61 protein-coding genes, 1 tRNA gene and 1 pseudogene (1 of these 63 cut by a window edge) are annotated in these 57160 nt (G+C 47.9%); 19 read left to right on the top strand and 44 right to left on the bottom strand.

Annotated features, from left to right (window positions below; translation table 11 throughout):
- Both HEM79_RS18225 and HEM79_RS18220 read right to left on the bottom strand, forming a co-directional pair.
- Positions 1 to 53, bottom strand: the 5' portion of a protein-coding gene (locus HEM79_RS18225) for a DUF2877 domain-containing protein (protein WP_176242040.1). The gene continues 811 nt to the left of window position 1, outside the view; 53 of the gene's 864 nt are visible here — the first part of the coding sequence; its start codon is at positions 51 to 53; the stop codon falls past the left edge of the window.
- Between the two features lie 39 nt (positions 54 to 92).
- Positions 93 to 698 (bottom strand): ankyrin repeat domain-containing protein, encoded by a 606-nt coding sequence (locus HEM79_RS18220; RefSeq protein WP_176242039.1) that lies wholly within the window; start codon positions 696 to 698, stop codon positions 93 to 95.
- A 257-nt stretch (positions 699 to 955) separates the two neighbouring features.
- Between HEM79_RS18220 and HEM79_RS18215 the strand changes: the two genes are divergently transcribed.
- Positions 956 to 1453 (top strand): DUF1097 domain-containing protein, encoded by a 498-nt coding sequence (locus tag HEM79_RS18215; protein ID WP_105285946.1) that lies wholly within the window; start codon positions 956 to 958, stop codon positions 1451 to 1453.
- Between the two features lie 91 nt (positions 1454 to 1544).
- Positions 1545 to 2477 carry a LysR substrate-binding domain-containing protein gene (locus HEM79_RS18210; protein WP_001084385.1) on the top strand — a complete coding sequence of 311 codons (933 nt, stop codon included), beginning with the start codon at positions 1545 to 1547 and terminating at the stop codon, positions 2475 to 2477.
- A gap of 41 nt (positions 2478 to 2518) precedes the next feature.
- Here the strand turns inward: HEM79_RS18210 and pdeL are convergent, their stop codons facing one another.
- From pdeL to HEM79_RS18190, 4 genes are all read right to left on the bottom strand, one after another.
- Positions 2519 to 3607: a DNA-binding transcriptional activator/c-di-GMP phosphodiesterase PdeL gene (gene pdeL / locus HEM79_RS18205; protein ID WP_021550294.1), complete on the bottom strand. Its 1089-nt coding sequence runs from the start codon at positions 3605 to 3607 to the stop codon at positions 2519 to 2521.
- A gap of 1004 nt (positions 3608 to 4611) precedes the next feature.
- Positions 4612 to 5307 (bottom strand): LutC/YkgG family protein, encoded by a 696-nt coding sequence (locus tag HEM79_RS18200; protein WP_176242037.1) that lies wholly within the window; start codon positions 5305 to 5307, stop codon positions 4612 to 4614.
- A complete protein-coding gene (locus HEM79_RS18195) occupies positions 5300 to 6727 on the bottom strand; it encodes a LutB/LldF family L-lactate oxidation iron-sulfur protein (protein WP_000023938.1) in 1428 nt (475 codons plus the stop codon). Before HEM79_RS18195 ends, HEM79_RS18200 begins: the two co-directional genes overlap by 8 nt.
- Before the next feature lie 10 nt (positions 6728 to 6737).
- Positions 6738 to 7457, bottom strand: coding sequence for a (Fe-S)-binding protein (locus HEM79_RS18190; protein WP_001102104.1), 720 nt, complete (start codon positions 7455 to 7457; stop codon positions 6738 to 6740).
- Positions 7458 to 7949: 492 nt separating this feature from the next.
- Here HEM79_RS18190 and HEM79_RS18185 point away from each other — a divergent pair, with 492 nt between their 5' ends.
- Positions 7950 to 9503: an L-lactate permease gene (locus tag HEM79_RS18185; RefSeq protein WP_176242034.1), complete on the top strand. Its 1554-nt coding sequence runs from the start codon at positions 7950 to 7952 to the stop codon at positions 9501 to 9503.
- A 184-nt stretch (positions 9504 to 9687) separates the two neighbouring features.
- Here the strand turns inward: HEM79_RS18185 and rclR are convergent, their stop codons facing one another.
- Positions 9688 to 10551, bottom strand: coding sequence for a reactive chlorine-specific transcriptional regulator RclR (gene rclR, locus HEM79_RS18180; RefSeq protein WP_176242032.1), 864 nt, complete (start codon positions 10549 to 10551; stop codon positions 9688 to 9690).
- 226 nt (positions 10552 to 10777) lie between these two features.
- On the opposite strand from rclR, the gene rclA reads away from it, so the two are divergent.
- The 4 genes from rclA (at position 10778) to HEM79_RS18160 (ending at position 14125) form a co-directional block, all read left to right on the top strand.
- Positions 10778 to 12103 (top strand): reactive chlorine resistance oxidoreductase RclA, encoded by a 1326-nt coding sequence (gene rclA / locus HEM79_RS18175; protein ID WP_176242030.1) that lies wholly within the window; start codon positions 10778 to 10780, stop codon positions 12101 to 12103.
- A 108-nt stretch (positions 12104 to 12211) separates the two neighbouring features.
- Positions 12212 to 12448 carry a reactive chlorine resistance periplasmic protein RclB gene (rclB, locus tag HEM79_RS18170; RefSeq protein ID WP_000475155.1) on the top strand — a complete coding sequence of 79 codons (237 nt, stop codon included), beginning with the start codon at positions 12212 to 12214 and terminating at the stop codon, positions 12446 to 12448.
- A gap of 11 nt (positions 12449 to 12459) precedes the next feature.
- Positions 12460 to 13047, top strand: a complete 588-nt coding sequence (rclC, locus tag HEM79_RS18165; RefSeq protein WP_176242028.1) for a reactive chlorine species resistance protein RclC — start codon at positions 12460 to 12462, stop codon at positions 13045 to 13047.
- A 178-nt stretch (positions 13048 to 13225) separates the two neighbouring features.
- Positions 13226 to 14125, top strand: a complete 900-nt coding sequence (locus HEM79_RS18160) for a LysR family transcriptional regulator (RefSeq protein ID WP_176242026.1) — start codon at positions 13226 to 13228, stop codon at positions 14123 to 14125.
- Positions 14126 to 14299: 174 nt separating this feature from the next.
- On the opposite strand, the gene HEM79_RS18155 is transcribed toward HEM79_RS18160, so the two are convergent.
- Positions 14300 to 15349, bottom strand: a complete 1050-nt coding sequence (locus HEM79_RS18155; protein ID WP_000848743.1) for an NAD(P)-dependent alcohol dehydrogenase — start codon at positions 15347 to 15349, stop codon at positions 14300 to 14302.
- A 162-nt stretch (positions 15350 to 15511) separates the two neighbouring features.
- On the bottom strand, positions 15512 to 16381 hold the full coding sequence (locus HEM79_RS18150) for an aldo/keto reductase (RefSeq protein ID WP_176242063.1): 870 nt from the start codon (positions 16379 to 16381) through the stop codon (positions 15512 to 15514).
- A gap of 250 nt (positions 16382 to 16631) precedes the next feature.
- Between HEM79_RS18150 and HEM79_RS18145 the strand changes: the two genes are divergently transcribed.
- Together HEM79_RS18145 and HEM79_RS18140 are read left to right on the top strand one after the other, a co-directional pair.
- Entirely contained in the window at positions 16632 to 17483 is an 852-nt protein-coding gene (locus tag HEM79_RS18145) for an aldo/keto reductase (protein ID WP_176242024.1), read from the top strand.
- Between the two features lie 26 nt (positions 17484 to 17509).
- Positions 17510 to 18499 carry an aldo/keto reductase gene (locus HEM79_RS18140; RefSeq protein WP_176242022.1) on the top strand — a complete coding sequence of 330 codons (990 nt, stop codon included), beginning with the start codon at positions 17510 to 17512 and terminating at the stop codon, positions 18497 to 18499.
- A gap of 34 nt (positions 18500 to 18533) precedes the next feature.
- On the opposite strand, the gene HEM79_RS18135 is transcribed toward HEM79_RS18140, so the two are convergent.
- Entirely contained in the window at positions 18534 to 19427 is an 894-nt protein-coding gene (locus HEM79_RS18135; RefSeq protein ID WP_176242021.1) for a LysR family transcriptional regulator, read from the bottom strand.
- A gap of 313 nt (positions 19428 to 19740) precedes the next feature.
- On the opposite strand from HEM79_RS18135, the gene ykgR reads away from it, so the two are divergent.
- From ykgR to ykgO, 3 genes are all read left to right on the top strand, one after another.
- A complete protein-coding gene (gene ykgR, locus HEM79_RS18130; protein ID WP_000662260.1) occupies positions 19741 to 19842 on the top strand; it encodes a small membrane protein YkgR in 102 nt (33 codons plus the stop codon).
- A 473-nt stretch (positions 19843 to 20315) separates the two neighbouring features.
- Entirely contained in the window at positions 20316 to 20579 is a 264-nt protein-coding gene (locus HEM79_RS18125; protein WP_016159256.1) for a type B 50S ribosomal protein L31, read from the top strand.
- Positions 20579 to 20719, top strand: a complete 141-nt coding sequence (ykgO, locus tag HEM79_RS18120) for a type B 50S ribosomal protein L36 (protein ID WP_000866436.1) — start codon at positions 20579 to 20581, stop codon at positions 20717 to 20719. The genes HEM79_RS18125 and ykgO overlap by 1 nt, the downstream gene beginning before the upstream one ends.
- A 118-nt stretch (positions 20720 to 20837) precedes the next feature.
- Here ykgO and HEM79_RS18115 read toward each other — a convergent pair whose 3' ends face one another.
- The 3 genes from HEM79_RS18115 to HEM79_RS18105 all read right to left on the bottom strand — a co-directional run bounded on the left by HEM79_RS18115 (position 20838) and on the right by HEM79_RS18105 (position 23620).
- On the bottom strand, positions 20838 to 21527 hold the full coding sequence (locus HEM79_RS18115; RefSeq protein WP_176242019.1) for a tetratricopeptide repeat protein: 690 nt from the start codon (positions 21525 to 21527) through the stop codon (positions 20838 to 20840).
- Between the two features lie 59 nt (positions 21528 to 21586).
- Complete coding sequence (locus HEM79_RS18110) at positions 21587 to 22882, bottom strand: prolyl oligopeptidase family serine peptidase (protein ID WP_176242017.1); 1296 nt, start codon at positions 22880 to 22882, stop codon at positions 21587 to 21589.
- Positions 22883 to 22972: 90 nt separating this feature from the next.
- Positions 22973 to 23620, bottom strand: a complete 648-nt coding sequence (locus tag HEM79_RS18105; RefSeq protein WP_176242016.1) for an O-methyltransferase — start codon at positions 23618 to 23620, stop codon at positions 22973 to 22975.
- Positions 23621 to 23765: 145 nt separating this feature from the next.
- Between HEM79_RS18105 and HEM79_RS18100 the strand changes: the two genes are divergently transcribed.
- Entirely contained in the window at positions 23766 to 24443 is a 678-nt protein-coding gene (locus tag HEM79_RS18100) for a TetR/AcrR family transcriptional regulator (RefSeq protein ID WP_176242014.1), read from the top strand.
- 157 nt (positions 24444 to 24600) lie between these two features.
- On the opposite strand, the gene HEM79_RS18095 is transcribed toward HEM79_RS18100, so the two are convergent.
- A complete protein-coding gene (locus tag HEM79_RS18095; RefSeq protein WP_176242012.1) occupies positions 24601 to 25374 on the bottom strand; it encodes an ABC transporter ATP-binding protein in 774 nt (257 codons plus the stop codon).
- A complete protein-coding gene (locus HEM79_RS18090) occupies positions 25371 to 26438 on the bottom strand; it encodes a FecCD family ABC transporter permease (protein WP_016159263.1) in 1068 nt (355 codons plus the stop codon). The genes HEM79_RS18095 and HEM79_RS18090 overlap by 4 nt, the downstream gene beginning before the upstream one ends.
- Positions 26439 to 26647: 209 nt before the next feature.
- Between HEM79_RS18090 and HEM79_RS18085 the strand changes: the two genes are divergently transcribed.
- Together HEM79_RS18085 and HEM79_RS18080 are read left to right on the top strand one after the other, a co-directional pair.
- The gene (locus HEM79_RS18085; protein WP_176242011.1) at positions 26648 to 27700 is read left to right on the top strand and encodes an ABC transporter substrate-binding protein; all 1053 of its coding nucleotides are present in this window, start codon (positions 26648 to 26650) and stop codon (positions 27698 to 27700) included.
- Complete coding sequence (locus tag HEM79_RS18080) at positions 27700 to 28392, top strand: substrate-binding domain-containing protein (protein WP_176242009.1); 693 nt, start codon at positions 27700 to 27702, stop codon at positions 28390 to 28392. Before HEM79_RS18085 ends, HEM79_RS18080 begins: the two co-directional genes overlap by 1 nt.
- A gap of 266 nt (positions 28393 to 28658) precedes the next feature.
- Here the strand turns inward: HEM79_RS18080 and HEM79_RS18075 are convergent, their stop codons facing one another.
- A complete protein-coding gene (locus HEM79_RS18075; protein ID WP_001019913.1) occupies positions 28659 to 29273 on the bottom strand; it encodes a YagU family protein in 615 nt (204 codons plus the stop codon).
- Positions 29274 to 30018: 745 nt separating this feature from the next.
- Here HEM79_RS18075 and HEM79_RS22740 point away from each other — a divergent pair.
- Positions 30019 to 30180, top strand: a pseudogene (locus HEM79_RS22740) (integrase); the annotation flags it as partial.
- Positions 30181 to 30194: 14 nt separating this feature from the next.
- On the opposite strand, the gene HEM79_RS18070 reads toward HEM79_RS22740, so the two are convergent.
- The 3 genes from HEM79_RS18070 to proB all read right to left on the bottom strand — a co-directional run bounded on the left by HEM79_RS18070 (position 30195) and on the right by proB (position 32753).
- Positions 30195 to 30270, bottom strand: a tRNA-Thr gene (locus HEM79_RS18070).
- A gap of 114 nt (positions 30271 to 30384) precedes the next feature.
- Positions 30385 to 31638, bottom strand: coding sequence for a glutamate-5-semialdehyde dehydrogenase (gene proA / locus HEM79_RS18065; RefSeq protein WP_176242007.1), 1254 nt, complete (start codon positions 31636 to 31638; stop codon positions 30385 to 30387).
- A gap of 11 nt (positions 31639 to 31649) precedes the next feature.
- Positions 31650 to 32753 (bottom strand): glutamate 5-kinase, encoded by a 1104-nt coding sequence (gene proB / locus HEM79_RS18060; protein WP_001285269.1) that lies wholly within the window; start codon positions 32751 to 32753, stop codon positions 31650 to 31652.
- A gap of 287 nt (positions 32754 to 33040) precedes the next feature.
- Between proB and phoE the strand changes: the two genes are divergently transcribed.
- Complete coding sequence (gene phoE, locus HEM79_RS18055) at positions 33041 to 34096, top strand: phosphoporin PhoE (RefSeq protein ID WP_032358935.1); 1056 nt, start codon at positions 33041 to 33043, stop codon at positions 34094 to 34096.
- 99 nt (positions 34097 to 34195) lie between these two features.
- On the opposite strand, the gene crl is transcribed toward phoE, so the two are convergent.
- The 3 genes from crl to gpt all read right to left on the bottom strand — a co-directional run bounded on the left by crl (position 34196) and on the right by gpt (position 36450).
- Positions 34196 to 34597: a sigma factor-binding protein Crl gene (crl, locus tag HEM79_RS18050; RefSeq protein ID WP_000174679.1), complete on the bottom strand. Its 402-nt coding sequence runs from the start codon at positions 34595 to 34597 to the stop codon at positions 34196 to 34198.
- 57 nt (positions 34598 to 34654) lie between these two features.
- Complete coding sequence (gene frsA / locus HEM79_RS18045; protein ID WP_000189561.1) at positions 34655 to 35899, bottom strand: esterase FrsA; 1245 nt, start codon at positions 35897 to 35899, stop codon at positions 34655 to 34657.
- 92 nt (positions 35900 to 35991) lie between these two features.
- A complete protein-coding gene (gene gpt / locus HEM79_RS18040) occupies positions 35992 to 36450 on the bottom strand; it encodes a xanthine phosphoribosyltransferase (protein ID WP_001291989.1) in 459 nt (152 codons plus the stop codon).
- A gap of 260 nt (positions 36451 to 36710) precedes the next feature.
- Between gpt and pepD the strand changes: the two genes are divergently transcribed.
- A complete protein-coding gene (gene pepD / locus HEM79_RS18035; RefSeq protein ID WP_176242005.1) occupies positions 36711 to 38168 on the top strand; it encodes a cytosol nonspecific dipeptidase in 1458 nt (485 codons plus the stop codon).
- Between the two features lie 56 nt (positions 38169 to 38224).
- Here the strand turns inward: pepD and prfH are convergent, their stop codons facing one another.
- The 15 genes from prfH to lafA form a co-directional block, all read right to left on the bottom strand.
- On the bottom strand, positions 38225 to 38839 hold the full coding sequence (gene prfH, locus HEM79_RS18030; RefSeq protein WP_000602117.1) for a peptide chain release factor H: 615 nt from the start codon (positions 38837 to 38839) through the stop codon (positions 38225 to 38227).
- The gene (locus HEM79_RS18025) at positions 38836 to 39975 is read right to left on the bottom strand and encodes an RNA ligase RtcB family protein (protein ID WP_183082708.1); all 1140 of its coding nucleotides are present in this window, start codon (positions 39973 to 39975) and stop codon (positions 38836 to 38838) included. The genes prfH and HEM79_RS18025 overlap by 4 nt, the downstream gene beginning before the upstream one ends.
- A 193-nt stretch (positions 39976 to 40168) precedes the next feature.
- Complete coding sequence (locus HEM79_RS18020) at positions 40169 to 40621, bottom strand: GNAT family N-acetyltransferase (protein WP_021550272.1); 453 nt, start codon at positions 40619 to 40621, stop codon at positions 40169 to 40171.
- A 9-nt stretch (positions 40622 to 40630) separates the two neighbouring features.
- Positions 40631 to 41029: a type II toxin-antitoxin system mRNA interferase toxin YafO gene (gene yafO, locus HEM79_RS18015; RefSeq protein ID WP_176242001.1), complete on the bottom strand. Its 399-nt coding sequence runs from the start codon at positions 41027 to 41029 to the stop codon at positions 40631 to 40633.
- Between the two features lie 2 nt (positions 41030 to 41031).
- Positions 41032 to 41325 carry a type I toxin-antitoxin system antitoxin YafN gene (gene yafN, locus HEM79_RS18010; protein WP_000554758.1) on the bottom strand — a complete coding sequence of 98 codons (294 nt, stop codon included), beginning with the start codon at positions 41323 to 41325 and terminating at the stop codon, positions 41032 to 41034.
- Positions 41326 to 41376: 51 nt separating this feature from the next.
- On the bottom strand, positions 41377 to 42432 hold the full coding sequence (dinB, locus tag HEM79_RS18005; protein WP_021550271.1) for a DNA polymerase IV: 1056 nt from the start codon (positions 42430 to 42432) through the stop codon (positions 41377 to 41379).
- Between the two features lie 129 nt (positions 42433 to 42561).
- Positions 42562 to 43467: a putative lateral flagellar export/assembly protein LafU gene (gene lafU, locus HEM79_RS18000; RefSeq protein WP_176241999.1), complete on the bottom strand. Its 906-nt coding sequence runs from the start codon at positions 43465 to 43467 to the stop codon at positions 42562 to 42564.
- Positions 43468 to 43469: 2 nt separating this feature from the next.
- Positions 43470 to 44333 carry a flagellar motor stator protein MotA gene (gene motA, locus HEM79_RS17995; protein ID WP_001169518.1) on the bottom strand — a complete coding sequence of 288 codons (864 nt, stop codon included), beginning with the start codon at positions 44331 to 44333 and terminating at the stop codon, positions 43470 to 43472.
- A 15-nt stretch (positions 44334 to 44348) separates the two neighbouring features.
- Positions 44349 to 45065: a FliA/WhiG family RNA polymerase sigma factor gene (locus tag HEM79_RS17990; protein WP_176241997.1), complete on the bottom strand. Its 717-nt coding sequence runs from the start codon at positions 45063 to 45065 to the stop codon at positions 44349 to 44351.
- Between the two features lie 19 nt (positions 45066 to 45084).
- Positions 45085 to 45552: a flagellar basal body-associated FliL family protein gene (locus HEM79_RS17985; RefSeq protein WP_105280666.1), complete on the bottom strand. Its 468-nt coding sequence runs from the start codon at positions 45550 to 45552 to the stop codon at positions 45085 to 45087.
- 7 nt (positions 45553 to 45559) lie between these two features.
- Positions 45560 to 46627 (bottom strand): flagellar hook-length control protein FliK, encoded by a 1068-nt coding sequence (locus HEM79_RS17980; RefSeq protein ID WP_176241995.1) that lies wholly within the window; start codon positions 46625 to 46627, stop codon positions 45560 to 45562.
- The gene (locus HEM79_RS17975) at positions 46624 to 46935 is read right to left on the bottom strand and encodes a flagellar protein FliT (protein WP_085460403.1); all 312 of its coding nucleotides are present in this window, start codon (positions 46933 to 46935) and stop codon (positions 46624 to 46626) included. Before HEM79_RS17975 ends, HEM79_RS17980 begins: the two co-directional genes overlap by 4 nt.
- Positions 46936 to 46939: 4 nt before the next feature.
- On the bottom strand, positions 46940 to 47332 hold the full coding sequence (gene fliS / locus HEM79_RS17970) for a flagellar export chaperone FliS (protein ID WP_085460402.1): 393 nt from the start codon (positions 47330 to 47332) through the stop codon (positions 46940 to 46942).
- A gap of 22 nt (positions 47333 to 47354) precedes the next feature.
- Positions 47355 to 48671: a flagellar filament capping protein FliD gene (fliD, locus tag HEM79_RS17965; protein WP_176241993.1), complete on the bottom strand. Its 1317-nt coding sequence runs from the start codon at positions 48669 to 48671 to the stop codon at positions 47355 to 47357.
- Positions 48672 to 48960: 289 nt separating this feature from the next.
- Positions 48961 to 49875 carry a lateral flagellin LafA gene (gene lafA, locus HEM79_RS17960; RefSeq protein ID WP_105280664.1) on the bottom strand — a complete coding sequence of 305 codons (915 nt, stop codon included), beginning with the start codon at positions 49873 to 49875 and terminating at the stop codon, positions 48961 to 48963.
- Positions 49876 to 50360: 485 nt separating this feature from the next.
- Between lafA and HEM79_RS17955 the strand changes: the two genes are divergently transcribed.
- Positions 50361 to 51227, top strand: a complete 867-nt coding sequence (locus HEM79_RS17955) for a transcriptional regulator (RefSeq protein ID WP_176241990.1) — start codon at positions 50361 to 50363, stop codon at positions 51225 to 51227.
- Positions 51228 to 51285: 58 nt separating this feature from the next.
- Here HEM79_RS17955 and HEM79_RS17950 read toward each other — a convergent pair whose 3' ends face one another.
- The 7 genes from HEM79_RS17950 to flgH form a co-directional block, all read right to left on the bottom strand.
- Positions 51286 to 52263, bottom strand: a complete 978-nt coding sequence (locus HEM79_RS17950; RefSeq protein WP_176241989.1) for a flagellar hook-associated protein — start codon at positions 52261 to 52263, stop codon at positions 51286 to 51288.
- Between the two features lie 16 nt (positions 52264 to 52279).
- A complete protein-coding gene (gene flgL, locus HEM79_RS17945) occupies positions 52280 to 53209 on the bottom strand; it encodes a flagellar hook-associated protein FlgL (protein ID WP_176241987.1) in 930 nt (309 codons plus the stop codon).
- Between the two features lie 14 nt (positions 53210 to 53223).
- Positions 53224 to 54600, bottom strand: coding sequence for a flagellar hook-associated protein FlgK (gene flgK / locus HEM79_RS17940; RefSeq protein ID WP_176241985.1), 1377 nt, complete (start codon positions 54598 to 54600; stop codon positions 53224 to 53226).
- A 9-nt stretch (positions 54601 to 54609) separates the two neighbouring features.
- Positions 54610 to 54732 (bottom strand): hypothetical protein, encoded by a 123-nt coding sequence (locus tag HEM79_RS22735; RefSeq protein WP_286178620.1) that lies wholly within the window; start codon positions 54730 to 54732, stop codon positions 54610 to 54612.
- Positions 54733 to 54805: 73 nt separating this feature from the next.
- On the bottom strand, positions 54806 to 55105 hold the full coding sequence (locus HEM79_RS17935) for a rod-binding protein (RefSeq protein WP_137471265.1): 300 nt from the start codon (positions 55103 to 55105) through the stop codon (positions 54806 to 54808).
- Positions 55105 to 56205, bottom strand: coding sequence for a flagellar basal body P-ring protein FlgI (locus HEM79_RS17930; protein ID WP_176241983.1), 1101 nt, complete (start codon positions 56203 to 56205; stop codon positions 55105 to 55107). Before HEM79_RS17930 ends, HEM79_RS17935 begins: the two co-directional genes overlap by 1 nt.
- 14 nt (positions 56206 to 56219) lie before the next feature.
- A complete protein-coding gene (flgH, locus tag HEM79_RS17925) occupies positions 56220 to 56885 on the bottom strand; it encodes a flagellar basal body L-ring protein FlgH (RefSeq protein ID WP_176241981.1) in 666 nt (221 codons plus the stop codon).
- Positions 56886 to 57160: the final 275 nt, after the last annotated feature.

The raw sequence follows: 57160 nt of genomic DNA, 5'->3' as shown, positions 1-57160 counted from the left end.
TGTCCTTGCCCCCGCTGCGCCAGAAAATCCGCATCCGCAGTTAGCGCCCACACACACCGTCTTTCTGGTGTGTCGATAGCAAGCCTCCCGGATTATGCGCCTGCGGCAATCAGCAATTGCGCAATCTCTTCAAAGCCCCGTTCCCGCGCCAGTTCCAGCGGCGTTTTGCCATATTTATCGGTCATATGCGGGCTGGCTCCGTGTTCCAGCAATAACTGGACAATCGCCTGCTGTTTAATACCGCCATCATTAAGCACAATCGCTTCCAGTAATGGCGTCCAGCCAACATGGTTGGTCTGGTTAACGTTAATATCCGTATGCGCCAAAAGCTCTTTCACAATACTTAAATGACCTTTTTCACAGGCAGGCGTCAGGCCAACGCCGCCAAAGCGGGTTACGCAATTAAGATCGGGTTTAGCCGGTAAAATAATCCGTAACAGGGTTAAATCACCGGTCAGGCAGCTAATTAAAAAAGGATTTGAACATATCTGATCTTGCTTATTAATATCTGCTCCGGCATCAATTAATACCTGCACACAAGCATATTGCTGATATAAACTTGCCAGCGTAATTGCCGTTTTCCCCTGACGATCGCAGGTATTAATATCGACACCCAGCGCAAGGCAGGTTTTTAGTTTATCGATATCGCCCTGTTGTGCAGCCAATAAATAGTCGGCAGGTAGATTTTTTATAGTCATTCACATTCCCCTGGTTTTTGTGGCTGTTTTCGATGAATTGAGAATAGCAACGATAATCTGATAAAAGAACCCGCTTAAATTTAATTCGCCGTATTTCGCCTTTTTGTTGAATGATGTTCAACAATCTTTTCGCAGTGTGCGGTAGTGCAATATTTGTTTCTTTGACCCGATACCCTTTCACTCAATCAGGTTTTATTTCTCTATAGTCTGCACATGTAAGAGTAGCTTTCGTCCATGTCTAACCAGAGGGGAACAAGATGAACGGACTCACGGCAACGGGTGTCACCGTCGGTATTTGTGCAGGGCTTTGGCAGTTAGTGTCTTCACATGTCGGGCTCTCTCAGGGATGGGAATTATTAGGAACGATTGGCTTCGTCGCCTTTTGCAGTTTTTATGCCGCAGGCGGCGGTAAATCGGGGTTTATCCGAAGTCTGGCGGTTAATTATTCCGGGATGGTGTGGGCGTTTTTCGCCGCGCTGGCTGCCGGCTGGCTGGCTTCTGTAAGTGGGCTTTCTGGATTCTGGGCAAGCGTGATTACTACCGTGCCCTTCTCGGCGGTGGTGGTCTGGCAAGGACGTTTCTGGTTACTGTCATTCATTCCCGGTGGCTTTCTCGGCATGACGCTATTTTTTGCCAGCGGGATGAACTGGACAGTAACGTTACTGGGTTTTCTGGCGGGTAACTGCGTGGGGATAATTTCGGAATACGGCGGACAAAAATTAAGCGAAGCGACGACTAAAAGCGACGGGTATTAAAAGTTATTCAAAAATGATTATCTATCTTTAATCGATACCTCTACAGTTGTGACTGGAGAAATTCATATTAGAAAATGGCGGGAATGGTTTAATGAACTCAATTTTTACCGAAGAAAATCTGTTGGCATTTACTACCGCTGCGCGTTTTGGCAGCTTCAGTAAAGCGGCAGAAGAGTTGGGTTTAACCACTTCCGCCATTAGCTACACCATCAAGCGAATGGAAACGGGGCTGGATGTGGTGCTGTTCACCCGCAATACCCGCAGCATTGAGTTAACGGAGTCCGGGCGTTATTTTTTCCGTAAAGCAACCGACCTGCTGAATGATTTTCACGCCATCAAACGCAGCATCGATACTATTTCGCAGGGCATAGAAGCACGCGTGCGCATTTGTATTAATCAGCTGCTTTATACACCCAAACACACCGCACGCTTATTACAGGTGCTGAAAAAGCAGTTTCCCACCTGCCAGATAACTGTAACAACTGAAGTGTATAACGGCGTCTGGGATGCGATTATCAATAACCAGGCGAATATCGCCATCGGCGCACCCGACACGCTGCTGGACGGTGGCGGCATTGATTACACCGAGATTGGCGCGATTCGCTGGGCTTTTGCTATCGCCCCGGATCACCCGTTAGCCTTTGTACCGGAGCCAATCGCTGAAAGTCAGCTACGTCTCTATCCTAATATTATGGTGGAAGACACCGCGCATACGATTAATAAAAAGGTGGGCTGGTTGCTGCATGGGCAGGAGTCGATTCTGGTGCCAGATTTCAACACCAAATGTCAGTGTCAGATTCTGGGCGAAGGGATTGGTTTTTTGCCAGATTACATGGTTCGTGAAGCGATGGAACAATCACTGCTGGTTATCCGACAAATTCATAACCCGCGCCAGGATTCACGCATGTTACTGGCAACCCAACACTCTGCAACGGGTCAGGTGACGCAGTGGATTAAAAAACAATTTATGCCTAAAGGGATATTAACGGAGATTTATCAGGATTTACTGCATCGGGAGAATTGATACCAGCCAACCTCCCGACGCACCCTGAATAGCGGCTTACATCAACCACCGGCTTTCATTACCCAGTCAGAGACAAATTTATTACCCGGAACCGGCGGAGAGTACAAATAGCCCTGCAAAAAGTGAACGCCTTTACCGATCATTAAGTCCGCCTGTTCCTGGGTTTCTACCCCTTCCGCCACGATACTCAGACCGGGCTTACGCGCCAGTTCGACAATATTGTCCACAATATGGCCGGAGATTTCGTCAACACTCGCCATTTGCACAAACGACTTGTCAATTTTAATAAAATCGACCGGAAACGCCTGCAAATAACGATAGGTTGCATAACCAGTACCAAAGTCATCCAGCGCAAAGGTTATGTTGTGCTGATGAAGGCTATCAAATATCGCTCTGGCTTCTGGCGTTACCGGAATGGGGTTACGTTCCGTCAGCTCAAGAACCAGCTTGATTTTATCGTTGCCTAATTTCTTGACCAGGTTCAGGCACTCTTTTTCAAATCCCGCAGCCAAAAAACAGCCCGCCGAGACGTTGATACCAATATGGAAATTGTCCGGCAACAAATGTTTTACCGGCAGCAGAATATCCGCAGTCTGTTTCATCAACTGGCGGGTCATTATGACGATAAGACCAGATGACTCCGCCAGAGGAATAAACTGATCCGGCGGGATGATTCCCGTTTGCGGGTGCTCCCAGCGAACAAGCACTTCACAGCCTGTCAGTACCCCTGTCTGTGCGCAGAAAACAGGTTGGATCCATGGTTTAAATTCATGGTTTTCCAGCGCCAGGCTGATGGCTTCAGGCGTGACAATATGGTGATAGTGGTTGTCATTAATATATTTGTGACTGTTATTACCAGTGGCGGATATGATCTCCGGATTGTACTGAAAGAAAATATCGCGCCAGAAAGTAATATCACTCTGAATCCCCAGTTTCTCAAAGAGTTGTTTCTTTTGATGTGAAATTGTCTTTGCACTGCGATTTCTGTATTGTGATATTTCTGTTACCGACATCCCCTGCATCAGCAGCTTGAGTAGCAGTCGTTCTTTCTCGGATACGTTACCGGGCAATGACAAATGAACCGTTGTACCGAACTCTTGCAGAAAAACACGAAAATCACATGAATCCATGAACACACCTTTTATCTTTTATCGCTGTTCAGTATGAGTTACTACTGGTGGATTCCTGAGCACGCATAAGGGGTAACCATAAACATCAGCGATGCCGTATCTATAACAACAAACACCACTATCGATCAGCTTATCGTTACCTCTAATGTTTACTCAATAACGATTACGTTAAATACCTCAGAAATGTCATCACAAGTGAATCTCAGCAGATAATCACGCAAATTTAATATTTAAAGCCAAAAATTTCAGTCAACTCATTTTGGGTACTAGAGAAGTAGTTTTACTATTTCTATATTTATAATTTACCACTAAGTACTGACTTTCAGTCACGAGCGAAGGCGCATTATATGAATTTAACAATCCAAATCAACTTAAAATATCCCCATCGATATGAACATAGCGTCAACATCCGATTACAAAATGAGTAAAGATGCGTGTTAAACATGCAAATTATTCATGCCATGCGCATGTTTTGATTCCATCAAGTTTAGGGCTGAATCCATTCAGCTCACATTAAAATATTAATGAGAGATTAAGAAAAAATAATATTTAAAACATCCAATAAAATATCACACACAGATAATTAAACCTTAAGTAACATATAGTTATCTTAAATCTGACGCGTTGACTCTACACGCCTTTCATGAATAAGGTTGCAACTCAAATATGTCAATTCAATTGCATTAAATAAGAATAAGCTTATTGAACAATGATTTCAGCCCAGTAGTGATTTTAGGCATCAATGTTTCTTTTTATGTTTTTTTATTATTCGCTGTCTGGCAGACCACCAATCTAAACTAATGGCTGCGCTGTATAGATATAACATCTGCGAGAGGATACATGATTATCTACACAGTGATGATGGCACCAGAGGTATAAGAAAGTGCGCCATATCCTGGACATGGCGCAAACTTGTGTCCCGCAGTGCAAATCAGTAATAGCGATATAGTCGCTATCGATGTCTTTCTGGCTGCTGAATACCAGAATGATTGCCAATCTCTCTCTCAACAATCCTCAATAACCAGGTACACCGCCTTCACCGGCCCGTGAACTCCAACGACTTTAATAAGCTCTATGTCCGCTGTTGAACTGGGGCCACTGATGATGTTAATGCAGGATGGCATACGTTCACCGGCCTGCGCTTTCTGGTGCAATTTTTCTGCCAGCTGCGCCACTCGGGGCAAAATAGTGCTTTTACGCAGGATAAAAATAGAGGACTCAGGTAGCAGACTCAATGAACGTCCGCGCTCGGCGGCGGAAAAAAGTACCACGCCTCCCGACTCTGTTAAGCCATATTCAGCATACACAACGCCAACTTTCGCCTGCTCCGCCAAAGCGATATTCTCGACACCTTTCGCCGGATCCCACACGACGGCATTGCATTCCTGCTGTAAACGTCCACTAATCCCCAGCTCCTCCAGTCGCTTGTCGCCACTGACCACGACCGACAGATCTCCCAGCTCTTTACACAAACGTAATGCCGCTTCTGCCGCCTGCGCCTCGCTGGTCAATTCACAACGCGTCAACATGACATCGCTGGCAAACTGGATAAACGCATCACAGTGCTGCTGTTGGTTAAGTTCGGTAAGCCGCTCGTTAGCATAATTGTTAAGCGGCGCATCTGCTGCTTGCGGTTCAAGTCGCAGCGGGCGCCCCAGTGCCTGAGCAACGTTGTTCAAAAATTCGCTCCGATTATCCATTCTTTTTCTCCTGCGCCTGATGTTTCTTAAACCAGCTACGGAAACTCTCTCCGTCAGCTTCAGGAAGATCGCGTGCTTCCATCCAGTCGCTAATTGCGCCGATCCTGAGCGGTGTTTTGCCGCCATTGATAAACCAGCTTGCCGCATGGGCGCCAGCCATCATTCCGACTTTCCACAATCCCGGATGACTATTGGCATAAGCAAACATTTTGATCGCCCGTTGCTCTGCTTTTGCTGTTATCCCTTTTTCAGCCATCACCCGACGATGGCGTAAAATCAGTTTCGACAGCGGAATACGCACCGGGCAAACGCTGTCACAGGCTGTGCATAGAGAACAGGCGTAGGGCAGATCTTTAAAATCTTTATAGCCGCCAAGCAGTGGAGAAATCACCGCGCCGATTGGTCCTGGGTAAATAGAGCCATATCCGTGACCGCCAATATGGCGATATGCCGGACAGGTATTCATACAGGCTCCGCAGCGAATACAGCGCAGCACATCACGAAATTCAGAGGCCAGCACCTCGGAGCGTCCGTTATCAACAATAACCAGATGAAACTCTTCAGGGCCATCAACGTGTCCCGCTTCGCGCGGTCCTGTCAGCCAGGTGTTATATCCCGTCAAACGCGCACCAACAGCACTGCGCGCCAGCATGGTGATCAATACATCAACCTCGGCAAACGTGGGGGCGATACGCTCCATACCCATCACCGCAATGTGCGTTTTCGGCAGCGTGGTACACATTCGCGCATTACCTTCATTAGTCACCAGACATACCGAACCGGTTTCTGCCACCGCGAAATTACAGCCGGTAATACCGATTTCAGCACTGAGGAAATCTTCGCGGATCTTTTGACGGATGAATAAGGTCATCGCTTCAGGCGTTTCCGGGCCATCATAGCCCAGACGTTCGTGTAGCACCCGGCGGATCTGGTGGCGATCTTTATGAATGGCCGGAACCACAACATGAGATGGCGGATCTTGATCCAGCTGGAGAATGTATTCCCCCAGATCGGTTTCAATCACCTGAATGCCAGCATCCTGCAACACATGGTTGACGCCAATCTCTTCGGTCACCATTGATTTCGACTTCACCACTTTCCGCGCATTTTTACGCTGGGCGACCTGCAAAATGTAGCGGGTAGCGTCTTCTTTGGTTTTTGCAAAATAGACGTGACCGCCGTTTTGCGTCACTTTTTCTGAGAGCTGGTACAAATAAGCGTCAAGATTACTCAGAACATGATCACGTATCTGGGCAGCACGATCGCGCCACTCCTCCCAGTGCCCTAATTCATCAACCATTTTTTGCCGATTTGCACCAATACGCTGCTGCGCGTTTGCCACCGCTTTGCGCATGATCGGATCTTCAATTTGCTGACGGATGCGTGTCTTAAATTCTGTATTACTGGTTTTGATCGACATCTTTATATCCTCAGCGGCTCATCAGCACTTCAGCAATATGCATCACTTTGACTTTCTGCCCTTCCCGTTGTAATCGCCCACTAATGTTCAGCAGGCAACTCACGTCAGCGCCAATTAAATACTCAGGGCGGACTTCCATCAGGTGTGAAACCTTTTCTTTCACCATCTCGCCGGATATTTCGGCCATTTTGACCGAGAACGTGCCGCCAAACCCGCAGCAAGTATCCTGTTCGGCAAAGGGCAACAGCTCCAGTCCGCGCACATTTTTCAGCAGCGTAAGTGGCTCGTCCTTCACCCCCAGCTTACGGGACAGGCTGCAAGATGGGTGATACACCGCTCTCCCTTGCAAGCTGGCGCCGACATCCACTACCCCTAATTTATTAACAATAAAAGAGGTGAGATCCTGCATACGCGCGGCAACCTTTTCGGCACGTAATGCCCATTCAGGTTCATCCGCCAGATATGTCGGGTAACTTTTTACGGCATAAGTGCAGGAACCAGCCGGTGAAATAATGGGATCGTCGTTATCTTCCAGTGCGGCAATCAGATTTTTCATCCCTGGAATCGCTTCTTTGATATAACCACTATTGATCGCAGGCTGACCGCAGCATCCCTGTTTCTCCGGGAAATTTACGCGACAGCCGAGTTTTTCCAGTAGCAGCACGGAGTCTCGTGCCATCCTTGATTTCAGTGCATCACCAATACAGGTAACAAAGAAATTTACATTCACAACCAACACTCCATTACTTCATTTCTGTTTATGCCCGATGGCAACCACCCCTTCTGGGTTATCAATCATCAATAAAAATAGGGGCTCTTTTTTATTAAGTAGTAAAATACAATTCCAAACTCATTTGTATGACAAAAGAGATAATCCTTCATTCAATACCTGGATGCAATAACTAATTTTATTTCTTTCGGCGTCGCTCACATTTTTATAAAGACACCAGCTATCAACACTGGGGTGAAAATTTGATTTAAGTGGGTCACAAAATTCATAAACCCGATCTTGAATACCTATTTAGAGTTACTCATTTTGGAGCTGTTAAAATATACACGCATCGTTATGAAAATCAAATTATTAACAATGGATATACAAATATCAACAACTGTAACTTTATTTTACTGAAGCGATTCAGTTTGCATTTTTTATTTTCATAATGAGATAACCTCCATCGGAAAAATAGATAAACAAGGTTGATAAATATAGTCAGGAATAGAAATGCACGGATATTTAATGTTTGCTATTGCACTCTCACCTTTGCTCCTTATGGTATTTTTGATTCTGAAACTGAAGATGCCTGTTCATTATTCAGTACTGATATCACTGGCATTTACAGCTGTTTTATCTGTCCTGTTCTGGGACATGCCAATACAGAATCTTAAAGCCTCAGTGGGTTATGGCGCACTCAAAGGATTATGGCCGATCGTGATTGTGATCCTCGGTGCGATATTCAGTTATAACGTCATGCAGGCAACCAAAGCTCTGGATATTCTCCGCGATATTCTCGCCAGTATTAGCGAAGATAAGCGTATCCAGGTACTCCTTATTTCATGGTGTTTTGGTGGTTTTCTTGAAGCTGCTGCCGGTTACGGTACTGCGGTCGCCATTCCTATTGGTATCCTCATTGCGTTGGGATTCAACCCACTGAAGGCCGCAATTGCTTCACTGGTTGCTAATACTGTGCCTACAGCATTTGGGGCGGTAGGTATTCCGGTTTCAATCCTCGCCGAGCAGGTTAACCTGTCTGTTTACACCTTAGGTGGAACAATTATTCTGCAATTAGCGATTTTTAATCTCCTGCTGCCCTTTGTCATTATTTGTATTATTGGCGGCGGCGTGAAAGCGATTCGCGGCGTATTCCTTATCACACTGCTATGTGGCATCGCGACACTTATTCCGCAATACTTTGTTGCCATCCATCTTGGTGCCGAATTGCCCGCTTTTGCTGGCAGCCTGGCTAGCCTTTTCGCTGTCGCGATTGCCAGCCGTCTGCGCAAAGGTGAAGTAGACCCAGAGTGGCGTATTGCAGCCAGCCATACCCGTGAAATGGCACCACGTTCGGCAAAGGTGCTGTTCCGGGTCGGTTCTATTTACCTGTTTATTTTTGTCTTTATTCTGCTGTGCTCACCGTTATTCCCAACGATAAAAGCAGCAGCATCTAAGCTGGCTTCAGTGCTACACTTTTCACTGGCCGATGGCGGAACATTAGCATTAAAAATAGAATGGCTCACAACGCCTGGAATGTTGATTATCTTTGCAACTATTCTCGGTGGTTTTATTCAGGGGGCATCAGCACGCGGTATGCTGGAAGTATTTATCAAAACCGTATTCCAGCTTAAAAATTCTATTATTGCGATTATGGCCATTGTCGCCATGGCAACAGTTATGGATCTCAGCGGCATTATTTCTACGCTGGCTCGGTCAATTGTCGATCTCACTGGAAGTTCATACGTCTTCCTCGCGCCGGTCATTGGTGCGCTGGGTACTTTTGTCACAGGCAGCGATACTAACTCGAATATTTTGTTTGGCAAACTGCAAACTATTGCAGCCAGTAAGTTGCATATCGATCCCAATTGGCTGGCGGCAGCGAATACTTCCGGTGCCACGGGAGGGAAAATGATTTCACCACAAAGTATTGCCATTGCCGTTTCTGCCACAAAAATGGAAGGGCAAGCCAATCAAATAATGTCTGGCACCATGAAGTACTGCTGTGCCTACATCGCAATACTTGGCTTAAAAGTAGGTCTCTTTTATTTCTGGTTTATGCGATAAAGTGTTTCTCTTAACCATATGCTTTATATGGATAATGATGCACGCAAAGATTAAGTAACAGAAATCTTGCCTTTAGAATGCCAGGATGTTCTTTATTTCTACCAGAACATCCTGCTGTTTTTCACCGCTACGCTGAGTATGACATGCTCTATTTTTATAACAGGGAATCTTATCCATACTTCGTTTATAAGCTAACCTCCTGAAGCTGTCTGACTCTTTCCCGATATTCTCCAGGAGTACAGCCAAACTCGCGAACAAATGCCTTGTGAAAGGATGATTCACTGGCATAGCCTACTGACTCAGCGATCACCACGACGGGGAGCGTTTCCCTGGCAAACCGCTGAGCCGCTATTTGTAGCCGCAACTTTGTTAATACAGCCAGTGGCGTGGTTCCAGAAACATCACGAAAAAGTTGGGCAAAACTTGCCCTGGACATGTGAACGATGCTGGCCAGCGATTCGACTGTCCAGGGATGAGCAGGCATTTCCAGCATTTGCTGAACCACCGCACCAAGGCGCGGATGAAGCAACAAACTAAGAATATTTTTCTCCGTATTAGCCTGTACGATCCATCCACGCACGGCGAGTGTAAAGAGTGTGGCGCATACCTGGCTGCACAGAGCATCCGCTCCCGGCATTGCCGCTCTGGATTCCTGTTGTAAAAAAGGAATCGCCTCCCTCAGCCAGTTAAACTCCACGCTGTCACTTTCCGGTGCCAAAAACAGAGCTTCCGGCAAAGAGGTTAAAAAATAACGCGCCGAACGTTGCAGCCGAAGAGTGCCGCACACAATACAGGTCGATTCATTTTCAATGTGACTCAGGCGATGAGCTGAATTTTGTGGTAGCAGAACCACATTCCCAGGGCGCAATGTAAAGGTCTGCCCCGCCGGCATTTCCAGTTTCGCCGAACCTTGTGTTAACACATGCCAACGAATAACCGATAGTTCCCCCGCAACATGTGGAAGCTGCCAGTCACTTCCTAACTCGCAATTTTTATCGATCGTTCCTTGTGGAGCGTTAAGCATCAATAAACGGCTAAGGGCATCCATATCAGACTCCTGAGTAGTTTTTTGATTATAGACAGCAATAATCTTATATAAGCCTTAAGCCAATATCATCAATTAGTTAATCATCATCGTTATATTGTGACCCTGATTAAAAAACAACGAACATCAGACGATAAGACAAAATATCAAGCGTTGTGAAGAAGTGTTATTTACAAATTTACGTCTATAGTCATTACGTCAAATGAATACGTTTCGACAGGAAATTATCATGAATAAATATCAGGCAGTTATTATTGGTTTTGGTAAGGCAGGAAAAACATTAGCCGTCACGCTGGCTAAAGCGGGTTGGCGTGTGGCTCTCATAGAACAATCGAATGCAATGTATGGCGGGACATGTATTAATATCGGCTGCATCCCAACCAAAACATTAGTTCATGATGCACAACAGCACACAGATTTTTCCCATGCCATGCAGCGTAAAGATGAAGTCGTCAATTTTTTACGCAATAAGAATTTCCATAATCTTGCGGATATGCCCAATATCGACGTGATCGTCGGGCAAGCGGAGTTTATCAATAATCATATTCTGCGTATTCATCGACCTGAGGGAAATCTGGAGATTCATGGTGAGAAAATTTTTATTAATACCGGCGCACAAACTGTTGTTCCGCCAGTTCAAGGAATAACCACGACACCTGGCGTCTATGACAGTACCGGATTACTTAACCTGAAGGAATTGCCCGAACATTTGGGCATTTTAGGCGGGGGATATATTGGCGTTGAGTTTGCCTCTATGTTCGCTAATTTTGGCAGTAAGGTGACTATTTTCGAAGCCGCGCCTCTGTTTTTGCCTCGGGAAGATCGGGATATTGCTGATAATATCGCGACTATTTTACGTGAGCAGGGAGTGGATATTATCCTCAACGCCCATGTGCAGCGTATCAGCCACGATAAAAATAAAGTACAAGTGCATACCGGACAAGCTCAACTGGCGGTGGATGTCCTGTTAATTGCTTCCGGTCGCCAGCCTGCTACCGCCTCGTTAAAACCAGAAAATGCCGGGGTTGCGGTGAACGAGCGCGGGGCAATTGTCGTTGACAAGCGATTACATACTACCGCAGACAATATTTGGGCGATGGGAGATGTTACCGGCGGTCTACAGTTTACTTATATTTCACTGGATGATTACCGCATTGTGCGCGATGAGTTACTGGGAGAAGGCAAACGTAATACTGATGATCGGAAAAATGTGCCTTATTCCGTATTCATGATTCCTCCACTGTCTCGGGTTGGTATGACAGAAGAACAAGCCAGAGAGAGTGGTGCGGATATTCAGGTGGTTACATTGCCTGTAGCGGCAATTCCGCGCGCCAGAGTGATGAACGATACCCGTGGGGTATTAAAAGCGATTATCGATAATAAAACCCAGCGCATATTAGGGGCATCACTGCTATGTGTTGACTCCCACGAGATGATCAATATTGTGAAAATGGCGATGGATGCCGGATTGCCTTATAGCGTATTACGCGATCAGATTTTTACTCATCCGTCGATGAGCGAATCACTCAATGATCTATTTTCATTAGTCAAATAAACCCAAAATCAGACGCCAGGACAAATATTCTGGCGTCTTAGAGAAAACAATTTTATTAATTTTTGCTTATTCTATAACTTCTTAATCACTTCATTGATGGTATTTTATATGTTTAAAAAAACTGTTTTATTTGCAACGCTATTATCTGGCTTTATGGCTTTTTCCACCAATGCAGATGACAAAATAGTTCTGAAACATGTCAGCGTCTCGTCAGTATCAGCCTCACCGACCGTTCTTGAGGATGCCATTGCTGATATCGCCAGAAAACATGACGCATCATCATGGAAAATTACCTCCATGCGGATTGATAACAACTCAACCGCGACGGCAGTATTGTATAAATAAGGATGTTGATAATGGAAAAATACCTGCACCTGTTAAGTCGGGGAGATAAAATTGGCCTGACATTGATTCGTCTGAGTATTGCGATTGTTTTTATGTGGATTGGGTTATTAAAGTTTGTCCCTTACGAGGCCGACAGTATTACACCATTCGTCGCGAACAGTCCGCTAATGTCGTTCTTCTATGAACATCCGGAAGAATATAAACAGTACCTGACTCACGAAGGCGAATATAAGCCGGAAGCCCGGGCATGGCAAATTGCTAATAATACCTATGGTTTTTCCAACAGCCTTGGCGTCGTGGAGGTGATGATTGCTCTGCTGGTGTTGGCAAATCCTGTTAACCGGTGGTTGGGTTTATTGGGTGGATTAATGTCATTTGCCACACCGCTGGTAACACTCTCATTTTTAATCACCACTCCTGAAGCCTGGGTGCCGGCTCTGGGGGATGCTCATCATGGTTTTCCCTATTTATCGGGAGCCGGTCGTCTGGTGTTGAAAGATACCCTGATGCTGGCTGGCGCAGTCATGATAATGGCTGATTCGGCTCGGGAAATCCTTAAACAACGAAGTAATGAGTCGTGTTCAGATTTTAAAATTTAACTCTTTATAATCAGAACAGAATCTGTTGTTTAATTTTTCAGGCGTCAGTTTTCCCTTTGTACAGGTAAGGCTGACGCTATTTTTATGTTCAATGTTTCCTTGTTTAAGGTTGAGGCTTACCATATCTCTCACGCTAACATGTAAACAGATATCTTTTTTCCGCAATGAGAGGCAGAGAGTGGCACGAGAAAATCTTAATGATTTAATGACATTCATCGTTGTTGCGCGTGAAAAGAGTTTCACCAGGGCTGCTGCTCAATTGGGGATATCACAATCGGCTTTGAGTCACAGTATGTGCACCCTTGAATCTCGTCTGGGTATGAAACTCCTTACTCGCACCACCCGCAGCATATCGCTGACGGATGTAGGGCAATCAATGCTTGATGAGCTGGGGCCTTATATTGATGGGATTCAGGGAACATTGCAGCAACTAAAAGATCTCAACAAAAAACCCGCAGGAACCGTTCGAATATCCACATCCGATTACGCTATCAGGTCAGTTATCTGGCCAAAACTTGAGCCATTACTAAAAGAATATCCGGATATAAATCTGGAATTAATTGATGATTATACTTTAACGGATATTGTATCTGGTCGATTCGATGCAGGAACTCGCCTGGGAGAACAGATATCCAGCGGTATGATCTCTGTACGTATTGGTCCCGACGTGCGCTTTGCTGTTGTCGGTTCGCCAGCATATTTTTCTCAACACCCTTATCCAAAGCATCCAGATGACCTTATTAGTCATAACTGCATTAATCTTCGTTTTCCAACGCATGGCAATCTGTATGCGTGGGAGTTTGAAAAAGAAGGAAAAAGCCTGAATGTCAAAGTCAGCGGTCAACTGGTGTTTAGCCGTATCTATCAAAATTTGCAGGCGGCGTTAGAGGGCTACGGCCTGGCGCATGTTCCACGCGATATTGCGGAAAAATACATCGCCAGCGGCGAACTGATCAGTGTACTTGAAGACTGGTGTCCTTATTGGGATGGTTATTATATTTATTACCCGGAAAACAGAAATCACTCAAAAGCATTCCAGCTGGTTGTTGATGCGCTACGCCATCATAAAAAAAACTGAACATCAGGCAGACAAAAGCCAGGGCTATCGCAAGACTCTGGCTTTTTAATATAAAAATGTCTGTTAGTGCTCAGCGCAAATTCCTGCTCTCAAACACATTTTTGGTTCCATTATTGAACGCCTTTCTTGTGAGTTGCTGGAAAATATACAGAAGCTCTGCGCTGAATTATTCCGTTACTCAGCATTCAGTGAAGCCATGTCAATAACAAAACGATGTGCCATATCCCCTTTTGCAAGGCGAGCAAAAGCATCGTTTATTTGATCAATATTGATCATTTCACATTCGGGATAAATATTATGCTTCGCACAGAAATCCAGCACTTCCTGTGTTTCTGCAATACCGCCGATGAGTGAGCCAGCAACACGGCGACGCCCCATAATCAGAGGAATTGTTGACGGTTCTTCCATTGGTCCAACCTGTCCAACAATAACTAATGAACCATCAATATCTAACAATGGGGTGTAGATATTCAGGTCATGTTTAACGGGAACTGTATCGATAATCAAATCGAATGCACAGGCTGACATCTGTAATGCCTCTGGGTCTGAAGACGGCAGAATGCCTTTTGCACCGAGCAATTTTGCGTCTGCTTCTTTGCTTTTAGTCCGGCTAATCACAGTAACGTCAGCCCCCATCGCGACAGCCAGTTTTACAGCCATATGACCTAAACCGCCTAACCCAATAACGCCAACACGGCTGCCTGGGCCAACATTCCAGGTACGTAATGGTGAGAATGTGGTAATTCCGGCACAGAGAATCGGCGCAGTTTTGGCTAAATCCATATTTTCAGGGATCCGCAGTACAAATTCCTCACGTACCACAATATGTTTGGAGTAGCCTCCCTGAGTAATTTCGCCGCTAATCCGATCCTTAGCACCGTAGGTTGGCGTCATCCCGTGGCGGCAATACTGTTCTTCGCCTTGTTCACACTGGTCGCAATGCATACAGCTATCGACCATACAGCCAACGGCAACATGATCGCCTACTTGATATTTTTTAACCCCCTGCCCCACTGCTCTCACGATACCGACAATTTCGTGCCCCGGAATTAACGGATAAGGCTGAGGCCCCCAGTCACCATTAACTGTATGTAAATCTGAGTGACAAACGCCACAATAAAGAATTTCGATGGCAATATCATTGTCCCGTAACTCACGACGTTTAAAATGATAAGGAACCAGTTTTGCATCGGAAGAGAGTGCGGCATAACCGATAGTTTTCATAAAGTGCCTCTTCGTTATGAAATGATTGATAATTTAAGAATCATATTCTTAAATCGCTGGTTAAAACCCATATTGTCTGAATTTGCTATTTTATAAAACAGAACCTGTAAGCTCAGATAAAAACGTCATCATCCAAATAATATAGCTCAACAAATACCAAAATCAGTCATGTATTTTTACGCCAAGACAACCACGGACAAATTCAGGATTAAAATGTTTTACAGATTCACCAACATAGCCTAAATCAAGCGAGCTAATTTGCTCCATTTCTGCCTCTGTCAGTGAGAAATCCCAAATGGCGAAGTTCTCTTCAATACGCTGTTGATGAGTTGATTTCGGGATAACGACCACGCCACGTTGAATATTCCAGCGCAATATCACCTGAGAAATCGTTTTTTGGTGGGCATCAGCAATACTCTGAAGCATTTTGTTTTCAAATGGCTTATGTCTTCCGCCGCCTAACGGAGCCCAGGCTTCAGGCTGCACATTATAGTGTTTCATGATTGCCAGCGCCTCTGGTTGCGCAAAATAGGGATGCAGCTCAACCTGGTTCACCATTGGCTTTATTCTGACTGTCTCACAAAAGTTTGTTAATACATGAGGATAGAAATTGGAAACACCAATCGCTTTCAGCTTGCCTTCGTCATAAGCCGCTTCCAGGGCTCGCCACGCACTGAAATAATCGCGCATCGCCTGGTGCAATAAATAGAGGTCGAAATATTCAAGTCCCGATTTTTTTAACGATGCTTCAATTCCTGCTTTTGCCGAATCCTGATTAACCATATCCTGCACCCATAGTTTTGAAGTAATAAATAACTCCTCACGGGTACAAAGACCTTCCGAAATGGCCTCACGAACAGCTTCACCGACAGCATCTTCATTACTGTATACCGCAGCAGTATCGATTAGACGATAACCTGTTCGGATAGCACTCAACACCGACTGTTTACACTCTTCTTTATCGGTAACCTGAAAAACCCCAAAACCGATCATCGGCATTTTAAGATTGTTGCTTAATACAGAAAACACCACGGTAAGCACCTCCATCACGTATGACTTATTATTCTAAGTTAAAATACGACTCTCGATTAGTATGTAAATATCGATTTCACTTATGCAAATAATTCATCAATAAAATAGCCCCACACGATAACAGTGCTACTCAATCAGCATCCTGGCAGATTAATGAATTTTGTTCATAGCCCCTGACAAATCTCGCCGTCTAATTGAATAACTCTCTTTACGTTATGCTTCCAATGAACAATAACGGGAGGCTAACACCATGCAAACTGTAAAACTGAACAACGGTATTGAAATGCCCTTGCTGGGTTTTGGTGTATTTCAGATGACCGATGCCACCGAATGCGAAAGAGCGGTCATTGACGCTATTGATACTGGTTATCGACTGATTGACACCGCCGCCTCATATCAGAATGAAACTCAGGTCGGGAATGCACTGAAACAAAGCGGTATTGCGCGTAACGAACTCTTTGTCACAACGAAACTCTGGTTGCAGGATACCAGTTACGAAGGAGCCAAAGCCCAGTTCGAACGCTCTCTGAATCGGCTGCAACTTGATTACGTTGACCTGTATTTGATTCATCAGCCTTACGGTGATATCCACGGAGCCTGGCGTGCCATGGAAGAGCTGCACCTGGCTGGTAAAATTCGCGCGATTGGCGTCAGCAACTTCCATCCTGACCGACTGGCCGATCTTATCGCCTTTAATAAAGTGGTTCCTGCGGTCAATCAGATTGAAGTTAACCCCTTCAACCAGCAACTTCATGCCGTTCCGTGGATGCAAAGCCGTGGCATTCAGCCAGAGGCCTGGGCGCCGTTTGCGGAAGGTAAAAATGGTCTGTTCCAGCATCCCGTGTTAACGGCAATTGGCGAGAAGTATGGCAAAAGCGTGGGCCAGGTTGTTTTGCGCTGGATCTACCAACGAGGCATCGTTTCACTGGCAAAATCAGTGCGCAAAGAACGCATGGAAGAGAATATCAACATTCTCGATTTTGAACTCAGTCCTGAAGATATACTGCAAATTACCGCCCTGGATACCGCAACCAGCGCGTTCTTCTCTCACCGCGACCCGGCGATGGTGGAATGGCTGACTGGCCGCAAACTTGATGTTTAAGCCGCGATAAAAGAGGTATTCATTCAATGCAAAAACGTTATCTGGGTAAATCCGGACTCGAAGTCTCCGCGCTTGGGCTAGGTTGCATGGGTTTAAGCCACGGCTACGGCCCGGCGACAGATACCCGTCAGGCTATCGAACTCATTCGTGCTGCGGTTGAACGCGGCGTCACCTTCTTCGATACCGCCGAAGTGTATGGTCCGTATCTGAATGAAGAAGTGGTCGGTGAAGCCTTAAGACCGTTTCGTGACCGCGTGGTGATTGCGACTAAATTTGGTTTTACCTTCGGCGATGATAATAAGCAGCAGATTCTAAACAGCCGCCCGGAACATATCCGTGAAGCCGTTGAAGGATCATTACGCCGCCTTAAGACAGATGTTATTGACCTGCTGTACCAACACCGTGTCGATCCGGATGTCCCGATTGAAGATGTTGCAGGAACGGTGAAAGATCTTATCGCAGAAGGTAAGGTCAAACATTTTGGCTTGTCAGAAGCGGGGGCACAAACCATTCGTCGTGCCCATGCGGTACAACCAGTCACCGCCCTGCAAAGCGAATATTCCATGTGGTGGCGTGAACCTGAACAGGAAATCCTGCCGTTGCTGGAGGAACTGGGGATTGGTTTTGTACCGTTCAGCCCATTAGGTAAAGGTTTCCTGACGGGGTCGATTAAGCCGGGGACAACTTTCGGTAAGGATGATTACCGTAGCACCGTACCGCGTTTCGCTGCACAAGCCATTGAAGCCAATGAAAAACTGGTCACTTTGTTAGGCGAACTGGCTGCGGAGAAAAGGGTAACCTCTGCACAAATCGCACTGGCATGGCTGTTAGCACAAAAGCCGTGGATTGTTCCCATCCCAGGCACCACTAAACTGCACCGGCTGGAGGAAAACCTGGCCGCTGTCGACATCGTTCTTTCGCAGAATGATACTCAGCAGATCACCCAGGCACTGGAAACGATTAAAATCGTCGGTGAACGTTACTCGCCTGAGCATCAGGCTCGCGTAGGCCGTTAATGCTCAAACGGAGCCACAGTAAAATGCGGCTCCGTTATTCTGCGTAGCGAAGTGCATCGATCATCAGCGCAAAAGCAGGTGGGTGCTGCTTACGGCTTGGATAGTAAAGGTAATATCCGGGAAAAGTTGGACACCACTCATGTAAAACCTGAATAAGCTCGCCTGACTTTATATGATCCTGAACCGCGTTTTCGGGAACACAGGCGATACCAAATCCTGATAATGCTGCATCAATTCTTTCTGGCAGCAAATTGAACGTCAGTTGCCCATCAACTCTGACCCGTAACGGTTTCCCTTCTCGCTCAAACTCCCAGTGATAAAGTCCACCGGCAGTTGGCAGACGCATATTGATGCAGCGATGATTTTGTAGCTCGTGAGGCGTTCCAGGCGCAGGGTTTGTAGCGAAATAAGACGGTGCCCCCACCACAGCCATTCGCATATCTGGTCCAATCCTCACGGCAATCATATCCTTATCTATACTTTCGCCCAGCCGTACTCCGGCATCAAAGCGACCTTCGACAATATCGACAAAACCGTTATCCACCACCAGTTCGACATTGATTTCGGGATACTCTCTGAGAAAGGGTTTTAGCTTCGGCCAGATCAGACTGCGCGCGGCATGTTCCCCGGCAGATAACCGAATATTCCCAGAGGGCGTGCCGTCCCGTTGAATAAGTGATTCCAGTTCCTGTTCAAGTTCGTCAATACGAGGTTCAAGACAGGCGATTATTCTCTCCCCCGCTTCTGTGGGAGCCACGCTGCGAGTCGTTCGGGTTAAGAGGCGGATATTTAACCTTTCCTCCAGAGCCTTAATCGCATGGCTGAGAGCTGACTGAGAAACACCGAGTTTGCCCGCTGCTTTGGTAAAACTTCGCTCCCTTGCCACCACAAGAAAGATTTGCAGTTCGTTGAAGTTTTCTTTGAGCATTAGCGATTTCCTTGTAGAAGCATTCCCTTCAAAACGCACTTATGAAGGGTGTTCATAGATACAATCATTTTAGCTGTATTATATGCTTCCCCTGCGCCAATCAACGCCAGAATTGGTCACTCATGAGAGCAGACGCATCCCCGGAGCTGATTTTCAGGTGACGTATATCGATGACTTTGCTGTCATGAGTGATGGCTGATGTAATACATATTTTCAAATTTGTGATACACCTCAAAAAATTGGTTGACCAACCTCGTTATCTATATAAGAGGCGCTTATGAAGTGCGCTCTTTTTTAAAGCGAGGAAGTACCAATGAAAGAGAATAAAGTACAGCAAATCAGTCATAAACTGATTAATATCGTTGTTTTTGTTGCAGTTGTAGAATATGCCTATTTATTCCTCCATTTCTATTAATTACATCAAAAAATAATTCCCTTAGGTGATATTTAAAATATGTGCCCTCTACCTCCTTCGTAATAGTTATGCTCGTAGGGAGAGGTATTCGTACTGTTTTGAAGGGAAGTTTAAAGAAATCGTATTTGTGCCGCACTGAAAGAGATTGCGCATTGAGTCAGCATTTTAGTTACCCAATGCGCATGTTGGCTCACCAAATTGTTACTCTGGCTGCGTGATGAATAATCAGCCGGTAAAGCAGACCTCACCCACATTCTTAAATGCTTTCATACTGCTCAGCGGGTAGTGTCGTAAATCAGCAGTTCGGCTGCTGAATAGTGCCGTCACCAACGATAGCCAACAACATCTCTCACTTTCGACACGGTCGGTTAGTTGTAGGAATCCCGCATATCCAGATGGTCATGAGATTTTGTTGAAATTATCTGGATGAGAATGTATCTTGTTTGTTATGTTATAACGTAACAAGCAGAGCAATGAAACAAAATATCCATCCTGAATATCGTACTGTGGTGTTCCACGACACCAGTGCTGATGAGTACTTTAAAATTGGCTCCACTATCAAAACAGACCGTGAAATTGAACTGGATGGCGTGAGCTATCCCTATGTGACAATTGATGTTTCTTCAAAATCACACCCGTTCTATACAGGGAAACTGAGATCCGTTGCATCAGAAGGAAATGTAGCGCGATTTACCCAGCGTTTTGGTCGTTTTGTTAGCACGAAAAAGGGGGCATGATGAAAGTCCTTAACTCTCTGCGCACAGCAAAAGAACGCCACCCAGACTGTCAGATTGTGAAGCGAAAAGGACGCCTATATGTCATTTGTAAATCTAATCCCCGTTTTAAGGCTGTTCAGGGGCGCAAGAAAAAGCGTTAACTCTGAGTTCGAAGGTTCAACGACACCTGTCTGGCTGGTCGCATAATCATGCCTGATTAATGCTGGTGTATTCAGTACGCCAGCATTAACTTTCCGACAGACGTATTCTTCTTACTCATTAATGATTTTCTACCTGCTGATGCTCTGTATTACCTGCATCAATCGCTTTTTGATACCATTTTTGAGCCAGTTGGGGATTCTTCTCTACGCCCAATCCCAGAGAATAAATATCACCTAAAGCCACAAAACTGGGGGCAGTGATATGATCCATTCTGTTGATATGTTTAAGATAAAGATTTATCGCTTTTTGATAATCACGTTTTACGCCATAACCTTGCTCATAAAGTTTCGCCAGACGATACTGCGCCGTAACATCATTATTTTTATCACCGTTCTTATAATATTCCGCCGCTTTTTTATAATCCTGAGGAACGCCTAACCCTCTTTCATAAATAATCCCAAGATAACGTGCGGCTTTCATTTCTCCAGCTAAGTTAGCTTGCTCAAAAAGGCTTAAGGCTTTGGTATAATCAAACGGCACGCCATATCCATTAAGATATAAAATCCCTAAATCCAGTTTAGCACGGGAGTTCCCGCTGGCTGCTGATTTCGTCAACCATTTAAAAGACTGAGAGTAATTCACCGTTTGATTGTAGTTTCCATTCAGGTATGCTTCCCCCAATCTGGCTTGCGCTTCAGCATCTCCCTGAGCAGAGCGTGTAAGTATTTCATCAAAATTCATTTTTGATGGCGTATCTGCATATACAGATGCAGAAAAAACCAGAATTACAAATAATAACGCCTTCATTCTGTCCCTCGAAAAAACGACTGCCAACACGATACCTGATGACAGTCTGGCCTACTCTATTATTGTTTGCGTTGGTTAAATAACCATTCACGAATAGGTTCTATGCTGTAAGCAATACGCCATGTGTTACGATGCCCACTTGCTCCTTCTCGCGAAGAGTATTCATCAAATACACTATCTTTTATAAAAACGGTATAACGGATATTACTTTGTTCTTCAAACAAGGTGTCGGCAGCAAATCGATATTGTTCAGGGTCCCATTGACCATTCCATGCCGCGCGAGAAACCTTTCCGCCAAATTGCTCAAGACGTTCAGTAATCGCGTTGAAGCTAGGAAAAGCCCCTGAATCATCTTCTGAGGCCATAAACCACAATTTGTTTTTAGCTATTGGAGCAACCTGTTCCGCATCCCATTTTCCTGCAACCAGGTAACTCGCTGTGAAAAAGTCAGGATATTTGATATTCATGGCGATGGCCAGCATACATCCCCCTGACTGACCAGTAACATAAATACGTTCAGGATCTATTTTATATTCTTTTACCAAATACTGAACAAGATTTATTGTTGTATCAAGCAATGTTGAGGTACGCCAGTCATCATCAGCAATGATTTCATTATACTGAGGAGCTAAAACATAGCAGGGACGTTTCATTTGTTCTTCAGGTTCTGCCCAAATTACTGCGCCTAACCCCTGAAACAGAGTCGTTGTAACTTGTGCACTGGTAGCCCCTGCATCATGCATAAAAAGAACCAGTGGTAATGATTTATTTTGCTCTTCAGGAATAAAGAAATTATATTTCAGTATTTTCCCGCTTTCTTTATCTTTATATTCATCTTGTCTAAAACTATCCACCACCAGATTTGAAACGGCGTTAGTTTTCAGCGTAGTGTTTTGTGTGACAACAGCAGCAGAAGCATCTTTATATCTAATTGTTTGGTTTAGTTTTTCTCCTGCAACCCAGGTGGGTTTACCTTGCCCTTGTTTGGGAGCTGCTTTTTGTATTGTTGGATCCGTTATAGTTTCTTGCCATTCATTTTGTGGTTTGCTGTGTTCCAGTTCAAGAATCACGTACTTACCTGATTTTGCTTCAACCAAAGCTGTTGACTGGCTGATAAATATTTTATTGATATGATAATTTTTTACGCTAAACTCTGTTGTTAAAAGTTCTTCCTTATTTATAGTTTTTTCAAATTCAACAGCTATCGCAATAAGTCGAACTCCGTCACCAAATACTTGTGTAATAGCTGTAGCATTTATTGCTTTGTTATTGGTGTTTGCAAATACAATGCGAGGCATTGAAACAATTAAAGCACCCGCAACACTTTTAATTAAAAACTCTCTGCGCGTCGGCATAAATGCCCCCTTTACTTATGGTAAAAAAGTAGATGAGTATCAGTATGAACAAGGACTATAATTTTTCAACTTTATCATTCGTGATTATATTTAACTTATCTTCAGTGCTAACTCTGTGCCTCGTTTTATCGGCAATGTTATAGAAATAAAACCATTCTGTGGATCTCGAACATAAGATAAAAAATCTGGTTCTGCGTTATCATTTAATATATATCCACCCACTCGTAGCTGCGGTGCAACGATCTCAGTAACCTGACGAGCGAGGCTTGAGCCATCAGCAAGAGGAAAACCATCAATAAGAATAAAATCGACAGGACCACCGAGATCTTTCAGAGTTTCTCTCGCATCACCGACACGAATATCGACAAAAGACGTAAGACCTGCCTCTGCCAGGTTTCGAGCCGCGACGTCAGCCTTTTCCCGTACCATTTCAGAACCAATCACCAGTCCGCCACCATTATCTTTCATCGCAGCGGCAAAATAGAGTGCTGACATACCAACAGAAGTTGCAAAGTCCACAACACGAGTGGCTTTCATTGCCCGGCACAGTAAGTAGATAAGTTCCCCCTGCTCTGGGGCTATGGAAAAGCCGTAACTGGAAAATTTTTCAGGATCAAGTGCAGTAGCTTCGCGAAACAGCTCCTGCGGGGGATGTTTACGTTCATTATTCATGCGTTCCAGAACACGTAAAACCTGGGGATCACGAATGGGGCAGACACTATTATTTAATCGACTCATAAATAAGGACCTGTATTTTATGAAGTGATGTTACCTGGTTGTTTTCATACACCATGTTATGATCATTGCTTATGTTATTGGTATAGTGATACCATTTCTGGTACTGGTCAAGTACCAAAAATGAAATACAGGAGTAAATGTTTTGATGAACAAGAGCGAAGCGAGAACACCAGTGCGACGGGGAAGACCAAAAAGTGCCGGGCTTGATGAGCGTAAGAAAGCGATAGTTATTGGCGCGTATAGTGCCTTTATTGAGCTTGGTTTTGCCCAAACCTCAACTACAGAAATTGCTCGTCGGGCAAAAGTATCAAAAAGAACTATTTATGAGGTATTCAGTAATAAGAAGGAAATTTTTTCTGAAGTAATTAAAGAATATAAAACCCTGTTCCTCGATCTCCCAAGACCGGAAAACGAGATACTCCCCATCAATGAAACTCTGTTTCGCATATTCCGATTAGATATAGGTCAGGAAGAAGCTAAAGAGAGAGAAGCACTCTTAAAATTAATGACACGTGAATCAATTCTCTTTCCAGATCTTTCAGACTATTTATATGCCACTAAAACGCTTCATTCAAGAGAACTGTTAATAGAATGGCTGGATATTCAACAAGCTCAAGGGCGTATTGCTGTTAAAAACACGGGGAATTGCGCGGGGATGCTAATGGATATTGTTTTTGGTGCATTGATTCCTCGTCGATGGGTGTTGGACGTTAATGAAGATCAGACACTAACACCTGAAGGTCGTCAGCAGCAACTTAAGGAAATAAAAGAGCGTATCGAAACCGTTATACAAGGAATCAAAACTGAGTCTACTCATCCATAGCGTTTAATGGACGTTTTTTATGAAAATTACGAGGTAACACTCATACTTTATACAAGTAATCGTGCCATCAAAGATGAAACCGATTTACTCAATCTGACTGATGAAGGTGTCAAAAAGCGCCGGGAGGCGCACGATGAAAAATCTTCAATACGCGTGACTAATCCGGAATAACACCATCGACAATAAATTGTAACACCCCCTGAGAACAATGCTCTATCCGTCCACGAATATGATATACACTAGCCAGATTCTCTGGCGTAATGACCTCTTCTGGATTTCCGCTGGCAATAAGTTTGCCTTTTTTTAGCATTACGACATAATCGGCATATCGTAATGCGATATTTATATCATGAACTACCATGGCTGTGACTATATTACGACTTCGTGTCTCGCTTCTTACTAAATCCATAACATGAAACTGGTGGTTTAAATCCAATGCACTCAGTGGCTCATCCAGTAGTAATATAGATGGATTACGGGCCAATGATTGCGCCAGTCCAACCAGTTGCCGCTGGCCTCCGGATAGTTGATCCAGATAACAAAAGGCCAGATGCTCTATTCCTAGTTGTCTGAGAATAGCTATTGATTGTGTTTTTTCATCTATGCTCCCTATCTTTGAAGCACGCAGAGCAACAAAAATAGATTCCAGCACATTCAGATGCACGTCATGCGGTAAGAACTGTGGTAAAAATATTGTGCTGTTGGCACGGGCTGAAAATGGCATCTGCGTAAGGTTGACCCCATCAAGAAATATATTACCGCTAGCCTTATTCAGTCCCGCCAGGGCACGTAGCAACGTCGACTTTCCGCAGCCATTTGGCCCCAGAATGATGGTTATTTTTCCGCGAGGGAGTTCAGATAAACTAAGATCACATATTACGTTTTTTTTCTGATAACCCGCGTTTAATTTATACAGTGAAAGACCTTTCATAACAAACTCCTGCGATAACGCAGAATAATACTAATAAATAATGGAACACCGACAAGCGATGTGACGATACCAATCGGGATAATGACGCCAGGAATAATACTTTTCGAAGCAATTGAAGCCAGAGAGAGCACCAGACCTCCAGTCAATACGCTTCCCGTCAGATAAAAACGGTGTTCCTCACCAAATAGCATTCGGGAAATATGTGGAGAAACAAGGCCAATAAAACCAATTGGACCAACGAAGGCTACCGACAATGCAGCAAGTAAACTTATACGTAACAGGGAAGAAAGACGCAGTTGATGTGCATTGATACCAAACCCCATCGCCCTCTCTTCTCCCATGCGCAATGCTGTAAGTTGCCATGAGCGAGAAAATGACCATAGAAAAACAATGATAAATACGCCTGATAAAACACCCAGCCTACTCCAGGATGCGCGAGCCAGACTGCCCATTGTCCAGAATACCAGTCCCTGGAGAGTATCCTCATCCGCAATAAACTGCATCATTGCCACAAGTGCATTGAATGTGAATACCAATGCGATACCCAGCAAAATCACTCCCGAAGTAGCTATTCTTAGCCAACGAGACATGCTATCGAGTAATAAAGCTGACAAAAGAGAAAATATAAAAGCGTTTGCTGGAACAAACCATGTTGCCGATATACCTGGAATACCGATCCCCAGGACAATAGCCAGAGCAGCACCAAATGCCGCCGCAGAGGAAACCCCAAGCGTAAAGGGACTGGCTAATGGATTGTTGAGGATCGTCTGCATTTCTGCGCCCGCGAGCCCCAAGGCCATGCCAACCAGCAAAGCCATTAAGGCGTAGGGTAATCGAATTTCCCAAACAATGACATGGATGCTGGTATCAGGGCTAAACGGATGCATTAATGCGTGCCATAGCTCACTGACTGACAAACTGGAAGAACCCAGAATGATGTCCAGAAATAATGAGAGAAGGGTCGCCAGAGTTATTATTGAAATCAGTATAATTCGTTTACGGACAAGTTGATGGTACTGATACTTTATCGTATCAGGCGATTGTGAATAGATGGGATACGGCAACGTAACGACTCCTTTGTTTCTGTTATTCTGGCAATACGCCTTTGGGGTTACAGATAACTGAATTGAAAGTCTCTGCTGAACAAATAAAAATCACATTCTCTTCATATAACCACATCAAAAATGTCCCCGAATCACTTTTCCCAGCGCCTGACTGGTGTTACCATTTCGATATATAATCATTTATATATCGTTTTTTAGTGTGATGGAATATGAAAATAAATAATAAGTTGTTTTTATTAATGATTTTTTTGCTTTCTTTATCATTTACTACGCAAGCTGAACGAACTTTCACCGATCAGATTGGTCGGGAGGTAACAGTACCCGACAAAGTTGATCGTATCGTTGTGCTCCAACATCAAACTTTGAATCTTTTAGTACAGATGAATGCCACCGATAAAATCGTGGGTGTTATGTCAAACTGGAAACAGCAACTTGGCAGCAACTATGCACGACTTGCACCAGAATTAGTCAGCAAAGCGTCATTAGGAGATTTAACCCATGTCGATGCTGAAAAATTGGTGGCCCTGCATCCACAGGTCGTTTTTGTCACCAATTATGCGCCGCAAGAAATGATCGACAAAATCAGTAGCCTTGGCATTCCAGCAGTAGCAATTTCTTTGCGGCATGATGACGAGGGAGAGAAAAATAAACTTAATCCAACAATGGCTGATGAAGAACAGGCTTACGTAAAAGGGCTATATGAAGGGATTATGCTGATAGGCAATATAATCAATAAGCCTGAAGAGGCTAAAGCGTTAATCAAGGCCACTGAAAATGGTCGCAGTATTGTGAGTGATCGACTGCAAACTCTCCCCGAAGAAAAGCGTGTTCGTGCCTATATGGCTAATCCAGAATTGACAACTTATGGTTCCGGAAAATACACAGGATTAATGATGAAACATGCCGGTGCAGTAAACGTCGCCGCGTCCACCATTAAGGGGTTCAAACAAGTCTCGATGGAGCAAGTAATTGCATGGAATCCTCAGGTAATTTTTGTGCAAAATCGCTACCCTGGCGTGGTGAATGAAATACAGTCAAATCCGCAATGGCAGGTAATAGATGCGGTCAAAAATCATCGTGTTTATTTGATGCCAGAGTATGCAAAAGCATGGGGCTATCCGATGCCAGAAGCTATGGGTATTGGAGAGTTGTGGATGGCGAAAAAACTGTATCCTGAAAAATTCAATGATATCGATATGCATAAAATAGCCAATGACTGGTATAGAAAATTTTACCGTACTGATTATCAGGGTGAAGAATAATGCGTGTACTTGCTGCGGGTAGCTTACGCCAGGTATGGAAATCACTTATGTCGAATTATCAGGGTGATAATATTCAATGTGATTTTGGACCTGCAGGTATATTGCGGCAACGTATTGAAGCGGGTGAAATATGTGATTTTTTTGCATCCGCGAATATGGCCCATCCACAAATGTTAATGGCCGCAGGACATGCATTGTATATTAAACCTTTTACCTACAATCGCTTGTGTCTGTATGTTCGGGCTAATAAAATTAATGTAAATGACGACTGGTATTCTTTATTAAACAGAGAAACGTTGCGAATCGGAACGTCAACCGCAGGATGTGATCCCGCTGGCGATTACACTCACCAGCTTTTTGAAAATATGGGTAGTATTGGCGGAAAAATAAGACAACGGGCTGTTGCATTGGTGGGGGGAAGAAAGTCATTACCTCTTCCAAGAAATGTGATAGCCGCGCAGTGGCTAATTGAAAATGATTATACCGATCTGTTCATAGGTTATGCCAGTTACGCTCCTGGATTAGAATCAATTGAATCAGTAAAAGTTATAGAAATACCTGAACCTTATAATCCGGTTGCCATCTATGGATTTGCTTGCCTGACTGAGAAGGCCAGACCACTTTGCAACTTTTTAGTTTCCTCAGATGCCAGGGCAATACTTGAGCAGCATGGGTTTATGTCATCAAGTTGAGCCTACGCGCTTCACATTACAAATCATAAATATCATTTTAAATCAATCAGTTAGTTCATCATAATTACGTTTCTATCCCCGATCTCAAAATATGCGAAGCCTTATGAATCTCAGATTTACCCCGCATGCGTATTGATATCTGCATGATCCAGGAGAAAATGACCTAAATACAAATGGTGTTGCAGATGAGTGAAAGGAAGAATAAAGCAACAGCTTTGACCTATAAAAATGGCGCTGTATCTGCGCCATTTTTATCATTCAATACGTTATCTGTTTGAACCTAAAGGGATCTCAGGATCAGGCTCATGAGTAATTCTGTTTCGTAAATCTCTACGAATAATTTCAATGGACCAGAACCATACTAAATGTCCAAAAATTTCAGAGACATTCTCATACCACGGGAGATCAAAAAGAGGTGGTGTAAGTCCCATTAGAGGGAATGAAATCATATGAACAAAAAGTTGTGCTAAAGCGCCTGCAAGCAAGCCCTGCCAAAGTTTAATTTTTGGAAATACTTCGGCGACCACACAATAACCAACAGCAAAAACTATCGAAAAGATTATGTGCGTTACACCAACCCAGTTAAAGACATGTCCGGCGAAGGTATAAACCGCCGAATTTGGATCTGTCAGTCCCAACCAATCCCGAAGGAAAATATATGGAGGGTTGAGAAAGTTACGGGAGCAATCAATTTGTCCTGCCGCCCTGATTAATGATTCCGGGCCACACGCTGCATTGAACATATCAATCGGGCTACGTGGCGGCAATGGAACTTCTGCTCCCCACTTAACAAATGCTGAAACAACGCCAGCAATCAGCCCGATGAATGCAGCAAGACCATAACGTCTACGGTTCGGTGGAGTTTGCTCAAATATATTCATACTTACCCTGTTTATTTCATTACGTTAAAACACCTCTTTAGGAGTATTCATAAAAAAACGCAAATGTAAAGAACTGTATTGTTTTGTATTGATATCAGGTTGTTTAACAACCAAGTAACGCATACTACATAATTTCTCCACATTTTCATGTTAAATATAATAAAGAGAGTATGATGTTTCTCTCAGAGATAATTAATCATTCCTTTTGCCCACCTCAGCGGTGGGCTTTTTTATGCAAAGTATAAAAATCACACAAACAAGGAAAAAATAATTCAAAAATAACCGTAACTTATCACTTTCCTGAGTGTTACAAACAACAATAGTTAATCTTTCGTGGTTATATTCTATCTGGCTGATAATATCTAAACAGATATACAAATTAATAAGAATCACTAATCATTAAACACATATACCACTGAAAGATCACCCGCCTTCCGCAGGTGGTAACAATAGTATAACTGCGGTTTTGTTGTGATTTTTATCAGCAGTATTAGTGAATTATGAGCCATCAGAATCCATGCATGACGTGTGCCTGGTATGCATTTTTCCGAGTATCTTGTTACTAAGCCGAGATGCCGGATAATGCACGAATAATAAAAGTCTCAGCCGAAGAATAAACAGCTCCGGTGGATAGAGCCTCATGAAGAAGTGGACTGACCCAATAAAGTTGGGTGTCCAACTTTTGGGATGTAGTCCAAAGCACTAAGGCTGATTGTTGAATTTGCACTGACAACAGACTTCGTGGCAGGAAATGGGAGGCTGGGAGTCTATCCAGATGGCTCAGAGATACGCTCACCTTTCAGCCGGGCATCTCACCGAGCACGCGAGCAAAATTGACGCAATTATAGGTCGCAATGTCCCAGATACGGCACAAGAGGAGAACGTGGTTTACGTAAATGTAATATAACTTATTGATTTAAATGGTGCCGATAATAGGAGTCGAACCTACGACCTTCGCATTACGAATGCGCTGCTCTACCAACTGAGCTATATCGGCCCTGAAAGGACATGTTCACGAACGTGAATCACGGTGGACAAGGTTAAAACTAACCGGGCGATGCGTCAATGGCCTTGTGAATCAAACGGCTACTTTTGCATCACCCGGTTTTATTTACGCACGAACGGTGTAATCACCAATGCCGATCCACTTGTAGGTGGTCAGTGCTTCCAGCCCCATCGGGCCACGCGCATGAAGTTTTTGTGTGCTTACCGCGACTTCCGCCCCCAGACCAAACTGGCCGCCGTCGGTAAAACGCGTAGAGGCGTTAACGTAAACAGCGGACGAATCCACTTCGTTAACAAAACGCTGGGCGTTGCGCATATCACGCGTCAGGATCGCATCGGAGTGTTGCGTGCCGTGTTCACGAATATGCGCGATGGCATCGTCCAGATCGCTGACGATTTTGACGTTCAAATCTAATGACAGAAACTCATCGTCGTACTCTTCGGCTTTAACAGCCACCACCTTCGCGGGGCCTGCCTGCAACTTCGCCAGTGCAGCAGCATCTGCGTGTAATGTCACGCCGCTTTCTGCCATTTGCTTGCTTAATGCGGGCAGGAAGCTATCAGCGATGTTTTTATTCACCAGCAACGTTTCTACCGTATTACACGTACTCGGGCGCTGAGTTTTCGCGTTGACGATTACTTTCAGGGCTTCAGCGATCTCTGCACTTTCATCAACGTAAATATGGCAGACGCCAATACCGCCCGTGATCACCGGTATCGTCGACTGTTCGCGGCACAGTTTATGTAAACCAGCCCCGCCGCGCGGGATCAGCATGTCGATGTATTTATCCATACGCAGCATTTCACTCACCAGCGCACGGTCAGGGTTATCAATTGCCTGAACTGCGCCTGCCGGTAAACCGCAGGATTGCAGGGCGTCCTGAATCACCGCCACCGTTGCAGCGTTGGTGCGACAGGTTTCTTTGCCACCGCGCAGGATCACCGCGTTACCGGTTTTCAGGCACAGGGAAGCGACATCAACCGTCACGTTCGGGCGCGCTTCATAAATTACGCCAATTACCCCCAACGGCACGCGACGACGCTCCAGACGCAGACCGCTATCCAGCACACCACCATCAATCACCTGCCCCACCGGATCGGCGAGATTACACACCTGGCGCACATCGTCGGCAATGCCTTTCAGTCGCGCGGGCGTCAGTGCCAGACGGTCAAGCATCGCTTCGCTAAGGCCATTGGCACGCGCGTCAGCAACATCCAGGGAGTTAGCGTTGAGGATGCTTTCTCTTTGTGCTTCCAGTTCATCGGCGATCTTTTCCAGAACGCGATTTTTTTCGCGGCTGGAGAGTTGCGCTAATTTATACGAGGCTTGCTTCGCGGCAATGCCCATTTGTTCCAGCATCGGCCTGCTCCTTAACGGGTAATCATGTCATCACGGTGAACGGCAACCGGGCCATATTCATATCCCAGTATTGCATCAATTTCTTGCGAGTGGTGTCCGGCAATGCGACGCAATGCATCGCTGTTGTAACGGCTGACGCCATGAGCAATATCGCGACCTTCGAGGTTGCAAATACGAATGACTTCACCACGCGAGAAGTTGCCGCTCACGCTTTTAATACCTTTCGGCAACAGGGAGCTGCCACGTTCAAGAATGGCGGCGGTCGCCCCTTCATCAACGGTAATTTCCCCCGCCGGTGGCGCGCCAAAAATCCAGCGTTTACGGTTTTCTAAAGGCGTTGCCTGGGCATGGAACAGCGTACCGACAGAAATACCTTCCATCGCATCACCAATAACGCCCGGCTTGTTACCTGCGGCAATAATAGTGTCGATCCCCGCACGGCAAGCCACGTCAGCAGCCTGCAGTTTGGTGCCCATACCGCCGGTTCCGAGACCTGAAACGCTGTCACCGGCAATCGCCCGCAGTGCGTCATCAATGCCGTAAACATCTTTAATCAGTTCTGCCTGCGGATTGTTGCGCGGGTCAGCGGTATACAAACCTTTTTGATCGGTCAGTAGCAACAGTTTATCGGCACCCGCCAGAATCGCCGCCAGCGCAGAAAGGTTGTCGTTATCGCCGACTTTAATCTCCGCCGTAGCAACAGCATCGTTCTCATTAATTACCGGAACGATGTTGTTATCGAGCAGCGCACGCAACGTATCGCGAGCGTTCAGGAAGCGTTCACGGTCTTCCATATCGGCACGGGTCAGCAGCATCTGCCCGACGTGAATGCCGTAAATTGCAAAGAGTTGTTCCCACAGTTGAATCAGTCGACTCTGCCCTACCGCCGCCAATAGTTGCTTCGAGGCGATAGTCGCTGGCAGTTCCGGGTAACCCAGGTGCTCACGTCCGGCGGCAATCGCGCCCGACGTCACAATGACTATCCGATGCCCGGCGGCATGTAACTGCGCGCACTGGCGAACAAGTTCTACGATATGGGCTCGGTTCAGACGGCGCGATCCGCCTGTTAGCACACTGGTGCCGAGTTTTACCACCAGCGTCTGGCTGTCACTCATGATTCTCTGCCATTCAATTTTAGGAAAAATGATATCAAACGAACGTTTTAGCAGGACTGTCGCCTGTTGCCAACCATCTGCGAGCAAAGCATAACGTTTTGTTGCGCGGGATCAGCAAGCGTAGCGGCAGTTGTTTACGCTTTTATTACAGATTTAATAAATTACCACATTTTAAGAATATTATTAATCTGTAATATATCTTTAACAATCTCAGGTTAAAAACTTTCCTGTTTTCAACGGGTCTCTCCTGCTGAATATTCGCGCGTTAATTAAAATCAGGAATGAAAATGAAAAAGAGCACTCTGGCATTAGTGGTGATGGGTATTGTGGCATCTGCATCCGTACAGGCCGCAGAAATATATAACAAAGACGGTAATAAACTGGATGTCTATGGCAAAGTTAAAGCCATGCATTATATGAGTGATAATGACAGTAAAGATGGCGACCAGAGTTATATCCGTTTTGGTTTTAAAGGCGAAACGCAAATTAATGATCAACTGACCGGTTATGGTCGGTGGGAAGCGGAGTTTGCCGGAAATAAAGCGGAGAGTGATACCGCACAGCAAAAAACGCGTCTCGCTTTTGCCGGGTTGAAATATAAGGATTTAGGTTCTTTCGATTATGGACGTAACCTGGGCGCGCTGTATGACGTCGAAGCCTGGACCGATATGTTCCCGGAATTTGGTGGCGACTCCTCGGCGCAGACCGACAACTTTATGACCAAACGCGCCAGCGGGCTGGCGACGTATCGGAACACCGACTTCTTCGGCGTTATTGATGGCCTGAACTTAACCCTGCAATATCAAGGGAAAAACGAAAACCGCGATGTTAAAAAGCAGAACGGCGATGGGTTTGGTACTTCACTGACGTATGACTTTGGCGGCAGCGATTTCGCTATCAGTGGAGCCTATACCAACTCTGATCGCACCAACGAGCAGAACCTGCAAAGCCGTGGTACGGGCAAACGTGCCGAAGCGTGGGCAACGGGTCTTAAATACGATGCCAATAATATTTACCTGGCAACCTTCTATTCTGAAACGCGTAAAATGACGCCAATTTCTGGCGGCTTTGCTAATAAGACACAGAATTTTGAAGCGGTCGCTCAATACCAATTCGACTTTGGTCTGCGTCCATCTTTAGGTTATGTGCTATCGAAAGGAAAAGATATTGAAGGTATCGGTGATGAGGATCTGGTCAATTATATTGATGTCGGTGCCACCTATTATTTCAACAAAAACATGTCAGCGTTTGTTGATTATAAAATCAACCAGCTGGATAGCGATAATAAGTTGAATATTAATAATGATGATATTGTCGCGATAGGAATGACATATCAGTTTTAATAATATTGCCGGATGCGGCGTGAACGCCTTATCCGGCCTACGAAAACCACTATTTCAGGCCGGAAGAGATGCTCAAACATCGCATCCGGCACTTTTCACTCACGCCGTTAACTTCACCGGCTCATCACGAAAATCATCCGCCGGTTCCAGCTTCAGATTCAGCGTCGCCAGCAGTTCACGCAGCTTTTCATGAAACTCGCGCAGAGTGTGCTCCAGCCGCTCAACCACTTCCGCATCTTTTACCTGAACATGCGTCCAGTCGCCTGCTTTATCGAACAGACCAAACTGGTAACTGTAGGTAAAACGGGATTCCTGCGCTTCCAGTTCCATCCACCAGCCCCAGAACTCACGCACTTCCGGCGCTGGCTTCACATTGACGCATACAGCCAGACAATCGAAAAAGAATCGATTATCTTCGCACTTACCTTCACGAATATACGGGCCTAGTGCGGTAAATTTTTTGATCAATCTGCTTTTCGGGTGTCCACTCGGTAACGTCATTGCGATCTCCTGTTGTGAAGCAACTGTTTTACCAAATTGACAAAATTTAGCAAATTTTTAACACAATCGCTTTTCGAGCCAGTTGGTAATTTCCTGGAGTGCTTTGTCAAAATTCCGATACACAGGATTAAATGGAATTTCTAACAATTTACCGTCAGCAGATGACGAAGTGATTAATCGTGAATCCTCTTCCGGGCTGAACGGATCGTTCTTCCAGAAGCCTGATAACATTGGCGTTGGGCAGCGACGTCCCAGCAACCCTTGCACTTTCAATGAATAGCGATTCAGCTCTACACGTAACGCTTCATCGGAAGCATCGTGCATCCCTAAACGACTCGCCAGAACGTCAAGATACATTTCCGGCACCTGTTGCTGGCAATTAAAATCACTCAGCAAGGTGTGAACCACTGGACCTAAACAGGCCACAGCTTTCAGACGCGGCGATTCAAGGTAAGCCAGACGTACAGCGACGTTAGCACCAAAACGGAAACCAAAGGCCGCAACGCGTGTGTGATCCACCCACGGCACGTTAGGCAGCGCCTTTAACACATGCTGATGCAGAAGGCTGGAATCCTGGGTGAGTTTCCATTTTGAAGAAAAACCAACCGAAGGCATATCGATAGTCAACATCGCAATGCCGCGCGGCGCAAAATAACGCTCATAAAGGGAGTAATAGTCCGTTTGCATCGCATCCAGACCACCACACATTAATACTGTCGGGAACGGACCATCGCCTTTTGGCATATGGAGAAACCCGGTGATGGGCGCGCCCCCCGGCACAGTGAATTCCATTTGCCGCATCGTTCCTGGCAGACGTTGCGCCGCTTCTTCATAAGCGCGGTTTGATAACGTCTGCGCCTGTTCTGCCAGATCATCACCCTTCAGGTGTGGATAGGCAGCAATATTGTACAACGTCGCTGCGTGCAGCCAGTAACGACCGCTGACTTGTGGATTTTCTTCCGCACACGCTTTCTGTTGCCACAACATCGCCTGGGTGGCCCACTCATAAATCCAGTTACCGCCACGGTAACCAATCACCGTATCGTACAAATCATTGTCGGTGCGTTCGGCATCGCTCATCACAATACGCGCCTGGACGTCGAGGATTTCACGAGGATCAACGCCGCGCCAGATCCACATCAGGCGGTTAATCATGCGATACCAGTGGGGAATAGTTTTGCCATCAAGAGCCGACTGCACAGGCGGTTGTGCACCGTGATTAAAACGGCGGACAAGCGTCGAGGTTTCAGGGTGTTTAAAGCGGGGTTTGAACAGGGTTTCGCTCAGGTTTGCCTGTGTCATGGATGCAACCTCCAGGAATACTTACTGGAAGCTATTGTAACTCGCCTGCAGTTAAAAAGAACAACGCCCGGCAAAGCCAGGCGTTGAAAAGATTAGCGACCAGAGATCGGCGGAACGAATACCACGCCCATATCCCACGGTTGTTCAATCCAGGTATCTTGTGGGATATCAATAACATAATCATCAACCAGTGGACGACCAGCCGGTTTAGCGAAGATGGTGACAAAGTGCGCTTTAGGATACATTTCACGAATCGCAACCGCAGTACCGCCAGTATCCACCAGATCATCAATGACGATGAAACCTTCACCGTCGCCTTCTGCACGTTTCAGCACTTTCAGTTCGCGCTGGTTATCGTGATCGTAGCTGGAAATACAAACGGTATCGACATGACGAATACCCAGTTCACGTGCCAGTAACGCACCCGGTACCAGACCGCCACGGCTAACGGCAATAATGCCTTTCCATTGTTCAGAAGGCATCAGTCGGCTTGCGAGTTTACGTGCATGGATCTGCAACATGTCCCAGGTGACGATGTATTTTTCGCTCATGTGAAGTGTCCCAGCCTGTTTATCTACGGCTTAAAAAGTGTTCGAGGGGAAAATAGGTTGCGCGAGATTATAGAGATCTGACGCACTAAAAACCAGTATTTCACATAAGTCCGCGTCTTTTTGCGCACTGCTACTACCTGTCGCTGGATAAAGTGGTATTCTCAAACATATCTCGCAAGCCTGACTTGTGCTGACAACATTTTCTGCTAACCCTGTGACCTGCAATACTGTTTTGCGGGTGATCGACAAGGAGACTTAACGTGTCTGAACTGTCTCAATTATCTCCACAGCCGCTGTGGGATATTTTTGCCAAAATCTGTTCTATTCCTCACCCGTCCTACCACGAAGAGCAGCTTGCTGAATACATTGTAGGTTGGGCAAAAGAAAAAGGTTTCCATGTCGAACGCGATCAAGTGGGGAATATCCTGATTCGTAAACCTGCCACCGCAGGTATGGAAAATCGTAAACCGGTCGTCTTACAAGCTCACCTCGATATGGTGCCGCAGAAAAACAACGACACCGTGCACGACTTCACCAAAGATCCTATCCAGCCTTATATTGATGGCGAATGGGTTAAAGCACGCGGCACCACGCTCGGTGCAGATAACGGCATTGGCATGGCGTCTGCGCTGGCGGTGCTTGCCGATGACAACGTGGTACACGGCCCGCTGGAAGTGCTGCTGACCATGACCGAAGAAGCTGGTATGGACGGTGCGTTCGGCTTACAGAGCAACTGGTTACAGGCAGATATTCTGATTAACACTGACTCTGAAGAAGAAGGTGAAATCTACATGGGCTGCGCGGGTGGTATCGACTTCACCTCCAACCTGCATTTAGACCGTGAAACAGTTCCGGCTGGCTTTGAAACCTTTAAATTAACCTTAAAAGGTCTGAAAGGTGGTCACTCTGGTGGCGAAATCCACGTTGGCCTGGGTAATGCAAACAAACTGCTGGTGCGCTTCCTGGCAGGTCATGCGGAAGAACTGGATCTGCGCCTTATCGATTTCAACGGCGGCACACTGCGTAACGCCATCCCGCGTGAAGCCTTTGCAACCATTGCTGTCGCAGCTGATAAAGTCGACGCACTGAAATCGCTGCTGAATACCTATCAGGAGATCCTGAAAAACGAACTGGCAGAGAAAGAGAAAAACCTGGCATTACTGCTGGATTCAGTAGCGAACGACAAAACTGCGCTGACCGCCAAATCTCGCGATACCTTTATTCGTCTGCTGAACGCCACCCCGAACGGTGTGATCCGCAACTCCGACGTGGCAAAAGGCGTGGTTGAAACCTCACTGAACGTGGGTGTGGTGACCATGACCGACAACAACGTAGAAATTCACTGCCTGATCCGTTCTCTGATCGACAGCGGTAAAGACTACGTGGTCAGTATGCTGGATTCGCTGGGTAAACTGGCTGGCGCGAAAACCGAAGCGAAAGGCGCATATCCTGGCTGGCAGCCAGATGCTAACTCTCCGGTGATGCATCTGGTACGTGAAACCTATCAACGTCTGTTCAACAAGACGCCGAACATCCAGATTATCCACGCGGGTCTGGAATGTGGTCTGTTCAAAAAACCGTATCCGGAAATGGACATGGTTTCTATCGGGCCGACTATCACCGGTCCACACTCTCCGGATGAGCAAGTTCATATCGAAAGCGTTGGTCATTACTGGCGGCTTCTGACTGAACTGCTGAAAGAAATTCCGGCGAAGTAATTATTTGATTTGCTGCCGGATGGCGTTTAATCGCCTTCCGGCAGTTTCATCCTTCATTACCCTTCGATAAATGCCATCCCTGTAAATGTCCGTCGCGGGTTACCACGTTCAATCTGGTGATGGAACATTCGCCGCTGCGATTTCAGCGTTGCGCTATTTTCCTGTTGCTGTTGTTCCAGCTTCCAGGCAATCAGCAATCGCGCCAGCCGTTTGTTAGCATGCTGGCTGCGCTCGGACTGTACTTTCACGCTAATCCCGGTTGCCAGATGCGTGGCGCGCACCGCCGAGTCGGTCTTATTAACATGTTGACCGCCCGGCCCCGACGAACGCAGCGTCTCATAACGGATCGCATCTGATTGTTCCTGCTCATCAGCGGTAAAACGTCCAATACCAAGAAACCAGTTTTTACGCCCGTGATGAGGCCGGTATGGGCTGGGGCAAATCCACTGGATAGTACCGCACCAGCTTTCACTTAATGCCAGTGCGTTATCGCCATCCAGAGAAACCAGTGCCGAACGCAATGTGTCTGAATAGCGGCCCGTTTCTGTTTCCAGCACCGTTGTCGCAACACGCTGTTGGGATGCTTCTTTAATCAGCCTGTCCAGCGCCTTTTTCACTGCGAGACAGCATTCTTCCGGCCCCTGGGCAGAGGAGAGTTGCAACAAGATCATCCTTTTTTCCCTCCACTGTTTTTGAGCGTCAGTACCGGACGCAGCCGCGCGACAGGAATAATTAAACCGGCCTGCACCAGACATTGCACCACGCTTTCAGCCGATTTATAGGCTTGTGGCGCTTCTTCGAAGATGAGTTGTTTATCGCGGCAAATTACCCGGCTACCAAGTTCAGTACGTGAGAGTTGCGTCGTCGTATATTTCGCTGCCAGCCGCCCTTTACACTCGGTGCGCCCCCATTTGCGCCCTGCCCCATGAGCCAGCGAGTGCAATGTTTCTTCGCTCCTGACAGGCAGTACAAGCCATGAGTAATCACCGCGTGAACCAGGTATAACCACCAGGCCACTGTCATCTGGCGTAGCCCCTTTACGGTGTAACCAGCCTTGTTGATCGCCAATTTGACTCGCGGTAATAAAGTTATGCGCCACATCCAGAACCGGACTTCCGCTGGCTTTCACCTGCTGCATTATGCGCAGAGCGATCATCTGGCGATTCATGCGAGCAAACGCCAGCGCATCGTCATGCTCCGCGATATAACATAGTGCGTCGTCACTGCCTTCCGGCAAACCATGATGCGAAAATGAGGCAATATGTTTTTGTAAAACAGACTGCCCGAAACCACGCGAGCCGCTATGAACCAGCAGTTGCAGATGCTGCGCATCCAGGCCTGCCAGTGCAAACAGTTCAGCGTCGATGATTTGATCTATCTGTTGCAGTTCTGCGAAGTGGTTACCGCCACCGATGGAGCCAAGCGCGCTGCGCCACGGGTGCTGTGCAAATGCTGACGGCAGGTTTTCCTCCAGCCAGCTTTCTTCAGCAACGTCATCCAGCGCAGATAATCGCTTTTCGAACTTATCGGCGTTGTATTTGCGGGTAAGGATATCTGTTTGCCATAGCGCCATGCCGCAGCCGATATCATTGCCGACCAGTGCCGGGTAAAAACGACCTACGGAGAAGAACGCTGCTCCAATCGGGTAGCCGCGTCCGGGGTGTAAATCAGGCATCCCTACTACGCGTTGCATGTTGGGTAAATTTGCCGTGGTATGTAATTGTTGGATCGCTGAACTTTCGATCCACAGGTCATCGGATGCGATGGTAAATACCGCATCGGATAAGGGACGAATATATTTGCCCATGTACCATTCCATTTATAAATATAAAAAATCAGGAAATGGCAGACGAATCCAGGGCAAGAAAAAAAGAATTAATCCTGGAAAGGTCTGCAAAGAGTCATTGATAAAGGATTTGTCATAATTTACCTCCTTGCAGTTTGTGGAATAACAAAACGCGCACATACTAGGCTGGCGTTATTTTCATTGCAAGCCGGATTTAATGTTGCTGTTTATAACGCATATGAAAATTAGTAAACCACTCTCCCCGGCATTCAACGCGCTGCTGCTTAACTACCTGAAAACCATAACGTTGAAAAAAGGGTTTTGCGGTTATGCTGGCATCAACCGTAAGTTCGGATTCAGACTTAATAAAAGGTTTTAACAAGGCACTAGCGACACCACAGCGGGTGTATTCCGGGTCAACAAATAGCATATCGATATAGTGTTCAATGCAGGTAATAAAGCCGACCAGCTGTGCATTAATGACCGCAACCCGCACTTGTGATTGCACGAGTTTCTCCCTCCAGCGAGATTCATCAATCTGCGCCCAGGCGGCAATTTGTTGCGGTGAATAATGCTGACTGGCAGTCATCGTAACCGCTCTAATGAAAATAGCGCATAGTTGCTGAAAATCGCCAGGCTGATAGTCTCTTATTTGTATGTTATTCATAATATAAATTCAAAAACGCATACGAAACGCTTCTGCCATTTTCCCAATTTTATGCATTTGGTTGTTATCTCGAGCGAGTTTATGAGGTTCAGGTTTCAGAATGGCAATGAGCAACCATGCTTGCTCATCAAACGCACCCTGGCAATATACCAAATGCGCTTCGTCATTCGTTCTGCTGAATTGGCGCAACTGTGGCGGAAATGGATTATTCTCATTTGCCATATGAATATGAGCAACTCGCTCAAATTTAATTAATGGCCAGGTAAACGAATCGTCGTAGAATGCATCGCGACCAAATATATCTGGCAAAACACCGTCACGCTTATAGGAAATAAAATCCGCCGTTAACGCATCAAGTTCCTCTGCTGTAAGTTGCAGGCGAATAAGTTTTGTTTTGAATACCCGCATCCTTATTCCTTAAAGTCATTGAAATCATCATCCGTCATATCATTAAGATATTGTTCAGCGCGGCGTGTAATTTCCTCTAATCTTGCAGCACTCGGACGGAAGCGCGCCTTTATGGGCTTTTTCTCCTCTTGTTCAGCAAGCATGTCCATTAACGCTTCGAATGCGCTGGCACTTAAGAGATATCCTGCGGGGCGATTATTAGAAAGAACCGCAACCGGTTGATCAATAAAGTATTTAGCTGGGTTTTTACGTAACTCAGTGATATTGACCGATTTTTCCGCGAGAATTCGATGCATACAGTGATACCCTCATAATAACGCACACCAGAATATACATAATAGTATACATCATAATCCCAACACCAGTTGTCTTTCCATTTGCGGATCAAGCAACGTCACATGCAACCCCACCAACCGTACACCGCGTCCGCCGCGACGTTCATCCCAGGTTTTACGCGCAGTGGCGATTAGGTCAGCTTTATTCAAACGCGGCCAGACATGCTCCTGAGTGGTTTGCTGAAAATCATCGAACTTTAATTTCACTCCCTGGCGGGCGATCAGTAAATCAGGCTTCACCTTTGCCAGACGGCGCTCCAGTTCAGGATAAAGCCGCTCAATAATCGCTTCACATTCAGACCAGTGATGGATATCTTCCGCCATCGTGCGTTCCACACCGACGGATTTACGCAGCCGTTCACTGTTAACATCGCGCTCGTCGATACCCTGGCTACGCTCCCACAAAATGCGGCCAAATTTGCCAAAGCGCTTGAGCAATGTCACCAGATCACACTTTTGTACATCACCGCAGGTGCGCAGTCCCATCGCCTCTAGTTTTGCCGCTGATACTTTGCCGACACCAGGAATCTTCGCCAGCGGCAACGTTTGCAGAAATGCAGGAACGTCAGCAGGTGTAATCACAAACTGACCGTTGGGTTTGTTCATGTCAGAGGCGATCTTGGCGAGAAACTTTACCGGCGCAACTCCCGCAGAAGCCGTCAGGTGCAACTCGTTAAAGATTGTCTGACGGATTTCCTGGGCGATGAGAGTCGCAGAACCGTGGCAATGCACGCTGTCGGTGACATCGAGATAGGCTTCATCCAGCGACAGCGGTTCAATGCGCGAAGTGTAACGCGAGAAGATTTCGCGGATATGATTTGAGGCTTCTTTGTAGGCGTCAAAGCGCCCCGGAAGCAAGGTGAGGTGCGGGCATAATTTGAGCGCCATGCCGGTTGGCATTGCGCTGCGTACACCAAATTTACGCGCGGGATAATTGGCGGTGCTGATCACCCCCCGACGTTCGCGGCTACCGCCAATAGCAACAGGGATATCGCGCAGGGCGGGATTATCACGCATCTCCACCGCTGCGAAAAAGCAGTCCATATCCACATGAATGATTTTACGCATCGCTCACCTCTCAATACTGGTAAAGTATACAGTGATTTTAGGGTTTGAGAAATGCGTAAAGGTTTTGCAATCAGTCCCCCTTAACGCCGGATGCGCTGCGCTTGTCCGGCCTACAGGAGGCTGTTTTTGTTACCCATGCAGCTTATCCAGTTTTTGCACCAACGGCTGCACCACCTTATCTCCATGCTGACCAAAATATTGATACAGCGTGTCCGAGGCGCTTTTGGTTAGCACCATAATCTCAATGCGCCGGTTGCCTGCGCTTTGCGGATTCTTCGCGTCCAGCAGCATCTGGTCTGCCATCGCGCTTACCTGCATCACTTTATCTTCCGGCATTCCGGCATCTTCCAGCACCCGACGGGCAGAAAGCGCGCGGTCACCCGAAAGGTTCCAGTTGTTATAGATATTGCTTTTATAGGCCATCGCATCGGTATGCCCGGTGATAATGATCTTGTTATCGAGTGAGTCAAAAACAGGCGCTAATTCCACCAGCAGCGTTTTAAAAAACGGCATAATCTTCGCGCTGCCGCGTTCAAACATATTGCGGTTTTGGTCGTCTTTAATCAGCACGCGTAATCCCTGCGGGACAATCTCCATCTCCAGATTCGCTTCCATATGCGCATTACGGGCGATGGTGTTGATATTGGTCGCCAGCTCGCCCAGTTCAGTGGCGGATTTCTTCTTCAGTAACGCCGTTTTCTCGTTCACATCACGTGCTTTTTTCTCGGTTTCTTCCGGCACCGCCACGGTAGTCGGTTTCGGCGGATGAGTCGGGCTTATTTTATTTAACGGCGACAGCCCGCCACCGTTGAAGATCGACTGCCCATGCAGCGCCGCCATAATGCTTTCACGCTCGGATTTACTGACGCTGTTCACAATCCACAGGGTCATAAACAGCGCCATCATCGCCAGGGTAAAGTCGGCGAACGCCACTTTCCACGCGCCGCCGTGATGCCCGGCATGATTCTTTTTGATCTGCCGCCGGACGATGGTGGTTTTTGCCCCACGCTCGCGGCGGTTACCCGTCTTTCTCATGCTTATTCTTGCTCCAGCATCGCATTCACCCACGCATCGAGATTGGCGAAGGTCGGTTTGGACGCCAGATGCAGCAGCTTACGCCCGGCGTCCACCGCCAGCAGCGTCGGTTTGCCGCCCGCCTGCGCCACCAGCACGGTACGCACACACTCCAGCAGCGAATGTTCCGCCCGTGCCTGCTGTTCCATGGCGTTGGCGAGCGGGTCCATCAGGCAGTAGCAGATAAACACGCCTAAAAACGTCCCCACCAGCGCCGCCGCCACTTTCAGGCCAATCAGGGCGATAGAGCCGTCAATCGACTGCATGGTGATGATAATGCCCAGCACCGCCGCACAAATGCCAAATCCCGGCATCGCTTCAGCGGTACGTTGCAGCGAGCGTGACGGCGTTAACAGAGACTCTTCAGCGGTGTCCAGCTCCTGATCGAGAATGCCTTCCAGTTCGTGAGCATCAATTTTGCCCATTGCCATCAGGCGAAAGTTATCGGCAATAAAAGTCACCAGCCGCTTCTGGGTTAACACCAGCGGGTATTTCTGGAAAATAGTGCTCTCTTCCGGTTGCTCAATATGTTGATCAAGCATCCGCAGACCGCCGTTTTGCACCATTTCGAGCAACTCATACAGGCACATTAAAAGCTGACGCTGAAACTCCGGCCCGAGCTGTTTTTTACTGATCACACCTTTAATTTGATGGGCTATCTCTTTCAGCACATGTTTCGGGTTACCGATAATCATCGCCCCGAAACCTGCGCCTAAAATAATGATCATTTCCGCCGGTTGCCAGATAGCCACTAATTGCCCGCCTGCTTCAAAATAGCCGCCAAATACGCAGCCGAGCACCACCAACAAGCCTAAAATCTTTTGCATGATTTCCTCTTCACATTAATTCGGACAGACACAATCACGAATTTTCTGTGCGATCTGTTTATTCAGTTGACAAATTCTGGCTTCAGTCAGCCCTAATACCAGCGCAATCTCTTTTAGATTCATCTCATGCTGGTAATACATTGAAAGGATCAGTTGCTCTTTTTCACTTAATTGCGCCAGCGCGTATTGCAGCATTTTCTGGGTGACAAACTGATCTTCCAGTTCTCTACCCACAAGCGAAATGCCAGGACCTTCTCCGTTGAGCAACTCATCAAGACTTGCAAGCATTTCCGCCCCTTCCAGTTGCTGATATTCGAGATAATCTTCATGCGAGATCCCTTCCCCGGCCAGTTCTGACCACTCCGGTTCGTGCCCCAGTTTTTTCCGCGTTTCACGAATCAGGTCTTTCATCTGGTGATATTTCTGCCGAAGCTGGCGCGGTCGCCAGTCGAGTGCGCGCAGCTCATCAAGGATCGCGCCGCGAATACGGTGCACGGCGTAACCTGCAAAACCTTCATCCGGCAGCCCGTATCGGCGAATGGCGTTAAGCAACCCCATTAACGCCGTCTGCTCCATATCCTGACGGTCAATAATGCAGTTACACTGCGGAGCAAGTTGCCGCACCACTTTACGCACCAGTGGTAAATAGGCCTGCAAATAATGACTCTCCTGCTGCGGGGTTAATACCGGCGCGGCAGCAAATTCTTCTGACTCGAATACGTCCTGTAGCATGTTTATATCCGCCTGGTGATTACTGGAAGACCACTTTTTTCACCAGCAAATCCTTATACGGTGCGCTCATTTTGCGACGCTGAAGATCTTTTTTCAGCGCGTCAGAAATCAGTTTGCGGATGGCAGATATTTTCATGCCGCGCAAATCTTCAAATTTCATTTCCGTCAGGCATTCAACCGCAATACTTTGATACAGCGGCTCCTGATGTTTTATTTTTTCCGCTTCTTTGTCACTGGCGACCACCATCACTAATTCTGCCGACAAATAATGGTCAGCGCCGTTATTGTCATGCAGCGTGACAATGGTTTCCGGCAAGGTCACAAATACGCTTTTGCTTTCATCCATCGTTTCCACCGATTCCGCCCGCGCAGCGGCAATCGGTTTTCCTTTTCCGGCATAATGATGCCAGACTCCCCATCCAGCCCCGGCACCGACCACCAGCGCCAGAACGGCGCTGACCACGCCCGCCACCACGATTTTCTTCATAATGCCTTTACACTTTGATCAAAACGGATTCGTTCTGTTGAAATTGAGGCGCATCGTCGAGAAGTAAGGCTGCACTCACCTCTTCCTGCTGATGGCCCGACTGTTGTTGCTGCTGCGACTGCCCTTCGGAGGAGACTTGTACGTTCACCTCCATAAAATTTTGCGCCGTCAGATGTTGTCGAAGATCGTCGCTAAACTGCTGTAACGCGCGGCAGACCTCACTTTGGTTCGCACCGATGTGCACCGTCAGTTTGCCGTTGTCGAGTTGTACGGCGATCTCGAGTTTGCCAAGCGACGGTGGATCAAGACGGATGGTGGAGATCTGCTGCTGTTTATTGAGCTGAAAGTGGATCTGATCTTTCAGCAAGATCGTCAGTTTTTCGCCCAGTTCGTCCATCGAGAGCGTAACGGGTTTGGCGGCGATTTCGTGATGATCGCTGACCAACTCCGGCGTTTTAACCTGCAACACCGCGCGCGGCATCACCGGCTCGCTGTCCGGTACTTTTTCCGCTTTACGCTCAACCAACGGGCGCACGGTCACACGGTTTGTATCGGATTTCGTGCGTACAGGCTTCACAGAAGCGCGTGGCTGCGAGGGTGCAATGGCGCGTAAATCTTCGCTGGCGTAAGTCGCCAGCCTGGCCTGCTGTTCGGGTTTTGCCTGCGGCAACTGGGCGAGAGCTTCCTGCAACTGTGGCGGCAGTTCCTGCGTTGTTGGCGCAAGGGTTTGCTGCGACGCATGTTGTACGATCGCCTTAGCCAGATGTTGCATCACCGGCGATGCAGCCACCGTCAGCGACGGCTGCACGGCTGCCTGTTGCGCTTGAGGCGCGGCAGATTGCGGCAGTAACAGCGCCATCAAGGCCTGCATCGCCGCCGGATCGTTCTCCTGCGCACGCGTCGCCTGCTGTTGGGGGGTTTTAGCACTATGCACACGCTCTGCCACCGCCGCGACGGCCATTTTCGGCAGCGTAAACGCAGGCGCGTTTTCCCCGCTCACCGACGGTAAGATGTCCGTTTTCAGCGATGCCGTTTCTGCAAGCGTTCCGAGCGTGGCAAGCAATGCCGGATTCATGATTTCTCCGAGAATAAATTAACAATTGAGTAGGCCAGTACGCCTTCCTGATGCCGCTGATGCTGTTCCATGCGCGCCTTTAACACATCTGCGCGCTGCTCGCGCCGTTTAATCAGGGCATTAAACGCGCCGTACAGTTGCGCCTTCACCGCATCCAACTGTGCCGCATCGGTTTCTGCCACCGCGTAGTCGTGAAACTGGCGCATCAACTGCTGATGCAGCGCCGGAAGGCGTCGCCAGCGTTGTTTATCCAGCGCCTCATTCATCGCCTCAACCAGGGCGAAAAGTTGCCTGCGTTGTTTTTCCATCGTCTTAACCCAGCTTGCCCGAAAGCCCTTCCCAGCCTTCACGCAGGTTGCTTAAGATGAGCATCACTTCATCGATTTTTTCCGCCGACAATTCACCGCTGGCTTCATATAAACGCCAGACGCAATGGTCATAGAGACGCGAAAGATTCACCACCAGCTCGCCGCCGGTTTCAAACTCCAGCGAGCTAGTGAGCGCGTTGAGAATGTCGATGCATTTGTTGATGCTCTGAGCTTTCTTTTCGAATCGCTTCGCTGCGATATGGCTTTTGGCGCGTTCCAGCTCATCCATCAGGCCGGAAAACAGCACCAGTACCAGTTCGAGAGGTGACGCCGCTGCCGTGCGAGCCGCAAGGTCAACCTCTTTATATTGCGAATAGCCGTCCTGTACTTCGTACATCTTTAGGGATATTCCTTGTTAATTACGCGAATGCCGCCATGCTGGCTTTCATGGTGTACACCTCGACCAGCGTGTTGGTGTACTCCTCAAGATAGCGATCGTAGTTAGCGTTATAGGTGTCAGTAAGCTGGTCGCCTTCGTCCTGAATTTTGCTCATCTGATCGTCAATGTTCTGCTGACGCAGGGTAATGATGCCGTTGCTGGAGTCCGTATAGGTGTCGATCAGGTCATCCATCTTCGCCACCATGCTGTTATCGCCGACGAAAATAGAGGTCAGACCGTCGGGATTTTTCGCCATTTCGTCGTTGAACTGGTCAGAGTCGATCTGCAAATGACCGTGAGAATCGAGGGTGATGCCATAGTCAACAATCGACACGCCGTTGTAGCTGGCATGGGCGATGTCATCGAGCTGGTTCGCCAGTGAACTTAGTCCGGCGTCGCCCGCAAACACCCCGGCGCTGCTACTGTCATCACCGTGGGTGGTCAGTGAATCAACCGTATCAATCAGCGAGTTATAGGCATCAACGAAGGTCTGTACTTTCTCCTGGCTGGCGCTGGAATCTTCGCTGATGTTAAAAGTGGTGAGATCGCTGTCAGAATCGCTGACTTCGGTGAAAGTCATGGTGACGCCGGGGATCACATCATCAAAGGTGTTGCTGCTATTGGTAATGGTGGGTCCGGTGGCGCTGCCGAGATGAATAATCGCGTCCTGAGCCGTGGAAACATCCGTGGGAACGGGCGCGCTGGCGCTGTCGTTTGTTGCATCATGCCCCGTTACGCTGAACGAAAACGCGCTTTGCGCGCCGGTGCTGTCTGATGTCAGCATGATGGTGGTGGTGCCGTCGGTTTTCACCAACGCCGCCGAAACGCCTGGATTATCATCGGAGTCGTTAATTGCGTTCACCAGTTCGCTGGCGTCGATAAAACCGTCGCCGTCACCGTTCTGATCCGCCGCAGCCAGATCGATATCCATGGTGCTGTCGCCCATCGTCATTTCGAAGGTGCCGGTGGCGGAAAAGGCGTCGTCGCCCATACTGAACGTAGTCTGCTGCCCCTGCGCCAGTTGCTCAACGAAAAATGAGTAGCTTCCCGCCTGCGCCTGCGAGTTAGCGGAAACGGTCGCCGAGTCATTATTGCTGGAAGCGGCAAAAGTCACCGGGCCGTCGGTATCGCTGTTCAGCGCGTCAACGGCGCTCTGGAAATCGCTCAACGCCGAGCTGAGCGAGTCCAGGCCGCTGCTTTCAGCATCCAGCTCACTCTGCTTCTCCTGCAAATTTGTCGCCTGAGTGGCGACATCGGCATAAGCGATTTCTTGCGCAATGGTTCTTGGGTTAATCATTGATGACTCCAGATAACGATGTCAGGTTATTGGCAAAAGGCGTGCCAATATTTTTTATGTGAATAATCAATAGATTGAAAAACGAGGCGGAAAGCGTGTTTCCGGTTCGGCGGAAATAAGCCTGCCGCCAAAAGCACAACACCGCCCACAGGCGGTGTTGAAACTGATGACAAACGCAACACTGCCTGATGCGCTGCGCTTATCTGGCCTACAAAGTTTCTGCAATATATTGAATTTGCAATGTTTTGTAGGCCGAATAAGGCGTTCACGCCGCATCCGGCAATCCGCGTTACTGCAGCAGGCTGGAAACCATGCTGGACATGCTGTTGGACTGTTTCAGCATGGTGATGCCGGTCTGCATCAACACCTGCTGTTTGGTCATATTGGACGCTTCCGTCGCGTAGTCGGTATCCATGATGTTACCGATAGCGACTTCGGTGTTGTCCTGCATACTGGTCAGGTTGTTGGCGGTATCGTTCAGACGGTTGATAGACGCACCCAGCTTGGACTGGATCTGAGAAACATCATCCATCGCGGTAGAAATGCTGGTGATCATCTGGTTAGCCGAGCCAGACGCGGTCAGTTCAGTACCGCCAGAAACACCTGCTGTGCCAGTGGTGTCTGCCTGATCCGCGCTAAAGGAGTTGCTGATCGCAGAAAGGTCTGTCACCAGCGTATTCAGTTGGCTTGAAATGTTCACGGTCATGGTGTCAGAAGATTCCGCACCCACCTGGAAAGTTACCGCGCTCTGGAACAGGCCGTCAGTACCGGTGTTGCTGGTGCCGGAAACACCGAACAGGTTGGTGCCGCCGTAGGTGGTGTTTTGCAGCATGTCAGACATCTGCTGACCCAGTTCGTCGTATTCGTCCTGCATCGCCTGCAGATCGTCGTCGCTGTAGGTGCCGTTCGCTGCCTGAGTGGAGAGGTCTTTCATACGACCCAGTACATCAGACATTTCGTCGAACATGCTGTCGGCAGTTTGCAGCATCGCAGTAGCATCGTTAATGTTGCTCAGCGCCACGCCCATACCGCTGGACTGTGCAGTTAAACGGTTAGCAATCTGTTTGCCCGCCGCATCATCTGCTGAAGAGTTAATACGGTTACCAGTCGCCAGGCGTTCCATAGAAGTAGAAAGAGACGCGCTACTTTTGCTGATTGCGTTAACAGCGGCCATTGATGCGTTATTGGTATTCATAGATAACATGATACTGCTCCTTGGGATTAATCGTTTTCATTTCGATACTCTGTAAAAACGACACCCCACGAGCAAACTTAAAATGACTATTAAAAAAATTTCCGTCTCTTTTATCGGATGCCACTTTTAGCTAAAAAAAACAGAATCAAAATTCAGATAAAAAGATTATTAGCAATATATGCCACATGGCCAGGTGACAAAACATGTCAGCCTCAAATGCTTGTTATCACTCAGATTACCATCAGAAAAATTGATTATTACCCAACGAACTGATGCCAAAATTTACATTGCGTTGCAAATAACACACATTTTACTATTGTGACTCGCCATCCATTTCGTTACATTCTCACGCCATATAGTGATTAAGAATAATCCTATTACCATTAAATATTAATTATTACGCGGTAAAACCATCTTCTCAAGGATGTATAAGACTCTGCTTAATGCAGCGGACTATCAGGAAACATTTATCCCTTGCTAAGGTAAACTCAACCATGAGTATTATTATCAACAACTGGCGGATGGACCCGTCGCTTAATGCCTTAATTCATTGTGAAACGGGTGAAACACGTCGTCTTGGCGAATACCATTTTATTTTGCTGGAAACATTAGCAAAAAATGCCGAGACAGTTTTATCGCGATCTTATTTATGTGCCGAGGTGTGGAAAAATCGCATTGTCGGCGGTAACAGCTTGCCTACGGCGATCCACGCCTTGCGTGTTGCCATTGACGATGATGGTAAACAACAGAACATTATTAAAACCATTCCGAAGAAAGGTTATCTGTGTAATAAAGAATATATTTCTTTGCCTGCATCATCATCGATTGAAGCATTGGTGAATATTGCGGTTGAACCGCAGGAAGTTGTTTCACCTGTTTTAGACGAAGAAATATTACCAACCACACCGCAACTCCCTACTCGTACTACTCGTAAAAAACGTAATTATGTGCCGGGACTGATGATGTTAGCTGTTGCCATCGTCACTGGCTCAACCGTAGGTTATACCTACGATAAAAATATGCCTGACACGCCGCAACTGGTTAAAGAGACGGTAAGTAGTCCGCGAATAAAGATATTTCATCTTAGTACTGATGGGGAAAATAATACTGCGCCATTACTTTCACAAACCCTCGCGCCGGGGAAAGAGAAGTTAGATAATTTATTGTCAGCGCATAATATGACCATGACAACCTATTATAAATATATTCATAACCGACTGGAGAGTGATATCGTTCTGCGTAACCAGTGCAACGGTAGCTGGCAATTAACCTTTAATGTGGAAAGCTGGCAGAATAGCGATATTAGTAGCGCGATGTATCAGAATTTAGAGAAGTTGTTAAATACCGTGCAGAAATGCTGATGAATACCATTAAATGCCGGATGCGACGCTAAACGCGTCTTATCCGGCATACAAATAATTAGCCCAATAAATTCCTCACCGTCTGGCTGGAAATCCGCGCCTGACCGTTCACCGCCTGTAATAACACCTGATAATTATGATTGGCGCTATCCAGCACTCCGCCGAGGTTTTCCGATGCCTGCACCGCATTCTCTGCATCAGGGAAGCGGGACATGCCATCAATTAACTGCCGCGCTTTCTCCTGCTGCACCGCCATTTGCGCACGTTGCTGACTAATACTTTCTAACGTCTGAGAAATCCCCGCCCCGCCCTGTTGCAGGCTTTGCGCTAAACGGTCGACCTGCGACGGCTCGGCAAATGTTTTTAGCGGCGTAAACGCAGACTTATCGCCATCGGCACGCACGCTTAAGGTGCGTTCGATATGGGGCCACTGTTTTTCTGACGTGGAGAAACTGATGCCATCGGCGTGTTGATGCATCTGCATCCCCACGCGGCGCAGCGCGTTGGTCAGCCGTGTCTGATACTGCCCGGCGCTATCATCATCAGATAACATCACCGCTGCAAGCTGGGTCTGACGCCCGTCAGAAACGCTGAACATCCGCGTTCCCGGCGTGGGATTGTGTACGAGATTCGCCAGATCCGGCGAGTGAAACGTCACCCGCGCTTCGCCCTGCAACACCGGCTGCAACTGGCGGTCCACCGCGCCGCCGGAAAGCGCGGTACGTTTGTCCAGCATCTGCGTGAGCGTTGTATTCTGCGCCTGCCCACCTTTGCGCTGGCTATGACGATAATCGAGCAACTGCTGTTCCAGTTGCCCAAGATAATGGTCCGCCTGCTGCAACGTAGTGAGCTGATCGTTAAGCTGCACGCTGTAACGCTGCGGGCGAGTGGTAATCAGCGGCGAGGCCGGATATTCACTCGCCGTCGCCGGGAGCTTTTGCCGCACCGCCTGAGTGGGCGCAACGGTTGACGTCGATACCGCAGAGCTATGCGCCCCACCGGTGGCGAGTGACGAAGAAGTAAGTCCGACCTGCATACTGTTCCTGAAAGAGTTAGAGAACGCTGAACAAATTCAACTCACTCACTTTCGAGTAAGTCTTGAGGGTAGCTTCCATTGCCACTTCCAGTCCGGTAAAGGTGATCGACGCCGGGCCGTAATCGAGATCCTGTAAAGAGCCAATCAACTGATCGTTGGAGGTGGAGATATCCGTCTGCGCATCGCTCAGCATCGACATGGTGTTTTGCGTTTCGCCAAGCGAAGCAATTGATGCGTTGAGGTTGTCCGAGGCGGTGTCCACCACATCAACGGCGTTCTGAATATCGCTTTGCACCTGCGGATCGGCCGGGTCAACGTCCGGGTTTTGCAGCTCCTGCGACAGGGAATTCAGGGTGTTGAGCACGTCTAAATTGCTGCCGAAAAAATCGCTCGCCGCCACGTTGGTATCCACTTCCACGCCGTTCGACACGGTGGTCTGGCGGTGGTCGCTGTTACCCTGATAGCTGTAGCTGTCGGTAACGCCGTCGCCGTCATCATCTACTGCCACAATCGGCGGCTGATCGTTGATGGTGCCGCCAAACACGTAGTGCCCGTCTTCATCCTGATAGTTCAGCGCCGCGACCATTGATTCGGTGAGCGACTCAATATCCTGCCCGAGGCTTGCGAGCGAATCGGCGGTATTGGTGCCGTTCGCCGCTTCCAGCAGGTCGTCGCGCACAGCCAGCAGGCTGTTGTTGACGCCATCAAGAATCGACTCCTGCTGACTTAACCCCGCCGACGCGGAGTCGATATTGCTCTGATACTGCTCAATCGCCGACTGCTGGCGGTTCAACTGGGTAATGCGCGTAGCGGCGATAGGATCATCCGACGGCTGTAAAATCTGCTTGCCGGTTGCCATCTGCTCGACCACGTGCGCCAGATCGCCGGAGAGATTATTAAAACTTTGCGTCATCGAGACGTAGGTTTGTTGGGTGGTTACTCGCATTCTCGCGCTCCCGCTTAGCTGCACATTTCCAGTACCGAATCGAAAATCTCGGCGCCGGCGGAAATGACTTTCAGATTGGCTTCATAAATTTGTTGATAGGTGATCAGGTTCACCGCTTCTTCGTCCATGCTGACACCGCTAACACTGCTCTGCTGGTTTTGCGCCTCAGAATAGACATTGGACGCGGCGGTCACTTCGGTCTGGTTTTGCTGACTGTAGATGCCGATATTGCTGATAATCGACGAGCACGCCTGCCCTACCGTCACGCTGCCAAGGTTGTCGATCTCCAGCGGTTCGGTGGAGATGTTGATCAGCGCCTGGAGGTTGTCGCTGTTACCGCTTTCGTCTGGCGAACTGGAGAACGCCAGCTCATCGGCAGTGATATCCGGGTTAACGGTCAGCGGGCCATCGGCGTTGCTGGCATCGTAAATAAACAGCGGCTCACCGGGATTACCGTTGAGATCGTAACCCTGCGCCAGTTGATTGTTGACCGCATCGGCAAACTGCGACGCCATGCTGTTGATGGTGTCGGTCAGTGGCGTCAGCACGTCGTTTTGATAGTCGAACAATGCGCCTAATGAACCGCCTGTATCGGTGGTCATGGTCGAGGTAGTTCCGGCAAAGGTCAGCGACATGGTCGGCGTGCCATCGGCGTTGGTTTCCAGCGCGATGGTCGAACTCTGCTGCCCGCTCACCAGTGGCTGGCCGTTTTGCAGGGTGACATTGTAGTTGCCCTGGTCGTCGATATTGACCTGCACATCCATCATTCCGCTCAGTTCTTCCACCATCTGATCGCGAGCGTCGTAGAGCGCGGAGGCGTTATCACCGTTGGCTTCGGCCTGAGCGATTTGCTGGTTATAGCTAGCGATGCCGCTGGTGAGCGTATTGATTTGCGACACCATCGCCTGCTGCTGGCTGATGATTTCCGTGCTTTGCGAGTCGATGTAATCCAGCGTGTTATCGATACGCAACGACAGCGCCCCGGCTTCGCTGATCACCTGCTGGCGCAGGGCGGAATCATCGGGGCTGGTGGTCGCTTCGTTAAGGGCGGCGAAGAAGTTATCGAAGCCGCCGCTCAGGCTGCTGTTATCGTCGCTTAGTACCGCTTCCAGTTGGCTGAGATACCCCTGCTGGGTGCTGTAATAGCCGTAATCGCTGGCGGCATACCACACCTGATTCACCTGATACTGGTTGGAGACGCGGCGAATGCTGTCTACCTGTACGCCGTTACCGGCGCTGTTCGGCGAACCGCCGCTGGCGCCGATGGTGCTGATCTCCGCCACCTGGCGGGTGTAGCCCGTGGTCATGGCGTTAGCGGTGTTTTGCGCCGTGACGTTCAGCTCCACCTGCGCCGTTGATGCGCCGCTGTAGCCGATGTTAATCATGTCCATGTTGGATCCTTACCGGTAAATCGTGCCGGTTAAAAGCGGCGTGAAGTTGTCGATTCTTAAGTGGGTGATGGTGCGCGCTGATGCCCTCACCCCGGCCCTCTCCCACAGGGAGAGGGAGAAAACCAGCGCCATATTCACCTCCGCGCTCGATCGGTCCCCTCGCCCCTTCGGGGAGAGGGTTAGGGTGAGGGGCAAAGCGCGCACCTCACCTATGCTTCGGCGACAACTGCTTCACAATCATCGCCGCGATCCCAATCCCGTGCTGCTGCGCCAGGGTGTTACACAACTCATCGTCATAAAACCCCTGCATCATGCGCACCGAATCGCTGTTAAACGGGTTATCTTTCGAATCAAACAATTCGTTGGTTTTTCGCATCTCTTTGAGCATATTGCGTAAAAAGATCGCCTCGAACTGTTCAGCGGCCTGTTTGATATCATTGGCCTGAACTTTCGGCCCCATTAACGCATCGCTGCCGTCAATCCCACCGCTGCCATTGATTTTCATCAGATCACCTCCAGGTCAGCATCCAGCGCGCCCGCTTCATGCAACGCCTGCAAAATCGACATAATGTCGTCCGGTGATGCGCCTAAACTGTTCAACGCATTCACCAGTGTTTTCAGGCTGCTCGACTCCGGCAAACTCACCACGCCAGGGCGCGCATGATTCACCGCGATATTGCTCTGCGGCGTCACCGCCGTGCGCCCGCCTGCGAAGGCATTCGGCTGGCTGACGTTACTGGTTTCGTTAATCGAGACGGTCAAACTGCCGTGCGATACTGCCGCCGCGTGCAGCGCAATACCATCGCCCATCACCACCGTGCCGGTGCGGGAGTTAAACACCACGCGGGCGCGGATTTTCTCCGCCTGTACCTGCACATCGTCAAGCTGCGACATAAACGCCACCCGCGCGCCGGGGCTGGTGGGCGCGCGCACGGTCACGTTGGTGGAACTCTGCGCGGTGGCGATGCCGCCAAACGAGGCGTTGATCGCCGCCGCAATGTTGTTGGCATCTTTAAACGACGGGCGTTTCAGGTTGAGAGTGATAGTGTCGCCCATCTGAAAATCGCTGGGGATCTCGCGCTCCACCGTCGCGCCGTTGGGAATTAACCCGGCGGTCGGCGTGTTAACCGTCACGCTTGAACCACTGGCCCCGGTGGCATTCATCCCGCCCACCACCACACTCCCCTGTGCCAGGGCGTAAACTTCGCCATCTGCGCCGTGCAGTTGGGTCAGCAGCAAAGTGCCACCGCGAATACTTTTGGCATCGCCAATCGACGAAACGGTAACGTCGATGGTCTGCCCGCGCGAGTACATCGGCGGCAGCGTGGCGCTCACCGCCACCGCCGCCACGTTTTTCACCTTCGGGTCGATTTTATTCGGCAGTTGCACGCCAAACTGGCGCAGCATATTGGTGATGGTCTGGTTAGTGAATTTGACCTGATTTTTATCGCCGGTGCCGTCGAGACCGACCACCAGGCTGTAGCCCACCAGTTGGTTTTCGCGCACGCCCTGTACGTTGACCAGCGACTCCAGCGATTGCGCCAGCGCCACGCCAGGCAGCGCCAGGCTTACGGCGATAACTGCGGCCTTTATCCAGTTTTGCATTGCACTCTCCGGCATTAAATCGGGAACAGAGGATGGTTAAACAGACGCGTCAGCCAGCCTGCGGCGTTGGCATCGCTTAACGCGCCGCGTCCGGCATAGGAGATGCGGGCATCGGCGATCCGCTGGGAGGAAACCGAGTTGTCGTTCTGGATATCGTCGGCGCGTACCAGGCCACTTAAGCGGATGTACTCATCGCCCTGGTTGAGGGTCAGCCATTTCTCGCCGCGAATTTGCAGAATGCCGTTGGGCTGAACCGCATGGACGGAAACGGTGATCTCCCCACGCAGGCTGTTCTGCTGCTGGGAAGTGGCGCTACCGTCAAAGTCGCGGTTGGCGTCGATGGAGCCAGAAAGCTTATCTTTGGTGTGACCGAATACCGTTGGCGCGGTGATATCGACGCTGTTGCTCTTGCCGAAGTTGGTTTTCGCCTGTTTGCTCGACTGGGTCGATTCTTCGAGGATCACCGTCAGGATATCGCCCACACGGTAAGCCCGCCGGTCAGCGGTTAGCGACCAGTTGTAGCCAGTTTCAAACACGCCTCCGGCACGCCCGTCTGCCGGAGGCGGCGCTTCGGTGGTTGGTGGCGCAAAGTATGCGTCGTCTTTTTTGACCAGAATGGCCTGCGATTCACACCCGCTAAGCAGGGGAAGCAGCGCCACCAGCCAGAGATAATTTTTCACGTTCTGCCTGTTTAGTGTTGCAGGCCACAGATGTGGCCGGTTGTTTGGTGGGTGTGGAGCGGTTTGTTCCCCTCACCCTAGCCCTCTCCCCAGAGGGGCGAGGGGACTGGCCTGTGCGCATTGTTACATCGTGCGCCGCTTTTCTCCCTCTCCCTGTGGGAGAGGGCCGGGGTGAGGGCATCAGACCGCACGTTCCCCCTCACCCTAACCCTCTCCCCGAAGGGGCGAGGGGACTGGCCTGTGCGCATTGTTACATCGTGCGCCGCTTTTCTCCC

The organism is Escherichia sp. 93.0816 (assembly GCF_013368855.2).
Lineage (GTDB): Bacteria > Pseudomonadota > Gammaproteobacteria > Enterobacterales > Enterobacteriaceae > Escherichia > Escherichia ruysiae.
Note: the sequence above shows the minus strand (reverse complement) of the source record. Positions and strands in the feature narration are given on the sequence as shown.

Coding starts and splice junctions, on each gene's coding strand:
- HEM79_RS18215 (WP_105285946.1), top strand. CDS start 956: ATGAACGGACTCACGGCAACGGGTGTCACCGTCGGTATTTGTGCAGGG.
- prfH (WP_000602117.1), bottom strand. CDS start 38,839: ATGATCTTGTTGCAACTCTCCTCTGCCCAGGGGCCGGAAGAATGCTGT.
- HEM79_RS18145 (WP_176242024.1), top strand. CDS start 16,632: ATGCAAACTGTAAAACTGAACAACGGTATTGAAATGCCCTTGCTGGGT.
- HEM79_RS18115 (WP_176242019.1), bottom strand. CDS start 21,527: ATGAAGGCGTTATTATTTGTAATTCTGGTTTTTTCTGCATCTGTATAT.
- HEM79_RS18080 (WP_176242009.1), top strand. CDS start 27,700: ATGCGTGTACTTGCTGCGGGTAGCTTACGCCAGGTATGGAAATCACTT.
- pdeL (WP_021550294.1), bottom strand. CDS start 3,607: ATGGATTCATGTGATTTTCGTGTTTTTCTGCAAGAGTTCGGTACAACG.
- lafA (WP_105280664.1), bottom strand. CDS start 49,875: ATGTTATCTATGAATACCAATAACGCATCAATGGCCGCTGTTAACGCA.
- proA (WP_176242007.1), bottom strand. CDS start 31,638: ATGCTGGAACAAATGGGCATTGCCGCGAAGCAAGCCTCGTATAAATTA.
- HEM79_RS22735 (WP_286178620.1), bottom strand. CDS start 54,732: ATGGCGCTGGTTTTCTCCCTCTCCCTGTGGGAGAGGGCCGGGGTGAGG.
- rclC (WP_176242028.1), top strand. CDS start 12,460: ATGGAAAAATACCTGCACCTGTTAAGTCGGGGAGATAAAATTGGCCTG.
- HEM79_RS17980 (WP_176241995.1), bottom strand. CDS start 46,627: ATGAATCCGGCATTGCTTGCCACGCTCGGAACGCTTGCAGAAACGGCA.
- HEM79_RS17950 (WP_176241989.1), bottom strand. CDS start 52,263: ATGCAGGTCGGACTTACTTCTTCGTCACTCGCCACCGGTGGGGCGCAT.
- proB (WP_001285269.1), bottom strand. CDS start 32,753: ATGAGTGACAGCCAGACGCTGGTGGTAAAACTCGGCACCAGTGTGCTA.
- HEM79_RS18210 (WP_001084385.1), top strand. CDS start 1,545: ATGAACTCAATTTTTACCGAAGAAAATCTGTTGGCATTTACTACCGCT.
- HEM79_RS18095 (WP_176242012.1), bottom strand. CDS start 25,374: ATGAAAGGTCTTTCACTGTATAAATTAAACGCGGGTTATCAGAAAAAA.
- rclR (WP_176242032.1), bottom strand. CDS start 10,551: ATGGATGCCCTTAGCCGTTTATTGATGCTTAACGCTCCACAAGGAACG.
- HEM79_RS18125 (WP_016159256.1), top strand. CDS start 20,316: ATGAAACAAAATATCCATCCTGAATATCGTACTGTGGTGTTCCACGAC.
- HEM79_RS18105 (WP_176242016.1), bottom strand. CDS start 23,620: ATGAGTCGATTAAATAATAGTGTCTGCCCCATTCGTGATCCCCAGGTT.
- fliD (WP_176241993.1), bottom strand. CDS start 48,671: ATGATTAACCCAAGAACCATTGCGCAAGAAATCGCTTATGCCGATGTC.
- yafN (WP_000554758.1), bottom strand. CDS start 41,325: ATGCATCGAATTCTCGCGGAAAAATCGGTCAATATCACTGAGTTACGT.
- HEM79_RS18075 (WP_001019913.1), bottom strand. CDS start 29,273: ATGAATATATTTGAGCAAACTCCACCGAACCGTAGACGTTATGGTCTT.
- HEM79_RS18140 (WP_176242022.1), top strand. CDS start 17,510: ATGCAAAAACGTTATCTGGGTAAATCCGGACTCGAAGTCTCCGCGCTT.
- HEM79_RS18100 (WP_176242014.1), top strand. CDS start 23,766: ATGAACAAGAGCGAAGCGAGAACACCAGTGCGACGGGGAAGACCAAAA.
- HEM79_RS17930 (WP_176241983.1), bottom strand. CDS start 56,205: ATGCAAAACTGGATAAAGGCCGCAGTTATCGCCGTAAGCCTGGCGCTG.
- flgL (WP_176241987.1), bottom strand. CDS start 53,209: ATGCGAGTAACCACCCAACAAACCTACGTCTCGATGACGCAAAGTTTT.
- flgK (WP_176241985.1), bottom strand. CDS start 54,600: ATGGACATGATTAACATCGGCTACAGCGGCGCATCAACGGCGCAGGTG.
- HEM79_RS18155 (WP_000848743.1), bottom strand. CDS start 15,349: ATGAAAACTATCGGTTATGCCGCACTCTCTTCCGATGCAAAACTGGTT.
- HEM79_RS17990 (WP_176241997.1), bottom strand. CDS start 45,065: ATGCTACAGGACGTATTCGAGTCAGAAGAATTTGCTGCCGCGCCGGTA.
- frsA (WP_000189561.1), bottom strand. CDS start 35,899: ATGACACAGGCAAACCTGAGCGAAACCCTGTTCAAACCCCGCTTTAAA.
- yafO (WP_176242001.1), bottom strand. CDS start 41,029: ATGCGGGTATTCAAAACAAAACTTATTCGCCTGCAACTTACAGCAGAG.
- HEM79_RS18110 (WP_176242017.1), bottom strand. CDS start 22,882: ATGCCGACGCGCAGAGAGTTTTTAATTAAAAGTGTTGCGGGTGCTTTA.
- HEM79_RS17985 (WP_105280666.1), bottom strand. CDS start 45,552: ATGAAGAAAATCGTGGTGGCGGGCGTGGTCAGCGCCGTTCTGGCGCTG.
- dinB (WP_021550271.1), bottom strand. CDS start 42,432: ATGCGTAAAATCATTCATGTGGATATGGACTGCTTTTTCGCAGCGGTG.
- fliS (WP_085460402.1), bottom strand. CDS start 47,332: ATGTACGAAGTACAGGACGGCTATTCGCAATATAAAGAGGTTGACCTT.
- HEM79_RS18085 (WP_176242011.1), top strand. CDS start 26,648: ATGAAAATAAATAATAAGTTGTTTTTATTAATGATTTTTTTGCTTTCT.
- HEM79_RS18220 (WP_176242039.1), bottom strand. CDS start 698: ATGACTATAAAAAATCTACCTGCCGACTATTTATTGGCTGCACAACAG.
- rclB (WP_000475155.1), top strand. CDS start 12,212: ATGTTTAAAAAAACTGTTTTATTTGCAACGCTATTATCTGGCTTTATG.
- HEM79_RS18185 (WP_176242034.1), top strand. CDS start 7,950: ATGCACGGATATTTAATGTTTGCTATTGCACTCTCACCTTTGCTCCTT.
- HEM79_RS17955 (WP_176241990.1), top strand. CDS start 50,361: ATGAGTATTATTATCAACAACTGGCGGATGGACCCGTCGCTTAATGCC.
- HEM79_RS18025 (WP_183082708.1), bottom strand. CDS start 39,975: ATGGGCAAATATATTCGTCCCTTATCCGATGCGGTATTTACCATCGCA.
- ykgR (WP_000662260.1), top strand. CDS start 19,741: ATGAAAGAGAATAAAGTACAGCAAATCAGTCATAAACTGATTAATATC.
- HEM79_RS18195 (WP_000023938.1), bottom strand. CDS start 6,727: ATGTCGATCAAAACCAGTAATACAGAATTTAAGACACGCATCCGTCAG.
- lafU (WP_176241999.1), bottom strand. CDS start 43,467: ATGAGAAAGACGGGTAACCGCCGCGAGCGTGGGGCAAAAACCACCATC.
- HEM79_RS18020 (WP_021550272.1), bottom strand. CDS start 40,621: ATGAATAACATACAAATAAGAGACTATCAGCCTGGCGATTTTCAGCAA.
- rclA (WP_176242030.1), top strand. CDS start 10,778: ATGAATAAATATCAGGCAGTTATTATTGGTTTTGGTAAGGCAGGAAAA.
- ykgO (WP_000866436.1), top strand. CDS start 20,579: ATGAAAGTCCTTAACTCTCTGCGCACAGCAAAAGAACGCCACCCAGAC.
- crl (WP_000174679.1), bottom strand. CDS start 34,597: ATGACGTTACCGAGTGGACACCCGAAAAGCAGATTGATCAAAAAATTT.
- HEM79_RS17975 (WP_085460403.1), bottom strand. CDS start 46,935: ATGGAAAAACAACGCAGGCAACTTTTCGCCCTGGTTGAGGCGATGAAT.
- gpt (WP_001291989.1), bottom strand. CDS start 36,450: ATGAGCGAAAAATACATCGTCACCTGGGACATGTTGCAGATCCATGCA.
- HEM79_RS17935 (WP_137471265.1), bottom strand. CDS start 55,105: ATGAAAATCAATGGCAGCGGTGGGATTGACGGCAGCGATGCGTTAATG.
- HEM79_RS18135 (WP_176242021.1), bottom strand. CDS start 19,427: ATGCTCAAAGAAAACTTCAACGAACTGCAAATCTTTCTTGTGGTGGCA.
- motA (WP_001169518.1), bottom strand. CDS start 44,333: ATGCAAAAGATTTTAGGCTTGTTGGTGGTGCTCGGCTGCGTATTTGGC.
- phoE (WP_032358935.1), top strand. CDS start 33,041: ATGAAAAAGAGCACTCTGGCATTAGTGGTGATGGGTATTGTGGCATCT.
- HEM79_RS18200 (WP_176242037.1), bottom strand. CDS start 5,307: ATGGATAATCGGAGCGAATTTTTGAACAACGTTGCTCAGGCACTGGGG.